This window comes from Loigolactobacillus bifermentans DSM 20003 (assembly GCF_001434575.1).
GTDB lineage: Bacteria > Bacillota > Bacilli > Lactobacillales > Lactobacillaceae > Loigolactobacillus > Loigolactobacillus bifermentans.
In genome coordinates, this window is the sequence record NZ_AZDA01000140.1 from 146,309 (window position 1) to 203,979 (window position 57,671).

A 57,671-nucleotide genomic window follows, 5' to 3' on the forward strand; every position below is an offset into this window, starting at 1 on the left:
GAAATAAGATTTTGCGTTAGCAAAATAGTCCTTAGAGACTTTAGGAGGTAATTTTTTATGATGAAAAAGTTAACACGTTACTTGGGGAGCCTGCTGATCATTACCTTGGCCTTTGTGGGCTTGGCCAAACCAGCCGCAGCAGCGGATACCCACGCTTTTAAAGCACAAAATGGCACCGTCCAAGTGCCCAACCATCCCAAACGCGTGGTGGCTGGCTTGTACTTAGGCCAAGTCATGTCCTTAGGCGTCAACGTGGTGGGATCCACGAAGTTAGAAATGCAAAACCCTTACTTAAGTCAACGCAAAGTGGCTAGCATCAAGGATGTGGGCACGCCGATGAACGCCGAAACGGTGATGAAATTAAAGCCTGATCTGATCATCACCAGCACCGATAGCGACACCAAAAAAATGGAAAAAATCGCCCCAACGGTGGAAATTCCTTATACCAAAACCCAGCAATTATACCCATCATTAAATTACTTTGCCAAATTGTTAAACCGTAAGTCCCAAGCAACAGCTTTTAAAAAGTCCTTCCAAAAGGCCAGCAACAAACAAGCTGCTCGTTTGAAGAAAGCCGGCATTAGCACCAAGAAAACCATTGGGATCTACGAAATGCAAAGTGGCAAATTATACGCTTACGGCACCGGGTTCAGTCGCGGCGGTCAAGCATTAACGGTTGGTTTAAACTTTAGCTTGCCAAAGAGCCTGAAAAAAGTAGATTCTGGCGCGGGCTTTAAAGAGATCTCCGTTGAATCCTTACCAAAATACCAGGCAGATTACATGTTCGTCACCACTTCCAGCAGCAAAGGTCAAAAAGACCCTGATTTAGTGGCCATGAAGAAAAACCCAGTTTGGAAATCATTAAAGGCCGTTAAAGCCAAACACATTATTTCCCTACCTTTCAATAAAATGTACTACTACGATCCACTGGCAACCCGCGGTCAGTTAAAATTGGTCACCGATGCGTTGATCAAGGCGGGCAAATAATTTAAAAAAAGTGTCATCAAGTCTTTACTTGGTGACCTTTTTTTATTATGCTAAGGTATGTAACCGCATACATTGCGATATTTATAAATGAAGGTGGTGAATCGTCTTGCAAATTCAAGTCCTAGAAACCAAAAACACCCAGCTCCTGGCCCGTTTAAATGAACCTTTGCAAACCTTTCGGCACCAAAAACAGCCCGACATTTTTGCCCCTTATAATTACGACCACGTTGAAATGGCCTTTGCCCAGCAACTTGTCACCCTGCCTGGGCTCCATTTTATCGTTAGCGTAACCGACACTGGCAAAGTGACTGGCTATGCCAGTTATCAAATCGATTTTCAAAATCACATTCAGCTACAAGCTGAGATCCACGAGCTGTTTATTCTGCCGCAATTCGAAAAAACCCGTTCCCGGCAAGCACTGCTGAGCTTTATTGAAAAAAGTGCCCGGATCAACGGCGCGCATAAATTGTTGCTTAACTACTGGCAAGGCGAACGTGAACTCCAAGATTTTTGCCAAGTGGTAGGCTTTCAACCTTACCGCGTTCAAATGGAAAAGAAGTTGTCATAAAATGAGTGAGCCATAATGCGTTTAGGTTCCGAGTATTAACGAAAAGCCCCCTGAGACTCTGCTCTTTGAGTCTTAGGGGGCTTTACCGTTAAAGGTCGGAATCTGCATTATGGCACACGTTAGAGGCAAGTTTTGTTCCTTTTTTTAGATGCCATGTTTCTGGCGTGACGGTTTTCGTCCGCCAGAATGGTCATCCTCCGAAATAAAATTTTGCGTTAGCAAAATCTAACGCTAGAGATTTTAGGAGGTAAATCTAAAATCGGCCGGGTGCGGTGCGCAAATCAAAATAAGTAATTTGGGCCCGGCTTTTTGCGTTAAATCGACGTATTGCCTTCATTCAGGTCTACCCGTTGTAAATACGCGGTTTGATTATAAACATCCAAATAAGCTTGGTGCGCCACAAAGCCAATAATCGACGTGGACAAGTTTTTCAGGCCTAATAAGTGCTCATTGCCGACTAACGTTTTAATGCCCAACTGACTAATGCCGCCGTGGGAAAAAACCAGCGCATTGTCGTCTGGCCCTAGCTGTTCGCTGATTTTATAAATGGCTCTGGCAAACCGATGGCGGGCTTGTTCAAAGTCCTCCACGCCTAAGGCCGCTAGTTCAGGATCATTTTCACGCCGGGAGAGTTTTGCGAATAATTGTGGCGAACGGGCCACCAGGTCAGCACGTAACTCCCCTTCCCACAAGCCAAAGCCTAACTCTGCCAAATCAGGCACCGGCTGGATCGGCGCCTGTTGGCCGAGCTGCATTTGCACCACCTGTGCCGTTGCAAACGCGCGGGGAATCGGGCTGCTATACCAAGCGGTAAATGAATACTGCGCTAAATACGCCGCTAGCCGCTGATAGTCCGTAAGGTCCGCTAACAATAACGGGCTATTGCCGTGCGCCCCTTGCAGGCGCTTTTCCAAATTCCACTGGGTTTTACCATGCCGCACAATAAAAATTCGTTTCATGGCTAAACCCGACCGACGGTATCGCCACGCAGCCCGTAACGCAAGGTAGCCAGCGCCGTCACTTCATCCGACGCAATATTGCCTAAATTCACTTGCGGCCCAAATTTTAAGATCAAGGCCACTTGTTGCGCTTTTAACGGCGCTTCAAAAATCAAATGGTCGATGCCATGGGTGGTGATTGCTGCTAATTCATCATCGACGATTTGGCCTTGCGCATCATAAATACCGATATTTTTCCCGGCTTCGCGCGCTTCAATGATCACATAATTTGAGCCGGCTGCTAAATCCGCCGCAATGGTGGTCATCCGCTCCCGGGTAGTCAGTTCATGGTCGAGCTTAGGATTCTTTTTGCCAACTTCAGAGATGACAAAAAAACCAGCATCTCGCGCCTGTGTGATCAACTGTTGCCGCTTTTGATGGTCAATCTGCGTTGAGCCATCGCTAACCTCGATGCCTTTAAAGCCCAACGCATCCGCCTCTGCCAAAAACTCATCATACTGGCCTGTGGCTGCGGCAATTTCCAACAAGGTGCCTCCTGGATACGGCATAATCCCGGCTGCATTGTACTTATGCGTTTTCGCCAAGATCAGCTCCCGATCCATGGTCGCCGTCGTCCCCCACCCAAACTTAGCAAAACTAATATCTTCGCCAGCAGTGGCAATCAAATCATCAACGGCATTTAAGCCTAATCCTTTGTCTAACATCATAGTGCGGCCTAAGGTTGGTTCGGCCGTCATCGGTTTCGTTTTTAAAAATTGAAAAGCTTCCATCTTCGCCTACAGTCCTTTCACTTAACTGATAAATTCAGCATATGAAAGCTGGCTTAACTGGAACTTAAACGGCCGTAATCGTCATCAATTCTTCACTAAAAAACCAAGGTTCCTTCAGAAAATGGCACCTGCCCGTCACAAAAAAGTAGCCGGGCTATCATGACTTAGTTTGATTTGCGCACCGCACCCGGCCAACTTTGAATCCATCTGAAAAAAGGAACAAAGTTGGCCTCTAACGTGCGCCATAATGCAACCTTCGACCTTTAGCCACAAAAATAGGTAGAACTCAAAATTCAGAGTTCTACCTATTTTTTCGCTAATACTCGAAGGCTAAACGCATTATGGCCCACTCAGATTTAGTTGATCTTACGACCTGGATTTAAAATGTTCATTGGGTCTAATAATGATTTGATCTGATGTTGTAATTGATCCACCTCAGGGCCTAATTCTTCAGCGTTCCATTGGTTTTTCAACATCCCAACTGCGTGTTCACCTGAAATCGTGCCGCCAAGTGCCAAGGCCTTGCGGAACATTAATTGTAAAGCTTCGGTGACTTTGGCTGGGACTTCAGTTTCTGCCTTAGGCCAGATAATCGATGGGTGCACGTTACCGTCACCAGCGTGGCCGGCCGTATAGATCTCAAGGTCTAAGTCTTTGGCCAGTTTAGCAATGTAATCCATCATTTCAGCAAGTTTAGATAATGGCACCGCCATATCTTCCATCACGTGGTTGCCATTGGCAAAAACGGCTGGCAACATGTCTTGCCGTAATTTCAAAATGGCAGCTTGTTCCTTTTCATCACTGGTGACTTGGACTTTTAACGCGCCAAATTCTTCTAAGACGCTTTGCGTTTTAGCCAACGCTTCTTGACCACCGGCATCTAACCGCAAGATCAACATGGCGCCACTTTCATCGGCGTAATGGGTGCCTTCGTAACGGTCTAACGCGCCTAAAGTTGGCTTATCCAACGCTTCCAACATGGCTGGGTAAACACCTGAAGCTCGCACTTCGGTGACCGCTTTCGCCAAAGCGGTCATGTTTTCAAAGAAAGCCAACCCCGTAATTGGGGTGCCTAAAGGCAATGGCATCAATTTAACCGTAATTTCCGTTACAATGCCCAAAGTCCCTTCTGCGCCGACAAACAATTGGGTCAAGTTGTAGCCAAAGGCTTGTTTCAACGTGCGATGGCCTAATTCGACTTTGCGCCCATCTGCTAAGATCACGTGTAAGCCTAAAATGTTATCTTTAGTGGCACCATATTTAACGGTGCTCATGCCACCTGCGTTGGTGGAAACATTGCCCCCAACTGCAGCAATGCCTTTTGAACCAGGATCTGGGGCGTAAAACATCCCAATTTTACGTGCGGCATCATCCAAGTCTTTGTTGATCACACCTGGTTGCACCACGGCAACTTGATCGGCACGGCTGACTTCCAAAATTTGATTCATGCGCTTCAAGGATAATAAAATGCCACCTTTAACGGCGTCAGAGCCAGAAACAGTACTAGTAGCAGTGGTTTGTGGGATCACAGGTAAATGGTAATACCGCGCTACTTTCAGCACGCCTTGAATATCCGCTTCATCGCCAACTTCAACGTAGGCCAACAAATCACCATCAGCGCTGCCAACACCGTTAGGCGCATTTTTATGCGCGGCTAAACTCGCTGCATCGGTTTTGATCACTGCATTGGGTGCTGCCGCCTGCAAGTCGTCTAAAATTGTTTTTTGATCATAAGCTGGAAATTTTGCCATTTCAAATCTTCCCTTCTGTTTTAAGTTCACCATTAATATATCACTTACTTTTTGTAAGTGCAAGCTTTTTCTCAACCCAATTCTGATCATGGCGAATTCAGGCCGTCATTTCAAGTAAAACGAATCGCAATCGCTTACATCGCGTTATTTTGTGTCAGGTCCAGACCACTATGGTAAACTGAAGGCAACTATTAATGATGAGGTGATTTTGTTGGCAGAACCTTTCTTTTTACAACCTTATTTTCAAGAAAAAATTTGGGGCGGCAAAAAATTAAAAACTGACTTTGGTTATGATATTCCCAGCGATTTAACGGGCGAATGTTGGGCCATTTCAGCCCATCCCCATGGTCCAAGCACGGTGATCAATGGCCCTTACGCAGGGCTTACACTGGACCAAGTTTGGGCCCAGCATCGGGACGTTTTCGGCAATGCCCAAGGTGCTGTTTTCCCATTACTCACTAAGATTTTAGACGCTGAAGCCGATTTATCCGTTCAAGTCCATCCGGATGATGCTTACGCCGCAGCACACGAACATGAGCTGGGGAAAACAGAATGCTGGTACATTATTTCTGCTGAACCTGGCGCTGAATTGGTTTACGGCCACAAAGCACAAACCCGCGCTGAATTAAAACAATTGATCGAAGCCGGCGACTGGCAAGATCTATTTGAACACGTGCCCGTTAAAGCCGGGGAATTCTACTATGTCCCAAGCGGCACGATCCACGCTTTGGGGAAGGGCATTATGGCCTTAGAAACCCAACAAAGTAGCGACACCACTTATCGGTTATACGACTACGATCGGGTAGACGCTAAATCCGGCCAAAAACGTGAACTCCACTTGCAACAATCCATCGACGTGACCACGGTGCCCTTTAAAATGCCAACCTTAGACATCCAAACTGATGCACAAGCAGGGGCGACGATCACCACTTACATCAAGGCGCCTTACTTTAGCGTTTACCAATGGCGCGTCACCCAGTCATTGACGTTAAACCGCACCACTGCCCCTTATACTTTGGTTTCAGTGTTAGATGGTAATGGCATGATCACGGTGGATGGCACCGATTATCCCATTCAACGCGGTCAGCATTTCTTCCTACCCTTTGACGTAAAATCCTGGACCTTACAAGGCGACTTACAGCTCATCGCTTCGGAACCTGGTCCTAAAGCTTAACAAAAAAACTGCCCATTGCGGCAGTTTTTTAGTGGAAATAATCCCAAGTATTCTTTAATAATAAAATCAATGTCATGCCAATGAAAATCACCCGAATAAACTGCGTGCCCATTTTCAACGTGATCCGTGCCCCTAAAAAGGACCCGATCACACTGGCGACGCCCATCGGTAAGCCAATTAAAAAATGGACGTGTCCTAACACGATAAACAAGATCAGCGACACCACATTGCTGGTTAAGTTCAACAACTTCGCGTTGCCGGCTGCCCCTAAGAAATCAAAGCCTAAACTGAGAAAGGCAAAAATCAGAAAAGACCCCACACCTGGGCCAATAAAGCCATCGTAAAACCCTAACGCACCGATCACCAGCGCAAAACCAACCCAGTGCCAACCCGTTAGCTGTTTAAAAGTGGACTTGGCGCCCCAATTACGATGCCAAATCGTGTACACCAACACCGCCGCCAACAAAATCAACATTAACGGCTTTAACACGTTGGAACTGATCTGCGTCACCGCCCAGGCGCCTAGTAACGCCCCCACCACCGTAAATGGCATTAAGTACCGCAGCAACTTTAAATTGATTTTTCCAGAACGTCGAAAAATCAAAGTGCTGGTGAACGACCCTGCGGCACCAATAATTTTATTGGTCCCCACCGCAGCGGCTGGCGGCAAGCCACTAAACATTAACGCTGGTAGGGAGATCAAACCGCCACCGCCTACCGCCGAATCAATAAACCCCGCTAAAAAACCTAACCCAATCAAAATGACCATCATGGTCGCTGTCACATGCACCTGCGTTCACCCCATTCATTTGTTTTCATTGTAGCGCTTTAACTCAGGCTAGCAAACTGTTTTTTAGCAAACACATTACCTCATCGTTATTGTTTCAATTCGCTTTTGCAATCGTTTTCAGGTATAATAAATTTAAACATTGTTTCACAAAATACTAGTCGAACGGGGTTGATTTAAATGGCAGCAACGCAACGTAAAGTAATTTTGTATTTGATTCAAAGTTTAGATGGGTATACTGCAGACGCAAACGGCGGTATGACCTGGCTCCAACAACTGAATACTTCTCAGGCTGACCAAGCCTATCAAAAGTTTTATCGCACCATCGATACAGTGATCATGGGGCGTAAAACCTATTTAAAAGCCAACAACTTAGCGGGTAGCTATCCTTATCGCGATAAGCAAAACTTCGTCTTCTCCACCACACTACACGATACGGAAGATAACGCTACCGTGGTCGCCGGCAACGTGGTCCAATTTGTTGAACAACTGAAGACCCGACCTGGCAACGACATTTGGTTAGTCGGTGGCGTGGACTTATTTGCAGTGTTACTCCAAGCCCAGCAAATCGATGAATTGATCATCACCATTGCCCCTGTTCTGTTAGGTGAAGGTATCCCATTACTGCACACCCAACTGAAAGATGTGCCGTTAAACCTGACCCACACCGAAAAAATCGGCGAAATGGTCCAACTGACCTATCAAATTGAACATTAATCAAAATGCCGATCACAGCCCTGTGGTCGGCATTTTTTGAAAGGAAGCCCTTAGCATGACTGAAGAAAACGATTGGATCATGCGGCAGATCAACAGCTTTGCCCAAGGCTTAGGTTACCTGCTGGCCCAGCGTAAAGGCGCTGCGCAAACCGAAATTATCTTTCCGGCAAAAGAGGCCCAAAACTTGCCGCATCAAGCTGAATTGCAACAGTTGATCCACCAGCAAGCCTATGGCGCTGCGGCTGCTCGCTTGTTAAAGTTACGCTATGCCATGACGGAGCCAAAATTCATGGCGCTTAGCTTGTGGTTTTACAACACGTTAAATCAGTACAACGATACGCAATTACAAGCCGGCCAGTATTCCAAGCAGGCCATTGTGGCTGGCCTGAAACAGCTCGAACAACTGACTGATTAGGCCACCGCTTTGATGAAATCGACCATCAACCGCAACCCATACACCAAGATCACCACGCCACAAATTCGATTTAACCCCACTAAAAAGCTGGGCTTAAACCGTTCCCGCAGCCAGGTCAGTGTCAACGCGATCCCGAAAAACCATAAAATTGACGCCGTGCACACCCCGATGACGAACCAATCTGCAGCCGCTCCTTGTAGCGATACCCGAAAAGCGCCTAACAACAAGGTCCCATCTAAAATCGCTTGGGGATTTAACCAGGCCACGCTAAAAGCGGTGACAAAAGCCGCCCCATAACGAAAGTCACGACTAGGGGCTAAGGTCGTGTCGGGTTTTTCCCGCAATAAACCGTACCCCATGACTAAAATCACTAGGCTGCCTACCAATAAAATCAGCAATTTTAACCAATGAAAGGTTACCAATAACTGCCCAATCCCAAAAAACGAGGCTAACGCCAACGAAATATCAAAAAAAGTCACAAAGCCGGCCACGATCAGCGCCCGTGGTCGGGTCTGAGCCAATGCGGTTTTGATCATGAATAAATTTTGTAGGCCAATTGGGGCAATATACGCCAAACCAAACCCAATGCCTTGCCAATATGTTGTCATCTCTCACCCATCCAAACTATGTTATGATAGCCTTAGTTTAACTGGTTTTTAGGTTGCTGCAACCAGCCAAATCCAATTGATTAACCCAGCCAAATCTGAAAGAGGTGGCACCATGCAAGTGCAATTCCATTGGCAACGGCAAGACACCGCCCAACCCCTGTACCAGCAATTGATTCAATATTGCCAACAAGAGATCGCCCAAGGCAATTGGTTGGTGGGCCAAACTTTACCGGCCCAACGCGTTTTGGCGAAACAGCTCGGGGTAAATCGCAGCACCATTAGTCTGGTTTACCAACAGTTACAAGCAGCTGGCTTGATCAGCGGCCACCGTGGCGGCGGCACCACGATCATTAGCAATACTTGGTCCTTACTGATGCAACAAAAAAATCTCAATTGGGCCGATTATGTGGCCAGTGGCCCGTTTAATGCCAATTTACCCACCATTCAAACCATTAATCGCACTGAATTTAACACGCCGTTACGCTTAAGCACCGGGGAACTCGCCCCTAGCTTGTTGCCCAAGGCACTGTTTCAAACTGCCTTACAACAAGTCAGCGACCAACTGACCCAACTGAATTACTTACCCCCACAAGGCGACCTGGCCTTGCGCCAACAGCTGGTTACGCAGTTAGAACGCTGGCAAATTCACACCACACCGGCCCAAATTTTGATCACCTCAGGGTCTTTACAGGCCTTACAACTGATCTCCGTGTCCCTGTTAAATCAGCAGGCCACGGTTTACACTGAAAATCCCACCTACTTAAAATCCTTGGAAGTCTTTCAATCGGCAGGCATCCAGCTGGTGGGGCTTCCGCTAACGGGTAGTGGGCTGGCCTACTGGCAACTGCCGGAAACCCCTGCGCAGCAAGTGCTGTACACCATTCCCAGTTTTCACAACCCCACTGGCCAAGTGATGACGCTGGCCCAACGCCAAGCCTTACTCACCTTTGCCCAAAAACGACAACTGCCGATTATTGAAGATACGGCTTATCAAGACTTGTGGTTCACCACCCCACCACCGGCGCCGTTAAAGGCGTTAGACCAAACGGGCGCGGTGATTTACCTGGGCACTTGTTCCAAAAACTTAGCGCCTGGCCTACGTTTAGGCTGGGTCGTGGCGCCAGAACCGATTATTCAGCGCTTAGCCGACGTGAAAATGCAAACCGATTACGGCGCCAGCTCCCTGTCCCAAAGCACCTACGCGGCGATTTTAGCCCAACCGGCTTATCAAACTTACTTAACCGATTTGCGCCAGCAACTGGCCCAGCGCTGCCAGGCAGCTTTAGACGCCGTCACCACCTACCTCACCCCTTACGCCACTTGGCAGGCTCCAACAGGCGGCTTCTACTTATGGGTCAAGTTTGATCCACGTTTAAACTTAACCCGCCTGTTTCAAGCAGCTCAACAACAGGGCATCCTCTTTAATCCCGGCACCGTGTACAGTTTTCGAAAAAGCCAGGCCATTCGTTTTTCATTTGCTTACGCGGAACCTGCTGATTTTCGCCGGGGGATTCAGCTACTGGCCCAATTGATCAAAGCCCAATTTTAAAGAGCAGTTTGCTTTGGTTTTTAATTTAAAAGTGCTAGCATAGAACCACAATGAACATTACGAACGCCTGTTAAGGCCAAAGGAGGCCCACTTTATGTTTGCAGCCAATCAACAACGCTTTGCCACTTACGATGTGATCGCAAAATTACCTGGTGAAATGATCGATGAATTTTGGTTCATTATCGACCAATACTTACAAGGCGTCCTACCTATGGACGATACCCTGACCTTCCGGCTTTCCAGCCAAAAGGGCCATGTCAGCTACGATTACCTTTACAACAAGCAAATGATTGCCCGCTTTGATACCCAGTTTGCGTTCCAAAGCGAGTTTCCTGAATATGTGATGGTTTACGATGACGGTGACAACCAAACGGTGTTATTACCGGATGGCAACAATCAATAATGCTTAAGCAACGCTGATGGCTTTCAGCGTTGCTTTTTTGTAATTTTCACCTGATCACCTCACTTTTTTCACATTTTAATGGCCGTCGCATTCCCTGGCGCAGCGTGCTAAACTAAACGTAATCCCCAACGAAAGAAGTTTTGCACATGTGTACAAGTTTGACTTATCAAACCAGTGATGGCCATTACTGGTTAGCCCGCACCATGGATTTCGCCTTTGAGCTTGGTGGTGAGCCAGTGGTACTGCCACGTCATTACACGTTTCAAAGCGTGACAGGCAGTCAGTTCACCACACGTTACGGGTTTGTAGGCGCCGGCGCTAAATTGCAAGACTATATTTTAGTCGATGGCGTTAATGAAACTGGCCTTAGTGCGGCGGCACTCTATTTCTCTGGCCAAGCCCAGTACACGGATACCCCTGCTGCCGATAAATTGAATCTGGCTTCCTTTGAATTGCTAAATTGGCTGTTAGGGCTGCATCAGAATAACGCGGATGTAGCTGCTGATTTAGATCAAATCAACGTAGTTAACTTTGAATTGCCGCTGCTACATGCCAACGTGCCGCTACATTGGATCATTACCGATCAAGCTGGCCATTGCAACGTTTTAGAAATTCGCGCAGACGGCCTGCATTGGTTAAACGATCCAGTCGGCGTCATGACCAACAGTCCCAACTTTGAATGGCACCAACAAAACCTTGGCAATTACGTGCAACTGCAAAATGGCAGTCAACCTGAGCGCCAATTCCACGATTACACGGCCCAAGAAATTGGCCCTGGTTCCGGCGCCTTGGGCCTACCTGGCGACTATACATCGACTTCCCGCTTTGTCCGCGCCGCCTACACCCGCCAATTTGCCCCACGCATGTCTGATCAAGCAGCCATTAACACCGTTAATCACTTGTTAGAGCCGTTCGACATTGCCAAAAACCTGAAATTACAAACCAATGGCAATTCCGACTACACCCAGTACCGCGGCTACATGCAACTAAGCCAACCCACTTACTATTTCCAGCCTTACGAAAACAGTACGCTAAGTGCAGTTCAATTAACCGAGGCCCTGCTCACCAAAGATACGGCGACGGTTTTGCCGGTGCCACGACAACAAGACGTCCATCAGCTAAACTAAAAAATCGGCTACTCGAAAAATGAGTAGCCGATTTTTTAGTTCACGCGATCATAGGCAATTTCGTCAGCCGTTCCAATGCGTTGCAACATTTTCTCATCTGGTCCAGACTGCGCCACTGCCTGCATGGTTGCTAATTCTAACGCTGTAAACCAAGTTTCATCAACTGCCTGTGTTGCTTGATAGCCAGTTGCCGTTTCGGCAAGTACACCTGAATTCACCAAAGCGCCATACACTAATTGGCGCTTGATCGGCTCGACTTTGGTTGCTGGTTTGCAGTACACCATCCCACTAATACCGACTGTCTGTTGTCCGAAAAAAGTAAAGTCAGCCGTGGCTAATAAATCATTTAATTGCCGCGCATCACAATGAGGTCCTTGTTGTAAAAAGAAACTCACAAATTGACCAAATTTTTTCAGATCAAAGACTTGATACCCTGCAACAATCGTCTGATTTGTGGCTTGAAAACTTTCAGTGATCCCCGTTTCAATCAAGACTTGCGCCGCCACAGGTGCCTGCTGTGCCAACAGTGCCGTTTGACCGCGTTGACTGATCTTTTCACGATTCACAGTGAATAGAAATTGGACATGTTGCTGATCTTGTTCCAAGGCCAGTAACGCACTATTATGAGCATGGGAAGGCAACGTGCCGGTTTCATAAGTCGCAATCGTCGTTGGGCTCCAGCCTAACAAAGCCGCAAAATCACGCTGACTTAACCCTAAGTTTTGGCGTAATGTTTTGATACGTTGCACTGAAATAATTTGATTTTTGCACCGATAAATTGTAAATGCTTGTTGAATAGCCTGCTCATCCAACACTTCATCAAATACTTGGTGGCCCGTCTTCAAATCAAAACGTGCTGGTACACACGCTTCAATCGTTTGACCGTGTAAGTGATACGTTTCAGTCACCATTCTAACTTCAGTTACCATTTCATTGTCCTCTTTATCCATCAATCGTCTCATGAAATGAAAGCACCTTAGCGTGGCCTGCAACCAATTTGACCTTAATGTACAAATAGCTTGGTGTAAGGCCGTATTTGCGAAACTTCCAAACGTATTCCCCAGGACGATTGCGATCTCGCTCAGGTCCTGCCACATAATCTGCCGGCGTTAACTGCAAAAGTACAATCCGAATCGCTGCTGGCGTCATGCCCGTCACACTGGCATAGCTGGCCCGACGTTGCACAATTTCCCAATCCTGATGCGAAATAGCCCGTTTAAAATCCAGTAAAAAGCGTTGTATCGTAGCCTGACTTGCGTACATAAAAGCGCCTTTAAATCATATTTCAAGCATAGTATTGCTACAAATTTGTAGCAACTTATTAATCCTTGATACTTTAATTTACGCAATTCAACCGTTATTATTTTAAGACATCAAAAAAAGCGCACGACTTGCCTTTTCAGGTAAATCGCACGCTAGTATTAAGCTTTACTTTTCATCAAACAAACTATCTGGAATAAATAAATCCCCTAAAGTCGCAGCCATCACCGCTTTAATCGAGTGTAACCGGTTTTCAGCTTCTTCAAAAACCACTGAATGTGGGCCGTTAAACACGTCGTCCGTGACTTCCAAAGCGTCCATGTGGAATTGTTCGCCTAATTGCTTGCCAACAGTGGTTTTGTGATCGTGGAAGGCAGGCAAACAATGCAACACAATGGTATCATCTTTGCCGGTGGCGTCTAACAAGGCTTGGTTGATTTGATAAGGTTTCAAAGCGTTGATCCGTTCTGCTGGATCCACGTCTTCCCCCATGGAGATCCAAACGTCCGTATACAAGGCGTCTGAACCGGCAGCTGCTTCCTGTGGGTCAGCGGTTAACAAAACGTCACTGCCATGTTTGGCGGCTTCGGCTTTGGCCAAGTCCACAATGTCTTGGGCTGGCCACAAGCTTTCAGGCGCCCCAATATGAATATTGACCCCTAATTTAGCCGCTGTGACCAACAACGAATTGCCCATGTTGTTCCGACCGTCGCCTAAGTAAGTTAAGGTCAAGACTTTCAAATGGCCAAAATGTTCTTTTAACGTCATAAAGTCGGCAATCATTTGCGTTGGGTGCCATTGGTCGGTTAAGCCGTTCCAAACGGGAACCCCACTATCTGCGGCTAAGGTTTCAACAGTTTCCTGCGCAAAGCCTCGGAATTCAATGCCGTCAAACATACTGCCTAAGACTTTGGCGGTGTCGCTGGTGGATTCTTTTTTACCAAACTGAATGTCATTTTTGCCTAAAAATTCAGGATGGGCCCCTAAGTCAACGCTGGCCACGGTAAAGGCTGAGCGCGTCCGAGTTGAATTTTTTTCAAACAATAAGGCAATGTTTTTACCTTGTAAGTATTTGTGCGGAATGTTTTTCTTTTTCATATCCTTTAAATGCAAGGCAAAGTCGATGAAATAGTTGAGTTCGGCCGTGGTAAAGTCGATTTCTTTTAAGAATGATGTATTTTGAAAATGATTAGTCATATTATGCTGTTACCCCTTTCACGGATTGAAGCGCACGTTTGATCAGTGCCAGCCCACCTAATAATTCGGCTTGCGGCATCACTAATGGTGGCAATAACCGAATGGTATTATGCTTAGCGGTTAAGGTCAACAGGCCGGCGCGTTGTAATTGGATCACAATGTCGTTGGCCACGGCGTCATCCTTTAACCGAATGCCGATCATCAAGCCCATACCGGTGACACGGGTGACCACTGGTAATGTGGCAATTTCATTTTGCAACACTTGCCACATGGCAGCGGCTTTGGTTTGAACTTCTGCCAAAAAGGTAGGTGTCAGCTGTTCCAACACCCCAGTAGCGGCCGCCATAGCTAATTTATTCCCACCAAATGTGGTGCCATGGCTACCAGGTCCAAAAGCAGGTGCCAACGCCTGTTTACCCAGCATTGCGCCGCAAGGGATCCCATTGCCTAACGCTTTGGCCACGGTAATGATGTCGGGGTCTAAGTCGTAATATTCATAAGCGAACTTCTTCCCGGTTCGGCCGATCCCTGTTTGGATCTCATCAATGATCAATAACACCTGGTTGGCTTTACAAGCTGTTTCAACTTGCTTTAACCACTGGGCCTTGGCCGGATTAACGCCGCCTTCCCCTTGGATGACTTCTAAAATCACGGCTGCTAAGTCGGGTGTGATCTGATCAATGGCCGCTGGTTCATTGTAATCCGCAAACTTAATCCCTGGTACCAGGGGGCTATAACCCGCTTGAACACTGGGATTGCCGGTCATGGACATGGCGCCATAAGAGCGGCCGTGGAAACTGTCGTTAAAGGACAAAATCGTGGTTTTGCCGGTGGCTTTCCGTGCTAGTTTCAAAGCTGCTTCATTGGCTTCAGTCCCAGAATTACAGAAAAAGGCCAGCATCCCTTCTGGACACAATAAGGTGGCCACTTCTTCTTGTAACTGACTTTCGTACAAGTTGGTGGTATGCCAAACTTGAGCCGCTTGTGCGGTTAATTTATCCTGAATCACTTGATTGCTGTAACCAAAACTGCAAACACCGATCCCACTGGTAAAATCCAAATACGTCTTCCCTGAATCATCCGTCAAGTGCCAATCATGGCCTGAGACTAAATCAAAAGGATACCGTTGATAAGTTTCAAATACATGTTCCATAAAACTAACCTTCTTTACTTTCCATAATTGGTGACTCGTGTAATAACGTCCCAGGCCGGGCAATATTGTCCGTGATCCACACTTTATCCACCCCTTGGTTCAGTGCTTCAAACGCCGCCTTAATTTTTGGCTGCATGCCTGATTTAATAATATTTTTAACAAATAATTCATGGGCATGGGCTTCATCCAGTTGTGGCACTACTTTACCAGCGGCCAGCACACCAGGCACATCCGTCAGCAAGACTAAGGTGGACGCGGTTAACTGCGCGGCAATCGTTGCCGCCGCCACATCCGCGTTGACGTTTAACCATTCACCATCCGCCGTTTCGGCCAACGGCGCTAACACCCCGATTTGATCAGCCAACAACTCATTTAACCGATCTTGGTTAATGTGTTGCACTTGGCCTACTTCACCATAAACGGTTTCGTCTAAATAGTCGCCTGTTAACAAATCATTGTCGCTGGTATTCAACCCAATCACAGGTAAGCCGTGGTGCGCCAACGCTTGGCAAATATTCGGCTGCACGACGCCCAGTAACACGGCCTTGGTCACCGCCAACGTTTGCTCATCCGTGACACGAATGCCATCTTTTTTCTCAACGGAGAGGCCTAGGGCGCTGCTCCATTCAGAAATTTGCGGACCGCCACCATGGACGATCAGAATCTGCTTACCAGCTTCGCGCCACTTTTTCAGTTGTTGATAAAAGCTGACCGGCAATTGATCACTTGCATGGCCGCCAATCTTGATGACAATCGTCTCTTTCATAAATCATTTACCTCATTTCAAAACTTAATTCCGATAACTAGCATTAATTTGGACATACTTATAAGTCAGGTCACAGCCCCAGGCTTGGCCAGTGGCGGCCCCGCTATTTAAATCAACGTCCAACACGATTTTTTCAGCTTGCATGGCTTTTTTCATCTCAGCTTCATCAAACGCCGCACTGCGACTGTTTTCAACCAAGGCCAAGCCATTTAACCAAACGAACACATGGTGAATGTCCACTTGCGCATCCGTTTGACCAATGGCACTCATCACCCGGCCCCAGTTGGCGTCTTCGCCGAAAATGGCAGCCTTTAATAAGTTCGAGCCGACGATGGTTTTGGCCACCTTTTGCCCATCAGCGCCGTTAGCGGCCCCTTTCACATTGGCCTCCACTAACTTCGTGGCGCCTTCGCCGTCAGCGGCGATGGCTTGGGCCAAAAAGGCTAATACTTGATGTAAGGCGGTGGCAAACGTGCTGTAATCCGCTTGGTCAGGGGTCAGTTCAGGATTCTTTGCTAACCCGTTAGCCATGACCACCACCATGTCATTGGTGGAGGTATCACCATCGACGGTGATCTGGTTAAAGGTGCTATCCACTTCTGCACTGAGTAAGGCTTGTAATTGCGTGCCAGCAATGTTGGCATCACTGGTAACAAAGCCTAACATGGTGGCCATTTTCGGATGGATCATCCCAGAGCCTTTACAAAAACCACTAATGGTGACGGTTTGACCACCAACTTCGCAGGTCACGGTAATCGTCTTAGGATGTAAGTCCGTGGTTAAAATCGCTTCGGTAACGGCGGTATTTTGCGTCAGTTCCATTTGGGCAATGCCGGCTTTCACAATGTCCATGGGCAAGTTCGCCCCAATTAACCCTGTGGAGGCAACCCCCACTAATTCAGGCGCAATGCCCAACTTTTCAGCGGCTAACGCTTGCATGGTGGCGGCATCTTTTTCGCCCTGTTCACCAGTACATGAATTGGCGTTGGCGCTGTTCATCACCATGGCTTGTAATTCATGCTTCACGTTAATAGTCTTTTTGGTCAAAGCCGTTGGCGCCGCTTGAAATTGGTTGGTGGTGTAACAACCAGCTGCTTGTGCAGGTACTTGAGAGTACAACCACCCCATGTCCTTGCGTTCTTTGCGTAACCCAGCGTGAACGCCGTCTGAAGCGAACCCTTGCGGCCATTTGAATTCTGTTAATGTTGTGATGGTTTTTTCTGTCATAAGATAACTCCCTTTCCCGTGTAACGGTTTAAGGCATGATCACGTGGGTTGGCAAACCTGCCGCCGCGTCTAGCCCAAACATTTGATTTAAGTTTTGAATGGCTTGGCCCCCTGCCCCTTTGATCAGGTTATCGATGACGCTGACCACGGTGACATTGTGGGTGACGGGGTTGTATTGCAACCCCAGGTCACAGAAATTGGTGCCTTGCACTTGTTTTAACATTGGTAACGTTGCGCCAAATCGGACGAAGTCGGCGTGTTGATAAGTGGTTTCAAACGCAGCGACTAACTGCTCGGCTGTGGTGCCAGGTTTGACCTTGGCATAAATCGTACTCATAATGCCGCGGGTCACTGGGATCAACGTGGTGGTAAACTCAATGGCCGGAATTTCTGGATTCCAAGCTTGTAATTGTTGCATGATTTCTGGAATGTGTTGGTGCTGATCCACTTTATACAATTGTAGGTTTTCGTTGGTTTGGCTGAAATGCGTTGACGTAGCCAACTTTTTACCTGCGCCAGATGTGCCTGACTTGGCATCGACCACAATTGAATCCGGTTGGATCAAATCGTTTTGTGCCAGTGGCGCTAAACCTAACAATGTGGCGGTGGCGTAACAACCTGGATTAGCCACATATTTGGCGCTCCCAACTTGCCCAAATTCGGCTAAGCCATAGTAAGCTGCGTCTAAAGCCGCTTGTGGTGCGGCTGGCTTGTGGTACCACTTTTCATAAGTCGCCGGTTGCTTTAAGCGGTAATCCCCAGACAAGTCGATCACTGGAAAGCCGGCGGCAATAAAGGGTGCGGCCACTTGTGAGGTGACCCCAGCCGAGGTGGCGAAAAACACCACATCGTTGGCGGCCATGATGGTTGCCACATCATAAGGATGAATCATGGCAGTGGCGCTAATGCCAAACATGGGTACGGCTTCACTTAAAGGTTGATCTGTTGTTTGACTGTGTCCATAAAGGTTAATTTCCGTAACGGCTGGGTGTTGTTGGAGCAATTGGTATAACACCATGCCGCCATAACCGGTGACCCCGACTAAGGCTGTTTTCATTTCTCATCATCTCTCTAATAATCAATATTCATTTCTCATGAATTTTTAGTCGATTTATCATTTGCAAATAGCTTACGGCAGATGACACGAAAATGCAAGGTTTTTTTATTTTTATGCAAAAATAACTGGATAATTCCAAAAATATGCACTATTTAGCAGTTAATATGCTAAAATAATCATTTTTCAGTTGACCTTTGCTCAAAAATGCGGTTTACTAGTAACAATCAAACTGAATATTTGCGAAAGGATATGAATTCAATGCAAAAATACCTTACCTTAGCAGATGGCACGACGTTCACCGGCGTCGCTTTTGGTGCCACCCATGCATTAGCCGCTGGCGAAGTTGTTTTCAACACCGGCATGACCGGCTATCAAGAAGCCATTACGGATCCTTCCTATACAAACCAATTATTAACGTTTACTTATCCTTTAATTGGAACTTATGGCATTAACTTACATCAAAATCAGGCGCCAAAAGCCAGTTGCCAAGCGGTGATCATTCGCCACTTAGACGCTGAGATCACCCACCATGATTATCAGCAATCCTTAAATGACTTTTTAGCCGCCGAACAAATTCCTGGCATTAGCGGCATTGACACCCGGGCTCTCACCAAGCACATTCGGGTCAATGGCACGATGCAGGCTATTTTAAGCAATGAACCCGTTGCGGCCACAGACTTTGCTTCCTTATATAAAGTTTTGGCCAAGCAACTGGATAAACAACCTTGCCTGGAACAAGAAAGCTTCCATCCCTTACATGCCGACTACCACGTTGTCTTGTTAGACTTCGGGATCAAACATGCGATCATTCAACAACTACTCAAACAAAACTGTTCAGTGACCGTTTTGCCTTACCAAACGGATTTTGAAACGATTGCCGCCTTAAATCCTGACGGCATCTTCGTTTCCAACGGCCCCGATGACCCGACGGCTTATCCAAACAGCCTGCCGCTGTTACAACAATTAGAGCACCATTATCCGGTTGCTGGTATTTGTTTAGGCCATCAACTATTAGCGCTGGCGAATGGTGCCAAAACTTACGCCTTACCATTTGGGCACCGCGGGCAAAATCATCCGGTTAAATTATTGGCTTCCGGTCATACGATCATGACCAGCCAAAACCACGGTTACGCCGTTGACGCTGCTTCGGTAGCGCAAACTGACCTGAAGATCACCGCCGTTGAAGGCAACGACAATACCGTCGAAGGCTTGGCGCACAAAGCCTTACCAGTGATCAGCGTTCAATACCATCCCGAAGCCAATCCTGGTCCGTTAGACGGCCAAATTTTCTTCCAAGAATTCAAACAATTGATGGCAAAAGAGGTGCTCCAACATGCCTAAAGATCTGAACATTCATAAAATTGCCGTAATCGGTTCTGGCCCCATCGTCATTGGCCAAGCCGCTGAATTTGACTACGCTGGCAGCCAAGCCTGCCTCAGCCTGCGTGAAGAAGGTTATGAAGTGGTCTTGATCAACTCCAACCCAGCGACGATCATGACCGACGATGAAATTGCGGATGAAGTTTACTTAGATCCAATTAGCTTGGATTCTGTAAGTGCCATTTTGGCCAAAGAACGGCCGGATGCTTTGTTGCCCACTTTAGGCGGCCAAACTGGCCTGAACATGGCGGTTGAACTAAACGACGCCGGCGTGTTAGCTAAATACAACATTAAATTGTTAGGCACGAGCCTAGAAACCATTAACCAAGCCGAAGATCGAGAATCCTTTAAAGAGTTGATGCAACAGTTACATCAACCGATTCCCGCCAGTCTTACAGTGCACACATTAGCCGACGCGGTACAATTTGCCGATGAAGTCGGCTACCCTGTGATCGTACGGCCAGCTTACACCCTAGGCGGCACTGGCGGCGGGATTGCCAACGACCACGACAGTTTGGTGACCATTGGCAAACGGGGTTTGGCCTTGTCGCCAGCCACCGAATGTTTGATTGAAAAAAGCATTGCCGGCTACAAAGAAATCGAATACGAAGTCATGCGGGATCAAAACGGGGATAAAATCAGCGTTTGTAACATGGAAAACTTTGACCCAGTGGGCATTCATACCGGTGATTCGATTGTCGTCGCCCCTTCGCAAACCTTAACGGACACGGAATATCAACGCCTGCGGCATGCCGCTTTGGAAATCGTCGAAGCCTTGGACATCAAAGGCGGCTGTAACGTCCAATTAGCCCAAGATCCCGATAGTGACCAATACTACGTGATCGAAGTCAACCCCCGGGTCAGCCGCTCGTCAGCCTTAGCCTCTAAGGCCACTGGCTATCCAATTGCTAAAATTGCCGCTAAAATTGCCGTGGGATTGAATTTAAGTGAGATCCAAAATCCCGTGACGAAAACCACCTATGCAGCATTTGAACCCGCTTTGGATTACGTGGTGGCCAAGATTCCCCGTTTGCCGTTTGATAAATTCACCAGTGCCCAACGCCAATTAGGCACCCAAATGAAGGCCACCGGGGAAGTCATGGGGATCGGCTTAACGCTGGAAGAAGCCTTACTGAAGGCAGTTGCGTCATTGGAAGTTAGCAGCACCTTACAAGCCCAACTGGTGCCGGCAAAAGCCTATACTGACGCTGAACTGGCGGCTCAATTGCAACACCCGACTGACCAGCGGCTCTTTGAATTATTTGCAGCTTTAAAACGCGGTTGGTCGCTAGATAAAATTGCGGATTTAACGCAAATCAACTTGTACTTCTTGCACAAATTGAACAATATTTGGCAGCTGTTTGTGAAGCTAGGTCAAACCACATTAACCGCTGAATTATTAGCCACTGCCAAGCAAAATGGCTTTAGCGACGACATGATCGCAGCGGCCACTGACAAAACGGCCACTGACATTCAAGCCTTACGTCATACCCAAGCCTTACACCCGATTTATAAAATGGTTGATACTTGTGCCGGTGAATTTGCCAGTGAAACGCCTTATTTTTACAGCAGTTATTTCTTAGGTGAAAATGAAAGCCAGCCTTTAACCAACAGTATTGTGGTGATTGGTTCGGGTCCCATTCGGATCGGACAAGGAGTTGAATTTGATTACACCACCGTTCACTGTGTGCAAGCGATTCAGCAAGCCGGCTACAAAGCAATCATTATCAATAACAACCCTGAAACCGTGTCCACTGATTTCTCGATTTCAGACAAGTTATACTTTGAACCGTTAACCATTGAAAGTGTCATGAACATTATTGAACTGGAACAGCCCTTAGGCGTCATCGTGCAATTTGGGGGGCAAACCTCTATTAACCTGACCAGCGCCTTAGCAGCCCAAGGCGTGAAAATCCTTGGCACCTCCTTGCACGGCATCAATCAAACGGAGGATCGCCACGAATTTGAGGCCCTGTTACAGGCCCAACACATTCGCCAAGCACCTGGCGCCACGGCGATGAATTTAGCTGAAGCCAAGGCCATTGCCCCACAAGTTGGGTATCCCGTGATGGTGCGGCCAAGTTATGTGCTTGGGGGCCGGGCCATGGCCGAAGTGCACAATGAAGCCGAATTGGAAACTTACGTGGCCAAAGCCATGGCGGCAGCCCCTAATCAACCGATTTTAATCGACCACTATGTCACCGGACGTGAATGTGAAGTGGATATTCTCAGTGACGGCAAGGAAATCTTCATTCCTGGGATCATGGAACATTTAGAAGGCGCAGGCATTCATTCAGGGGACTCCATTGCCATTTACCCGCCCCAACATTTAACCGCTGCTGAAAAAACGGCGATCATTGCCATTGCCACTAAAATCGGCAAACAAGTTCACTGTGTGGGGATGATGAACATTCAATTTATTTGTGCTGATGCCGTTTATGTCATCGATGTGAACCCTCGGGCTAGCCGAACCGTACCATTTATGAGCAAAGTCACCGGCCACCACTTGGCAAAATTAGCCACCCGGTTGATTTTAGGTGAATCGTTAGCCGAAGTGGGCTTACACCCTGGCTGCGACCCCGAGCCTGAAACCGTTGCGGTGAAGGCCCCGGTTTTCTCCTTTATGAAGTTACCTGGGATGGCCACGGCCTTATCGCCTGAAATGAAATCCACTGGTGAAACCATTGGCCGCGGCGCCGATTTCCCAACGGCTTTAAAGGCCGCCTTAGTGGACAGCTATCATTTTCCAGCCGCCACACCTGGAAAAATAGCCTTGTTGGATCCAACTGCCGCAACAGACACTGATTTGAACCAAGCCTTGACCCAAGGGGGTTACCAGCCCGTAACCATCACCCAGGCTGACCAATTGGCCGACTATACCAGCGACCAGGTGGCCTTGGTGATCAACGGCGCGCAAGAACAAGACACAGCTGAACCATTGAATTACTTTGCGTTAAGCCAAAATGTGCCTTTCTTCAGTGCCACTGCCACCATCAAAGGTATTTTAGCCGCTTTAAATCATTAGCATGACAAAAAAGCCGTCCAAGCGGGCGGCTTTTTCATGCAAAAGACTATCTTTCAATTTAAAAATCCGTATAATAAACATTAATTTATTTTCAAAAAGGTGGCGTTGTCGTTGAAAACCAATTCCGAATTAAAAGCACTGTATCAAAATTGCCGGTTAGGCCTGGAAATTGAAGAACATCGGGTCACCGCAACAGGCCATTTAAGCCAAACCCCTTACCCAGGTCACTTCGGGAGTCGACAAAGCCACCCTTATTTTCAATCCGACTTTGGTGAATCACAAAGCGAACTGGTCACCGGTGTGTTTACATCGACCCAGGCGCTGATGCAACAATTAACCGCGTTACAAACCATTTGGCGCCAAGCGTTGCCTGCTGGCGAGCAGATCTGGCCTTTTTCCATGCCGCCAAATCTAACCGAAAATGAACAACACCATATTCGTGAGCATTTTGGCCGCCCGGCTTACCAGGCTTATCGGGACTATTTAAAAACCCACTATGCACTAAGCCAATCTTTGACCACCGGGGTCCATGTGAATTTCAGCTTACCCGCAACTTTAGACTTACCAGTTGCGGCACACAATGCGCTGTACTTTAAAATCGCCCAGTCTTTTGTCAGTTACCGCTGGCTACTGACTTATCTGTTTGGCGCCAGTCCAAACGCGGCACCATCGCATTTAAGCGCCCTTTCAAGCGCGCTTAAAGCGCCGGTTCGTAGCATTCGCAATAGTCAATTTGGCTTTACCAACGCTGTCACTGAAACCATTCCTTATACCAGTTTAGCCGCACACGTTCAAGCACTGGATCATGCGGTGACCCAAGGTGACTTGTACTCACCGCATGAATTTTACGGGCCCGTTCGGCTTAAAGGTCCCGCAGCCATTTCGGATTTGCTGACGCAACCCATCGACCATTTAGAATGTCGGGTATTGGATCTGGATCCATTTAGCGCCAACGGTATCGACCAAACCACGGTTGAATTTTTGCGCCTGCTTTTGGTATTTGGCTCACAACAGCCTGCCAAAACAGCTGCCGAATTAGCGCAAATGCAGCAATGGAACCGCGACGTTGCTTTAGAACACCCGTTAAGCAGCAGTCAGTTCGCGGCGCCAGCCGAACAGGTCTTAGCTCAGCTGGCAACCTTTGCCCAACAAATCGACGCCCCAGCAGCCGCCCAAGCCGTGGCAAACATGCAGCAACGCGCGCGGCACCCAGCCTTGACGCCTAGTGCCCGGATCATCACCACGGCTGCAAACTGGCAAGCACTTGGTTGCCAGCTTGGACAACAGCACCAACACACCGCATTACAGCAAACTTGGCTTGAGGTTTGGCAAGCACAACAAATCCCACCAGCGGTACAACAATTACTGGCACTGGCCTACCGCCGCGGCATCACCGTAGTAGCGTGGCAAGCGACAACTGGCACGCTAACCTTAGCGTATCAAGGCCAACAAGCCCACTTTAGCGCCACAACACAAGGCTTATATCCCCTGACTTCGGTGCAAGGGGATCAGCCTGAACTGGAACAACAGTTACAGGCCGCTTTTCAGACCCTCCCACCGTTAGATTGTACGACAAATCCAGCAGCGGACTAAAAAAGAAAGCTTTGACAGCAAAATTGTCAAAGCTTTCTTTTTTATAGCATGATCTGCCAACTTAGCATGCCACCTCAAATAAACCGCACTAACGCAGCAATTTTAACTAATTACTACCGTTGTCAGAGATTTTTTGCTCATTATTGCCAAGGGTCACGATCTGGACATGGCCATTCTTCTGTTGCAGTTGTGCCTTGGTGTAGCGGAAGGTTTGAATTCGCGTTGCTTTACCGTTGGTGTACGTGGTCGTATAAGTTACGTCAAAACTAACGGTGGCTTGAGTCGCAGACGTTGCGGCCACTTGGTTTGTTTTCACCTTAAAGGCCGTATGATCAATATTGGCAATATCCATGTGGGTTTGACCAATAAACTTCTGGAATTTACTGTACCATTCAGCATTTTTACCTTGGGTAAAGTAAGCTGCCAGTTGATTATTGTATTGTGCATAGTGCGTATTTGCGCTATACGTTGCCTTACTCATCAACTGGTAAAAACCGTCCAACGTTTTTTGTGCCGTGGCTTGGGTCAAAAATTGATCAAAGTTCAGCGTCACATTTTGTTGGGTTTGGCCTTTAGTCAAAGCCACTGTTTTCGTTTTATAAGGCTTGCCTTGCAAGGTTTGCCGTAGCTGAACCTGCATTTTACCCTGCCAAGTTAAATCTTTTAAAGCCAATTGACTGTTTTTCAAAGTACCCCGCTGTTCACCATTAATGTAAACAGTGGCGTCAGCAACGTTACTTTGTAGCGTGACGGACAGCGGCTTCAACGTTAAATCGATCGTTTGAGCCGCCGGCATTAAAAAAGTCGTTGTTGCCTGATGCGTTAACTTTTTGCCGTTACTGGTGCCTGTCACTTTTAAATTATATTTACCCGGCATAAATGGCCCAATTTTCTGTTCTTGGGTCACCTTTTTAGCCGTCACATTTTGATCATCTAAGAAAATCGACGGTTTCGGAATATCTGTTTTGATGGTCCGATAGATCGGTGTGATCTCCAACTGATAATTGCTAAACAGCCAATTATGCCCTGTTTTTACAAAAGAAAGGGTCCCATCACTGGTTTTTCGCTTGGTTTTCAACTGTTTCTTGGCCTGTTTTAAATAGTCCGGATTCGCCTTGATATAGCGAATAAACGGGCGACTGTTACCAGGATTAAAAGCTAAGTCCGAGCTGGTACTCTTAATGGCTGCACTAACCTGACTCGGTTTTTCGGTCGCAACTTGGTCAAAGGCACGATTAAGCTGGGCAGCACGGCTATAATGTACCTTACCGAAGAAAAAAGCTAAAGCAACAACGACAACAAGTACCCCAACGGTCACCCAAGCAACCCATTTTTTGGATTGTGGTTGATCGGCGTGTTGCCGCCGGTGGTGTTCGTCTTCCGTTTTATCTTTCTTTTCAAAATAACGTTCTGCTTTTGAAGTCGGCTCTGGTTCAGCCTCATCTGTTGCAGCAGGTGTTGGCTCCGCCACTGTCGCCACTTTGTCCAAGGCCACCTTTTCATCAGCCTCCGCTTCGGCGGAAGTCGGTGCTTCTGAAGTGGCTTCGGTTGCCGTTGAATCTGCAGCAACACTGGATTCAGCGCTAGCGCTTGAAACCGCCTGAGCGACTGCCGATGATGTTGCAACCGACGTTGCCTCAGCAGAAACCGGTGTGTCAGCAACCGCTGATGACGTTGTTGGGTCGGAAGCAGGGGCTTCTGAAGCAGCCACCTCGCTAGTTGTTTCCTGTTGACGGTCTGATTCGGCCCGGACTTGATCGACAAGATCTGAAATATCCTTGGTTTTGTCTAATGCGTGGGCCACCCGCCGGCTTTCCAATGCTGCTTCTGAATCAGCGTTGGCTTTCGGTTCAACGTGTGGTTCTTCGTTGGCAATTTTGGCGCTGGCAGCGCGTAATTTTGCAAAAATCGCCTCTGGATTTTCATCTGCTGAGATCCCGGTTAACAGGTTCATGGCATCCGAATTAATCGCCACTTGTGACGGTGCAGCAGATGATTGTGCGGCCGCTTCGGACTTCGCCGGCGTTTTAGCTTGCGATTGTGCCGAACTGGCCGGTGCTTTAGACACAGGCTCAGCAGCACTGCTTGGCGCTGTTGCAGTGCTTGAAACAGGACGATTTGAAGTTGCTGATGATGCGGGCTGGCTTGGCGCCGCTTGACTGCTGACTGGTGCAGTTGCGCTTGGAATCGTAATTTTATGTTCACGATAGGCAACTAAATCAAAGCCACAGTTCAAGCATTCCTGATCATTAGAAGCAATGGGTGCCCCACAATTTGGGCAGAAAAATTCCCCGGCTCCTAAATCGCCAAGATCAGTCGCAGGTAAATGGGTTTTAAGTTTTAATTGTGATAATCGGTCCATGACGTGCGACTCCTCTCAAAGTCTCTTGAGCACTTATTTTACTGGTAAAAGTCCCCTAAGAGATAGCATAGCATTATTTGCCGTCAGCTTCAATTTTCTCCTGCCCGGCGGTGGTTAATTCAGTTAATTTTGTTTCAATGGCAGCTGTTATTTTTTGAACCGCCGCATCATAGTCTTCTAAAAAGGCCGTAACGCTGACTTGACGATCAATGCGCATCCCTGACGCATTTAAATTTTCAGCCGTGGTGATCAAGTAAAGGTTGACTGCCCTTTGCGTATCTGCTTCGGTTAGCAGTGCGATTTTCTTGCTAAGTTCAAATGGTAAATTGATCACCCCTGCTTGCAATTCAATCGTCGCCGGCACCTCAAATGGCAATTCCAAGCGCAACTGACTGATCTTATTTGCCGTCAGGTCCTGCTTTAAAGCCGCAAAGCCAGCCGCTAACTGTGGCGCAAGCGGCTGCTTTAATTGCGCAGCGCTTAACGTCACGGTATGCGTCAAATAGGTGGCGTCAGTAAGGGTATTTAAAAATTCAGTGGTATTCATTTCCATGGTCAATTCAACCTCTAATTTTTAGAATTTAACGGGTAACACGCAGTTAGCGTGAAATAATTGCTTTCATTATAACTTAGGATTGCCAACCACCGCAAACCTACTTTCTATTTTTTTTGTTTATAACTAGGCAGTTGCAACGTTTCGGGGTATGATGAAAGAGGTATCTTGTCCGGTGTGAGTTCAGCTGAACCTAAAAATCGGATCTTATTTATGGAGGTTAACCTTGGTTTTTAAAAAATTTCAAAATATTAATGAAATCAAACGCCTGATCAATCGGCAAAACAGCATTCAAAAGCGTGCTGTGAGCTTATTGCAAAAAGGCGAGCTTAACAAAAATGATTTAATGGCAACTCTTAATAAAAATATTGGTCAACGACGGCGACTTTCTCAAGAAACCATCAATGTGATGGTGGATATTTTCAAAAATGAAAAAATTACGTCGATTCCCACCAACAGTTTTTTTCTCTTTGCACGTACAACCGTTAATCCTCACGATGGCACACCGTCTGAGCTGTTGTTACAGCTTAATAAACAAGATACCTACATTATCACCTTAGCTGCCGGTGAAACGGCTGAGAAGCTCTTTAGCAGCCCACGACGCGCTTGGTTATTTGATCTCACCGATCAGCATATCACGTTGCATTTGCCAGAACAGGTAGCGACACATGGTTTGCACATTTTATTACCGGAAACAACTGACAAACCTGCAGCCAAGCAAGCGGCACCGGCTAAAAAAGCCGCGACGCAAGCACCAAAATCGGCTGCAAAGGCCACTGCTAAGTCGGCGCAAGCGCCACAAAAAACGGCCGCACAACCTAAGCCAGCACAAAAGACCGCTGCAAAATCGGCAACCGCCAAGGCAACGCCAAAAGTGGCTGCTCAGTCAGCCACGACTAAGCCTACCAAAAAGGCCACGCCGACGACCCCTAAGCAGCGCGCACATTCGACCGCGCAGGCGCCTAAAAGCAGTGCAGCAGCACAACACGCACCTCGTGTTCCGCAAAAGCCAGCGCCTAAAGTCGCACAACCAACAAAGGTGGCGACAAGTGTTGCCGCTGTCACACCGGCTACGTCTAAGGCAGCTGTGGCAACCGTGACGAAGGCGCACAAAGTGCCGGCACAAACTGCCACTGAGCCTCTTCCTGGTCCACAGGCACCTGAAGTGCTGATCAAGCGCTTGCTGGAAGCAGGTGAGGCTTACCGCGTTGTTGGCCTTGACTATGGCAAGATCAATATGATTTCCGCCACAGATGGCACTGAAAAGTTACTCCAGATTCCTGGTTCTGTCATTTCAAACCACATTTTGGAATATCAACACGCCATTCGTCAGCTGACACGCGGGACCATCGACTTAGATGCTGATGTAGAACTGGCCCGGTTGACTTACATGCTGAAGCGTTACGTTTTAAAGTCTTGCCGTAAAATTGTAAGCCGGCTGGCTGAATTTTATGGTGATAATGTGATCTATGTAACCGAAATGCATCCTAGTTTGAACTTAGATCAGCCCCAAACGATTATTCTCAGCCCAGATTACTTCTATAAAGCATTATTTACCGTGCTTTTTGAAATGATCGGGTCGAATGCGGCAATTATCCAGGTACCGAACAATGAAACCTCGATTATTTGCCCTTGGTGTGGTTTTACCAATGCCGATAATCGTCAAAAAGAAGTTCATCAATTTAAATGTTTGAACTGTGGGCACACGATCAATGACGATCACGTTGCGGCGATCAACATTCGCCAACGTGGCTTACGTCAAATTTCAGAAATTACCAAGCATTTAGCGGTTACCGTTCCAACACCAGCTGAATCCCATCCCGATGATTAAAAAAAACAGGTTACGACAAAATTGTCGTAACCTGTTTTTTTAAGACTGTTGAAATCTATTTTTTCTTTTGGCCATGCTGCTTTTGATAATCAACGGTTAATCGTGAAAACCGTTGTTGCAGTTCACGGTACTGCTTACTATCTTGTGCCGATCGCACCATATTTGAAAAATCATGGGTTTTCAGATCAGCATGCTTTAAGACCTTCTCATGACGCCTTAGATGAAAGCCTAGCATCATTGCTCACCCCCGCTAACGAAACCGTGAACATTTGTTATAATGCACTTAATTATAGGAGTATCAGCAAGGATAATCAAGATACGCTTCCATCACGTTTCACAAAGGCGGCTAGGCGTTCGGCATGACAAGCGCCGCAATGATGTAAAGCACCACTAATGGGAAGAAGAACAAGGTTGCCCCTGCATAGAGCACCCGTGCTAACGTATGGTCAATTCCTAAATAATCTGCGAAACCGCCCACAACCCCTGATAAAACGCGATCTGTTGATTTTGTTAAATGCTTCATTTTATTTCCCCCTTGTCTGTTACAAGTCGACCTGTTTTTTGAATAACTTCAGTATACCGGTTCTGGCCAACATTGCCTTGCGGCGGGAGCCGGATTCGATACCGGTCTCAAGACTGATTTTACGATAAACTTCATTTCAGCTAAGAATCATTTCAAGAATTTGCTTTTCAGCAGCTGTTTTCAAAAAAATTGTAAATTTGAATTGTCGAATAAAACGAAAAATGGTAAATTGAAATTGAGGTCTGCTTTACCTCAACTTCTAAGATCAAAAAACGTCGTCTGATCAGGCGGCGTTTTTTGGTTGTTGTTTTTCCAAATACCCTGCCGCATGCCGCAAGAATAACGGTGCTAAAACGGTGGTCAACACAATGGCAATAATCGTGGCCGCATAATAGTCCGGATGTAACAATTTGGCATCAAACCCAATTTGGGCAATGATCAACGCCATTTCACCACGAGAGATCATCCCCGCCCCGATCATATAATCACTGGCGAAACCAAAGCCAGCCCAATGGGCCCCTAAACCACCACCGACTAACTTGGTTAAAATCGCCACAAGGGTCAGCACGATCGTAAACCACCACACTTGACTAAAGCCCGTAAATGTCATTTTCAAGCCAATACTCACAAAGAAAATCGGAATAAAGCAGGCGTAGCCTAAAGGTTCAATGTCACGATCAACCTCTTTTTTCGCATTGGTTTGCCCCACTGCAATCCCTGCGAAAAAGGCGCCAATCACAGCCGACAAGCCGCATAGATCTGCTAAATAGGCCATTCCTAAACACAAGATAAACGCCATGATCGTGGTACTGCCCAGTAACTGCTGCGCCAGTCGCATTAAATAAGGTGTTAGCCACTTCACAACAAAATAAACGCCGATGAAATAGCCCAGTTGCAGGACCAAACCGCCTAACGGATGACTTGACGCCGGTTCTGCCCCAGTGTAACTCACCAGGAAACTGAGGATCAACACACTTAAAATATCATCTACCACCGCAGCCGCTAAAATCGTCGTGCCTTCTTTGCCATTTAATTGCTGCATTTCCCGTAAAACTTCCACTGAGATCGACACCGAAGTGGCGGTAAATAAAACCCCCATAAACAGTGCGTGCGGCCATGTGAAGCCAAAATAATGGACTGTCACTGGCACCAGCGCCAATGGCAAGATCACGCCCACGGTGGCCACCCACAACCCTGGTTTAAAGTAACGCTTCAGCAAACCGAGGTCGCTTTCCAAACCGGCCATAAACATTAAAATAATCACACCGATCTCAGACAACTGATTTAAAAAATGCGTGGGTTGGATCCAATTTAACAGCGCTGGTCCGAGTAATACCCCCACTAACAACTGCCCAATCACACTAGGCAATCCCATTCGTTGGCTAAAATGGCCTGCCAACAAAGTTGCCCCTAAAATCAAACACAAAGTTCCTAAAAACGCCAAATCAAATCATCCTTTCAATTTAAACAAAAAAAGACAGCACGCTTCAAGACTCGCGCTCACCCTAACGCGAAAATCTTGAAGACTGCTGTCCCAACCGGTGGTACGTTATTAAATTTTAAGCGTATGTTTTACAACTGAACCCACTGCAATACACACGATCCCAGCCCCTAGCACGATCAGACTCGGCGTTAAAAAGCTGTCCACAATCGCCGTGACGATCTGCTCAGCCGGTGCCTGAAACGATTTAGCCGCTAAGGTGACCATCCCGATCACCCCACTGAGCTTAATGCCCAATTGTGCCAGTAATAATAAACCGCCGCTCCAAAAACCGGCCCAGCCTAAATGCCATAGTATCACACCTAGCCGGCGATCAACCACTAATAAGATCAGTAGAAAAACGATCACGATCACAATGCTAGCGCTAAAGGCGCGTTCCACCAATTGTCGATAAGTTTGCAATTGCGTTTCGCCTTTGGTTACCGCTGGAATTTGTAACAGGTCCTGATACTGACTGGTAAGCTGACTGACAATGGTATTCACAACTGTTTCGGTACCGACCAAGCCTGGCAAGCTTTGATTAATGGCTGTGGCCAACTGTTTTTGCACCTGCGCCATAATATGGGTGGTGCTCACAGGATCCGTTTGATCGGCATAAACATTTTGAATGGTTTGCGTTAAATCTTGGGTCACGGCTTTACGGGTAATCAAATGATTCACCGCACTGCTTGGAATGTGGTATTTTGCTGCAACCGTAACGGCTTCTTGATTCGCCCGTTTGGTCATCACCTGGGCCGCACTGGTGTCACCAATGGCCTGCGCCATGTAATCTGCTCGAAAGGCCGTTTGACGTAAAACACCACTGGCGACCAATACAAACAGCGCACACGTTAAAATAAACGCCACGAGCGTTCCTAGCGGTGACTGCCGCAGTGGTGCTTGCGGATCACGGCTCAGGTGACGCTTCGGTTGTCGATGGGCTGCTGCACGCATGTTAAGTCTTTCCCTTCTTTTCAATGCCTGGCACCTCAATTCTTTTTGCAACGTTTGCTCGGAAGATGAGTGCCTCAAAAGACCGAATTTTCTTTATTTTACCACAGGTCCTTGCAAACGACTATTCAGGACCTATGATTTAGCCTATACTGGAATCAAATTCACAGAAAGTAGGCCTTCACATGACACTGAAAACCTTGTTTTTTGACCTTGATGGCACTATTACCGATTCACAAGCTGGGATCATCAATTCCATTCGCTACTCCGAACAAAAATTGCAATTGCCCGCCCATTCAGCTGAACAATTGCAATTATTCATTGGCCCACCTTTATTGGAATCCTACGAAAAATTCTTTGGTTTAACACCGGACCAAGCGCAAACGGCCTTATTGGCTTACCGCGAATATTACGCCCAACAAGGAATTTTTGAAAATCGCGTTTACGCTCAAATCCCAGAAACACTGGCCAAATTGAAAGCAGCAGGCCTGCAGATCATGTTAGTTACGTCAAAACCAGAAAATTACGCCGAACAAATCATTACGCACTTTGAGCTCGCTCCTTATTTTGATCATGTTTACGGCGCTAGTTTTGACGAAAAACGAGCTGCTAAAACCGAGATCATTGCCTATGCCATGGCCAGTGAACAGCTCACCACCCCAAACACCATTGCCATGGTCGGCGATCGCGAAAATGACATTAATGGGGCCCACGATCATCAACTGCATAGCATTGCCGTTCGTTACGGCTTTGGCAGTGATGCCGAATTACAAGCCGCTCGGCCTAGCATTACCATTGACCACCCTGCTGATTTACTACAAGCCGTCGCCCACTTTGCTTAACCATTTGCCCGTTAGGTTTTATAATAAGGGGGAGCCACCAGAAGGGAGTTTTTGCGATGAATATCAAACTAGAACGGATCTATACCAAACCAGTCGATCACGATGGTTATCGGGTTTTAACCGATCGGCTATGGCCCCGCGGGATTTCTAAGGTCAACGCAGCCTTAGACGACTGGGCCAAAGAAATAGCACCTTCAACGGAATTACGGCAGTGGTTTCAGCACGAGCCGGCTAAGTTTCCAGAATTTAAACAGCGCTATTTAGCCGAGTTAGCGGCCAACCCCGCCGCACCTGAGTTTGTCACGCAAATCAAACGCCAAGGTGCCACGCAACCCATTATTTTACTGTATGGGGCCAAAGACACCGTGCACAACCAAGCCCGGGTTTTAGCGGAATGGCTACCGAAACAGCTTTAACGTCGGAACCGTTGTAAGGGCAAACTGATCAGTGGTCCCACAATACCGGCTAAAATAGCTTCAGGAATCCCATTGGTTGCCACCACCACTAACAGCACCTTCATCAAGCCACTAATGTTGGTCTGATAAGCAGCCGCCACTTGTGGTGTGCGGTAAAACAGGTAGATCAACCCTAACACTAACAGAGTATTGGTCAAGGCCCCAACCAAACTGGCGATCAACATACTCACCGGTTTAGGCAAGCGGCCGGTTCGCAACCAGTTAAAAATCAAGCCTGCAAACAGCCCAATTAAAGCACGGGGTAAAATGGAGATCACAGGGTTGGTAAAGACTAGTGGGGCTAAGGGACTGGTCGGGGCAACAAACGCCCGCACAAACGTGATCAGCCCCCATACTGTGCCGACAATAGTGCCATCTCGTGGTCCCAGCACCAACGCCGCAACGATCACTGTAACATGAATCGTGGTCAAGTCTAATGGCCCAACCGGAATATAGCCAAATAGTGGCACAAAGTTTTGAATGATAATAATGGCACAAAATAACGCTAAAATGCTGATCCGATACGCCGAACTATTTTTTGTCATATTTTAACACCGTCCTTTAGTCTTAACTTACTGGTTGCATTATACCAAAATCGCTTTCAACTGAAAAATATTCTTATAGAATGTAGGTGAGCCCATGACACAAGTTTTATTGCTACAAACCTTGAAATCAGCGCAATTAGCCCAGTTAAAATCACAATTTCCCCAAGTAACATTTTTAACCGAGACACCTGTCAAGACAGAATTAAAAAACATTAATGTTTTATTTGGCTACCGCAAAACCGTCCTGGATCAGATTTTAGCGCAGTCCAATCACTTGCAATGGATCCAGTCCATTTCAGCAGGCGTTGACTATTTCCCACTGGCATCCTTAAAGCAGCAACATATTTTGTTAAGCAATACCAGCGGCATCCACGCCCAACCGATTGCAGAATGGGTTATTGGTATCCTGTTGAGCTACTACCGCGGGATTTTAAACGCACAAGTCCGGCAGGCCCAACAGGATTGGCAACGCCGCCCAGATGAATTGGCTGAACTTGGTAACCGCCACTTATTGATTTTTGGAACCGGCCAAATTGGGCAGCGGATCGCCACCTTAGCGCACGCATTTGGAACCACCGTAACCGGCATTAACCACACCGGTCACGCAGCACCTGGCTTTGACCAAACGGTGGCCATGACCAATTACGCCGCCGCATTGGCACAAGCAGATGTGATCGTTAATGCATTACCGTTGACTACAGCCACCACCAATTACTTCAACCAGACCTTCTTCCAGCAACTGACCACGCAGCCAGTATTTATCAACATCGGCCGTGGTCCCAGCGTGAATGAACCTGACTTACAAATTGCACTTGACCAAGGTCAACTGCAATTTGCAGCACTGGATGTCCAACAAACCGAACCACTACCTGCCACAAGTCCTTTGTGGCACCAAGCGCATCTGTTGCTCTCGCCACATGTTTCAGGCATTGTGGAACACTTTAAAGACGCAGTTTACCCTATTTTGAGCAATAACTTGACCCAATTTTTAAAAGATGGCACGTTGGCCGAACGCCAAGTGGATCTTGACAAGGGCTACTAAAAAAGCTTCATTCTCACTTTTGACACTGAGAATGAAGCTTTTTTTACGACTTCTTTTTACGATACCGATTGCGGAAAACATCCCACATGCTCGGCGCCCGTAGCACATGCTCGGCGCCAATGTGTTCGCGAAAGATGCGCAACACCTCATGGGGTTGTTTCGACGAAAAAACATAGGTCACACCGCGCTTGGTTTGGACATTGTATCGGGGGATCTTTTTGCCACCAGACTCAATTTTGGCACTAATAAAGTCAATCTCAGACCAAGGCAATTGCACACATTGATCGGGATAGTGATCGCGCTGAAATTCAAACCCTTGGTCGCCTAGGGCAATTGTTCCGCCCTGCATCACGCCAAGGTAGGCCGTTGCAGAGACGGTTAAATCAACGGTTGTATTAATTGATTGAAACATCTTGCACCTGCTTTCCTAGCCTTTTTTCTTGGTACCAAATAGCCGCCGTTTGAGAATTTTGAAAAAACCGATGGCCCGCACCATATGATTTGGATCAACGTGCTCACGAATACCACGTAAGGTTTTCTTAGGCGTTTTCGAAGCAAACGTGTAATTCCCATTTTTCTTGGTTTGCACGGTAAACCGGGGAATCCAGCGGCCACCAAACATCACAGAGGCCACCACATAATCGACTTCTTCCCAAGGAATTTGAATAAAGTCCTGAACGTGCTTATCGTTAAAAAATTCAAAACCGCGGTCACCTAACATGATTTTGCCATACTTCGGCAAGCCTAGATAAGAGGTCGCATCGACCACCAAATTAACCTTCGTATTAATTGATTCAACCATTCTCAACGCCCTCATTTCGTTTAAACTTATTACCGCCATTATACCCGTTTTAACGACGACTATAAAAAAAAGAGCCGTGAACAATGTCACGACTCTTAAAAATTGCTACATAATCCCAATCACGTGGAAGACAACCCCGACAACGAACAAGCCAAGGATGACGATGATTGGAGAAACTTTCTTCTTCAATAACCACATGCAAAGTAAGGTTAAGAGCAAGGCAGCCAAACCAGGAATCAAACTGTCTAAGTTATCTTGTAAGGTTGTGACTTTGTACTTATCCAGTGACAAGCCAGCAGCTTGTTGGGTCAAGGCTTCCTTGATCCCAGCAGCGCCGTGTGGCAATTTGTCCCAGTCGATGTAAGCACCAGCAGATTGCTTAACTTTAGAAACGGTTGGGGTAAACTTGATCGATACCCAACGGTTTACCAACGATCCTAAGATGAACATCCCTAAAATAGAGGCACCTTTGGTAACGTCTTGTAATAAACCACCAGACATATCTTCAGTGATCTTAGAACCGGCACGGTAGCCAAATTCTTGTGTGTACCACATGAAAGCGATCCGGATAATGTTCCAAGCAATAAAGAAGATGATTGGGCCAAGAATGTTACCACTCATTGCCAAAGATGCGGCTAAGGCACCTAAGATCGGCCGAACGGTGAACCAGAATACGGGATCGCCGATACCAGCCAAAGGACCCATCATACCAACCTTAACACCTTGGATGGTAACGTCGTCAACAGGAGCACCATTGGCACGTTCTTCTTCAAGGGCAAGCGTAACACCAATAACAGGTGATGCTAAATAAGGATGGGTGTTAAAGAATTCCAAATGACGCTTTAAGGCAGCGACACGGTCTTCTTTTGTCGTGTAAAGTTTTTTCAAAGCTGGAATTAAAGAATAAGCCCAGCCACCATTTTGCATACGTTCGTAGTTCCATGAACCTTGAATGAAGGTTGAACGCCAGCAAACGGACATCCGATCTTTTTTAGATAATTTAATTTGATCTGCCATTTTCTATTCCCCCTTCACTTTAATAATCGTCTATAATATCGCCCAGTGGGTCGCCCGCTGATGAGCCACCGTTGTTACCTGAGCCGCCAGTCTTAGACAATGCTAAGTAGATCAAGGCCATTGAAATACCGATCGTCCCTAAACCAATCAAGGTTAAGTCTTGGATCGTTGCTAAAACGAAACCAATGGCGAAGAATGGCCAAACTTCTTTGGTCGCCATCATGTTGATAACCATGGCATAACCTACGGCAACGACCATACCACCACCGACAGACAAGCCATCAGTTAACCAAGCAGGCATTGCGTTTAACAAGCTCTTAACAGGGCCAGCACCGATTGCTAAGATCAATGCAGCAGGGATTGCAATACGAACCCCTTGCAAGCAGATCGCAACGATGTGCCAAAAATCAACTTTTGCAAAGCTACCTTCATTGGCAGCAGCATCCATAAAGTGAACAATAGCGGTTGCTAACGTACGAACAATGATGGTCAATAATAAGCCGGCAACGGCTAAAGGTACGGCAATGGCGATGGCTGATGATACGCCGGCCTTGCCTTGGCCACCTAATACTAAAATAATTGCAGATGCAACTGATGCTAATGCAGCATCGGGTGCGACAGCGGCGCCAATGTTGGCCCAACCTAAGGCGATCATTTGTAATGTACCACCTAAAATCAAGCAAGGCATTAAGTTCCCTGTCACTAAGCCAATTAACGTGCAGGCAATAACTGGTTGATGGAATTCGAATTCATCCAAAATCCCTTCCATACCAGCTAAAAATGCGACGATAACGACTAATATCACTTGAATAATATTCAAATCCATGAGATTAATCCTCCGTTTCCTTCTGGTAATTGTTGGTGCTGATTATTTGTTAAGTTCGTCTTGAGCTTTCTTCAAGATGTTATCCATGTTATCTTGAGAATCCCCAGGCACTTTCCGAACATCAAACTTGATGCCCTTTGCCTTTAATTTGGCAAAGGTGTCAATATCATTTTGATCGAAAGCCAATACCTTGTTCGGTTGGACTTTCCCAGTTGAATGGGCCATTGAACCAACGTTAACCGTTGTTAATGGTACCCCACCATCAACGGCACGTAGCACATCTTGTGGCTTTTCGAAAAGTAACAAAGCACGTTGGCCTCCAAAATGCTTGTCATCTTTGGCTAATTTGATCATTTGATCAACAGGTACCACGTGGGCTTTAACACCAACTGGGGCAGCTTGTTGAATCAAATTCTTCCGTAATTCATCACGGGCAACGTCGTCAGAAACAACGATGATCCGTGTTGGGCTAACAGATTTTGACCAAGCCGTGGCAACTTGACCGTGTAATAAACGAGAGTCGATCCGTGCTAACACGTATTCGAACTTACCAGGTTTACCCTGAGCGGCACCGGTTGCTTTCGGCGCTTTAGGAGCTTCGGCTGGTTGTAATTCTTCTGGCCGAACCTTAACCCCTTCTTTTGCCGTTTCAATGATGTGCGCAGCGATATCCCGAGCTTTTTCCATTGTCATGCGGGAAGCGTATGCTTCGATCAGCATTGGCAAGTTCAAGCCAGTAACTACTGCCCACTTGTCCTTGTGTTCTTCAAACAAGGTGTTGGCTTGATTGAATGGTGTACCGCCCCAAAGGTCGATCAAGAACAAGACTTCATCTTGGTTATCGAAAGAAGCAACGGCTGCTTTCAATTTTGCCTTAAGGTCATCTGGGCCTTCGCTTGGAAGTAACGTAACAGCTTGTACGTTTTCTTGTTCTCCAAAGATCATTGATCCGGATTGCAAGATTCCTTCGGCGAATTTACCATGACTCGCAATGATAATTCCTACCATCTTTCTACCTCCTACTTAATGAATAATATTAATAAATGCATTGTAACCATGTTACAGGACAGCCGAAACTGTCTATTTTTAAAATGAGCTTGTAAATGCTGTTTTTACAACCCCAACTAAAAACCACTTTTAGCAAGCAGGTCCATCATGTTTTGACGCCGATCTGCCGGCACCTTCTGCGCGTAGATTTTAAGCCCAGCTTGGTCATGTAAATAATGCAGCGCGTCAGCCTGTTTTTGACCAACCGCAATTGAATCCGCCACCATTTTCATGCCATCTTTAAACACGAGACTGCCAATATCAATGCCCACATGCGCCAGCTGAATGCCACCTTTGACTAACCGTACCATGTCTTCGACCGATTCAGTTAGTAATAACAACTTCAAATCATCAAATAATGGATCTTGATAGATTTGGATCATTCTGGCAATGGTGATCACATTGGCGCGCACCCCGAAAGGCGCCGCCTGCGTAATCAACATTTTACGTAACGCATCATGGGCAACATCATCTGAAACAACCAAGATCCGGTTGGGCTTCACACTTTTGGTCCATGCGGTTGCCACCTGACCGTGAAGCAAACGACTGTCTACACGGGCCAGGCAAATTTTCATGGTCACTGTTCATCGTCTCCTTCACTTATTAAATTAATTTTAAATTATGTTGCCCACACTCATTCTATATAGCAAATACCGTGCCAACTTTTGTGTATCAGCTTTAAAAGCCGATTTCATCACTCATTCTTAAGGATAAAAAAAAGGCACACCGCCTTTTAGACTTGTGTGTCTTTTTGTGTATCACTTTTTGAAGTGTATTGTGCCAGTTGTGTATCAAACAGTTGCTCTAAATAATACACTTCATGATCATTAAGCGTTAATTGGAGCTTTGACTTCAGATAATCGTTGCCCTGTTGCACCGCAACATAGTACGGCGACTGTTGAATACTGGCTAAATCTTCAGGGGCAACACTAATGGTTTCCTGCAACAATGTTCGTTCAACCGCACCTGCTAAATGCAAGATCAGGCCAATACGAAAGGTATTGGTAAATGGCTGACTGAGTGTGTCACTTAATTGATCGGTGTAGGTCCAAAAAACATCGATCAACTTATGCGGGTTAATATACATGAAATAATCCTTCATATATTCTTCGCATAATTCTTTTGTGAGACTAGGATTGGAACCTTGCAATTTCACCTGTTCCACATGGTCCAAGACTTGTTCAAAGAAGGCACCGCCATCCCCTTGCAAAATTTGTTCCAGCGGTGCAAACGGTACATTGAGCTTTGGCTTGGTAATCCCCGTTGTGGCAATGATCTGATATTGCTGGCTGAGCTCAGTTAACGTTTGTGACATGTTTACCACTGAGATCGGCACCACCGTCACATCATCAATCAAACGCTCTGCTAATTGCTGATCCAGCAACTGCTTGATTTTCACAGCGGTGCCTTGCCCCGTTGAACAAATCGCCACGATTGCCCGCGGCAACATACTGGCTTGAACCGCTTCTTTAGCAGTTGGCCCTTCTACCACCATTGGCGTGGGCTTATTACCTTTGGAATAACCCCGAAATGCTTTGAGTTCGTTGTAAATTGCTGTGAGATCATTGTCCAATAACTCGGTTTTCCGCACCGCTTCAAGCACCAGCGCGGTGGTCACCATGTCCACCGTTTTAACCGCGATGCCAGTCGCTTCCGTTAATTTTTCGGAAAAAGTTGACAATGAACCCATATCCACCAGTAACAAAACCCCGTTCCCTTGGTCCACCTGTTCAACTTTTTTCACGATCCCTTGGTAAGCCGTTTTAGGACTCATATCAACGGGCATGTCATAGGCCACAATATTATCTGGCGACAGTAATTTTGTCACCACCTGAACCATTGACGTCGCTGTGCTACTACCGTGGGCCGCCACCACTAGGCCCACTTTCCCCGTGACAGGATCCGATTTTAAAGAAGCCAACAAAATCGTTAAGTAATACACTTCTGATAATGGAATTGGGACTTGATAATGGCTTTCTAGCTCTTGCTTAATGGCATGCGCCGCAGCCAATTCTTTGGGATAATCCCCCACCATTTCCTTCAAATCCTCGTTGATATTCCGAATCACATCACCAGACTGGATCCGTTTGACAAAAGAGGAGATGTGCAAACTCACAGCATAAATAAAATTGCGTTTAAAGGAATAACCTAGCATTTTTTCAATCTTCTTTTGCAACGCTTTGGTTAACGCAATAATATCGTCATCCACAATTTCAGCCAGTTTATCTTCTTCAGGCGCACCTAACTCGGTTTGCCGATAAAACGACTTTAAATGAATATTAATATCCGTGGTAATGAAATTATTAATGTGCTCTTGATCCAGCCCTTCGGAGCGCAAAATAGCTGCTTTACTGCCAATGATCTCATACAAATTATAAGGCAATTCATAGGCGTCCTCTTTCACCATGGCCCGCGTCTCATCTGGCACAATGGTCATGTAAGGCTCTAACAACTTGGTCAATTCGCCTAACGCATCCCGATCGGCTGCCAGCGTCGCGATACCAGCCTGCAAATTAGTGGGCAAATCGGCCGAGGTGATCTCAATTTCCTTTTCAGACTGGATGTTTTGAAGGAAGCCTTTGGCACAAACTAACTGAATATTGGATTTTAACTGACCCACGTTCCCGTAGGTCACGCTCCCGATCAAGGCCTTGACCACATCTTCAGAGATTCGAATTTGTTTGTGGATTCGGTTGGCCTCGAGTGAAAATAAAGCCCGCAACAACGCCAGTTTTTCATCCGCTGGTCGTTCATTAAACGGTGGCAACTGGATCAAAATTGGGATCCGGCGAATAAAGGTTGCCAGCAAACTACTTTCTGGATTTTCAGTGGTGGCACAAACCAAACGCACCTTGGCATGGTGGGTTTTAGCCGTTTCACCTAACCGACTATAAGTGCCGTGATCCATAAAATAGAAAATCATTTCTTGGCCTTCAGGTGGCAAACGGTGCACTTCATCGAGGAATAACATGCCGCCATCCGCTTCTTGGATCAGGCCATCTTTGTCTTCATTAGCGCCTGTAAAAGATCCCTTAGTATAGCCAAATAAATGGGACATCAATAATTCTGGATTATGTGCATAATCGGCACAGTTAAACGTGATCAACGGTTGCGCTGCTGCAATGATCTGGTGCCGCGTGGAAAATTGATACATCCCGTTAGCAAAGAAAGTTTTCCCAGAACCTGTGGGCCCGACGATCAAAGTATTGAGCCCTTTTGGCGGATACAGCATGGCGGCCTTCGCCTGTTCCACCTGATTTTTTAAGCTGCCATGTGCCCCGATCATTTGATCAAAAAAGTCGGTTTCACTTTCATTAAAGGTTTCTGCTACTTGTTGTGTCACCGTTTTTTGCTGTAACGGCGGCATGGCTGTGACAACATCAGCCGTCACACCATTTTGCGGTTGTTGCGGTCGATCGAGTTCTTCAGGTAATTTCGGCGTCACATAACGTACCGGACGCCCAGTCATTTTGCGGAGCTTGCCGTCACGCACCAAGTTGTTCAGTGCTTTTGACACATTGGAACGGACAAGCCCTAACGCATCGGCAACTGCCTTGGTGGTTGGGCCTTGGCCTTGATCAATGGCAGTCACCGTTAATTGGGCACACTGCTTCACAATATACTGATAAATTCGTTCTTCACGCGTCAAACACAATACACCCTTCCTAAACAAGCAGTCATAAAATCAAAAAAATTACTTTGTTAGCGCCATTATAGGCTGTTTCAAGCTAGTGTGTCAACGAAGTGTATCGGCCATACACAAATTAAACACTGTCAACTTTTGCGTAATGATTATGAAAGCCTGTCCCCACTGTTGTTCAACCAATCAGGCGCTAAAGCGGCCACCTCCTAAATACACTAATGTTTATTTTTATTTCATAAAAATCTTATTTCCGGAGGATGTCCAGTCCTGTGGCGTTAACCCACACCGCAGGACGCATGGCACCTCTAAATACACTAATGTTTATTTTTATTTCATAAAAATCTTATTTCCGGAGGATGTCCATTTCCTCGGACGAAACCTGCCACGATGGCAACATGTCTAACAAGACTATCGTAAACTTACGCATCGACTTTTATCACGACAAAAAAAACAGCCATCTTCCGATGACTGTTTAAAAGAGTGCGGCTGACTGGACTTGAACCAGCACGGGAAAAATATCCCACCAGATCCTTAATCTGACGCGTCTGCCATTCCGCCACAACCGCATATTCAGTTTTAATCTGTGCCCCTAAAGTAGTGCACTAAAATAGTATACGGTAAATCAATTCAGAACGCAATACCATTTCTTGAAGATTAAAACTTTTTAATGCGGCGGTTTAAAGCGTTATCCCGCTTAGTTTGTGACGATCATGCCTTGCCGGGCAACGCCTAAATTCAACCACTTCCCTGGCAAGTCTAGGCCGATCAACTGTTGGAACGCCGTGGTTGCTTTAGCTTCAGATACCAAGGTGACCACCGTTGGACCAGCCCCACTTAAATAAGTCCCGTAAACATCACATTCATGGGCTGCTGCGCGAATCTTAGCCAAATGTGGCACGAGATCGCGGCGATACGTTTCATGGAAATGATCGCGTTCCATCATGCGAAAGGCCACATCCAGTTGACCGCGTAGCACTGCTGCAACCAACACATTACTGGCAGAACTGGTTTTAACTGCTTCAGCCAGCGGAATTTGCTTGGGTAAAACAGCCCGACTGGCGGAGGTTAACAATTCTTCATTGTGAATATAAGTCAGTGCGTGCACATGTTCCACAGGGGCACTAATGGCATCGGCGGCCACATCATCATACGTTGCCACCACAAAGCCACCATAAATCGCTGGCGCTACATTATCGGGATGGCCTTCTAGCCGCACGGCAATTTGCAGTTTATCGTAGTCCGTTAACCCGAGATTGCCTAACTGGTTGGCTAATTCGATCCCAGCAATAATGGCAGATGAACTGCTGCCTAACCCTCGGGCCAATGGAATATCACTGGTCATTTTAATGCGTTGGGGGGTCAGATCTGGAATCAAGGCTAAGGCCGTTTTCAAAATCAAATTATGCTCATCCGCGGGTACATCTGCTCCCAGCGTATGCTCAATTTGCCAATGATCCTGTGGGCCTTCAACTTTCAACGTTAAATATAGTTCTAAGGCAAGGCCAATGGAATCAAAACCAGGGCCAAGATTTGCGCTGGTCGCTGGTACTTTAATGGTTAACATTTAACCCATCCCTTTCTATTCAAGCACCCGGAAACTAGCCAACAATTCAGCATGTGGCAAGTCAGCCACTTGTGCCGTGATCGTCTTCAATTGGGCCAATGAGATCTTATGCGTAATCATCACAACGTGGGCATAATCGCCATCGCTGGAAGTTTGCATCAGTTGCTTAAAGCTCGCTTCGGTTTCAGTCATGATCTTGGTCAAGGTTAACAATTGCCCGGGAATATCCCGTAGCTTTAGGGCAAAGTAATAGGCTGACTTCGAATCTTCATCTTGTGCTAAAGCTGCTTCATGGGCGTAATTGTTAAAGGCATTTCCTGTAAAGCCAGTCACGATATTTTGCGTCACCGACACAATATCACTGACCACCGAATTAGCGGTTGGCAATTGTCCTGCCCCAGGTCCGTAGAACATGGTGTTACCGGCTGCGGCCCCGACCACTAACACGGCGTTATTTTCATTTTGAACGCCAGCTAACGGATGGTCGTTGGCCACTAAGGTTGGGCCGACTTCAACACTGACTTTACCGTCAATTTCTTTTGACGTTCCGATCAGCTTTACTGTATAACCTAAACTTTGCGCCTGCTTAATATCTTCTAACCGAACTGAATCAATGCCTTCGACCCGCAAATCGTCTAAGGATAACGTCATCCCAAACGCAAAGCGCGTTAAAATGATCATCTTATAAGCGGCATCGATCCCTTTGACATCGTTCGTCGGATCACTTTCCGCAAAGCCTAATTCCTGCGCCTGTTTAAGGGCAGCCGCATAAGTCATATTCTTTTGATTCATCTGGGTCAAAATAAAGTTGGTCGTCCCGTTAACGATCCCACTGACTTCTAAAATTTGATCGGCTGGAAAGCTATTGGCAATCGTCCGTAAAATTGGGATCCCACCAGCCACACTGGCTTCATACATCAGGTCACGTTGCTTATCCACGGCTAACTCGATCAATTCATCCCCACGCTGGGCAATCAAATCTTTATTAGCGGTGACCACATGCTTACCGGCCATTAACAATTGTTTAATATAAGTTGCGGCGGGTTCGATGGTCCCCATGACCTCCACCACAATTTGAACCGTTGGATCATGGATCAAATCTGCCACATCTGTGGTTACTGGAATATCGCCGAGATCCACACTTCTTGGCTTATCGGGATTATGAACCACCACCCGCCGAATCACGAGGCGCCGCCCTGTAATGGATGAGATCTTATCCTGATGATCCTGTAACATACGAACAACGCCGCTTCCGACGGTACCAAGGCCTAGTAAGCCTACGCCAATTTCACGCATAAAATAACCTTCTTTCCAAATTTTAGGCAACGGCCACTAATTTCCCGTGGCAGCGACCGCACCGATACTTTTTTAAATTCACTCGCCGACGCCGCTGATAAAGCTGACCACAGCGTTGACACCGGTACTGATAAAATGTGACTTGATCTGGTAAAGCTGGTGCAAAACGTAACCCGCCTACTTGTTTCAATAATTGTTTAAAGGCCCGGTCACGATGTTGATAGCCTGCCCCTGCCAAATGCAGGTGGTAGTGACATAGCTCATGCTTAATAATACCAATTAATACGCTTTGATTAAAGGCCTCTGTGAAACGTGGGTTAATTTCGATCACATGACTTTTCAATAAATACCGGCCACCTGTGGTGCGCAAACGCCGATTAAACCGTACCGAATGCCGAAACGGACGCTGAAAATCATTTTGTGAGATCCGTTGCACCAGCGCCGTTAATTCCTGATCAGTCATGCGGTGGAATCATGGTCAATTGAACCCGCTCGCGTTGCAGATCAACACTTAAAACCCACACGTGAACAATATCGCCTACTGACACCACAGCTTGTGGTCGTTTCACAAAATGATCCGCTAACTGCGAAATGTGGACTAACCCATCATGCTTCACGCCAATATCCACAAAAGCCCCGAAATCAATCACATTACGCACGGTTCCTTCCAATGCCTGCCCAGGTTTTAAGTCCTCAATGGTCAAAACGTCGGTGCGCAATAATGGCTGTGGCGCATCATCCCGTAAGTCACGCCCTGGCTTCATTAAGCTGGTCAACAGGTCTTGCACAGTCCCAACACTCACGTCAAACTGCTGTGCAAGTTTCGTCTGGGCCACTTGTGCCAACATTTGGTTCGTGGCAGCTGATCCTAATGTTTGCGGGTCAATGGACAGGGTCGCTAAAATCGCCTTTGCCAACGCATAGCTTTCAGGATGGATCTCCGTTTGATCTAACGGTTGTTTGCCATTTAAGATCCGTAAAAAACCAACGGCTTGTTCATAAGCTTTCGGACCTAAACGCGGTACTTTCTTTAAAGCGGCACGACTTTGGAAATGACCATTTTCATCCCGATACGTCACAATATTTTGCGCAGTGGTTTTCGTGAGTCCGGAAATATAAGTCAATAACTGCGGACTCGCTGTATTCACATTGACCCCCACTTGGTTAACGGTATCCCCAACCACCGCTGCCAACTGCGTATTCAACGCCTTTTGCGCCACATCGTGCTGATACTGACCGACACCTACTGCTTGTGGGTCGATTTTGATCAATTCAGCCAACGGGTCTTGTAACCGCCGAGCAATGCTAATGGCGCTACGTTCCTCAACGTGTAAGTCAGGAAATTCCAACCGAGCCGTATCACTTGCCGAATAAACACTGGCCCCGGCTTCATTAATGATCACGTAATAGATTTTACGTTTGATCGTCTTTAACACTTCTGCCACAAATTGTTCTGATTCGCGGCTGGCCGTGCCATTGCCAATGGCGATCATTTCAACTTGATACTGCTCAAGAAACGCCTTAAACTCACTGGCAGCCGCTTGACGTTTATTGGCCGGTGCTGGCTTATGGGGATAGATCACCTTTTTAGCCAAAAACTTGCCCGTTGGATCAACGATTGCTAATTTGCAACCGGTGCGATAAGCCGGATCAAACCCTAACACCACTTTGCCTTTTAACGGCGCCTGAAGCAGCAAATGACGTAAGTTTTCACCAAATACATCGATTGCCTGGCTTTCAGCCGCTGCCGTAAGCTGATTGCGTAATTCACGTTCAATTGCTGGCGCAAGTGTGTGCTGATAAGCAGTGGTCAAGGCCTGCTGCAGTTGTTCTGCTGCTAGGCCCTGACGACCATGTAAAACAACTTGTTCCAAATGCCATTCGATTGGCCGTGGTGTGATCGTCAACTTAACTTTTAAAATGCCCGCCTTTTCACCACGATTAATGGCCAAGGTCTGGTAACCGGCAATTTGTTTCAATGCCCCAGTAAAATCGTAATACGCTGCATAAACCTGCTTGTCATCTTCCACTTTTGGCTTAACCGTAACGTGTAATTGGCCTTGGTTCCAAGTGTACTGCCGGATCCACTGCCGAAAATCACTGCGATCACTGTATTGCTCAGCTAAAATGGCCTGCGTACCCGCTAAAACAGCGTCATGATCGGGTAATTCAGCGTTTTGAAACTGGGTCAACTTCGCCTCGAATTGTGCCTGCGTCAACGGCGGACATTTTTCCAACCATTGTGCGAACGGTGCCAAGCCTTGTTCCTTGGCAATAGTGGCCTTGGTACGGCGCTTGGGCTTATACGGCCGATAAAGATCTTCAACGGTTTGTAACTTCGTCGCCGCTGCGATCTGTTGTTTTAATTGAGGGGTTAACTTGTTTTGTGCCGCGATTTGGTCGCAAACCTCGGCCTGGCGCTGTGACAATTTCAACTGATAGTCATAAGTCGCTTCAATTTGCCGCAACTGCACTTCATCTAAGTTACCCGTTGCCTCTTTCCGATACCGCGCCACAAATGGTACGGTATTGCCAGAAGTTAATAGTTTCAAAGCGGCTTCAATCTGATGCCCCTTAAATTCCGATAATAATGTTTGGGTCTTTTTTAAATTTACTGCATCCATGCCAGGGTTCCCTTCTCAAACTAAATTACATCCATTATAGCAAAAAAGAAGCCGTAAATTGTAACGACTTCTTATTGCAACAATTGATGAACCCGCTGCTGTAGCACCGGTAAGACTTGTGCTTCAAACCAAGGGTTTTTCTTTAACCACCCGTAATTTAAAGGCGACGGATGCACCAACGGGAAATAAGTTGGCAAATAAGCCTGATAAGCTTGGACCGTCGCCGTTAGCGTTTTTTGGCGCCGCTTTTGCAAGTAATATTTTTGCGCATATTGTCCAATTAAAAGTGTCAGCTCAACTTCCGGCATTAAACTTAACACCGGTTGATGCCACTTTTCAGCAAAACCTTTGCGTGGGGGTAAATCCCCACTTTTCCCTTTACCCGGATAATAGAAATCCAGTGGCACCACGCCTAATTTGCCGGAATGATAAAACGTATCCCGACTAACGCCTAGCCAATCGCGTAACCGATCACCACTAGGATCATCCCAAAATGTCATGGACGCTTGGGCCTTACGACTAGGGGCCTGACTAATAATTAAAATTTTCGCCTGCGGTTCAACGTGGTACAACGGTTGAATCCCTTGTTGGGTGAATTCCTGATTTTGGGGATCCGCTTCAATCGCCTTAAAAATATCATCTGCTTGGGACATTGATAAACCTTCTAACTGCTCTAATGTATCTTTGCTTCGCAAAGGTCCGATTTCCGAAGGATGACCATTCTGGCGGACAAAAACCGTCACGCCAGAAACATGGCCCTTCTAACTGCTCTAATGTATCTTTGCTTCGCAAAGGTCCGATTTCCGAAGGATGACCATTCCTACGGGCGCAACCACCCTCGTAGGAAACATGGCACCAGCTAAAGGCTCTATTGTATCTTTGCTTCGCAAAGGATCGCGTGTGTTACTTACTGTAAAAATAGCCTAAATCACTGGCAACGCTGGGATAAATTGGCATCCAGTCGCGTAGGGTCTCCGGTTTTTCGTGCTTACTGATCAAGGCTGCGAAATGATTGATCAATTCTTCTGCGTTAATGGCCAGCACAACAGCACCAACCAGCTGGCCGGTGGTCCGATCTTGGATCGTGGTCACTTCAGCGGTTTGATCTTGAATCCGATGATACGTATACCAGTTGCCCACCACTTGTTCTTGGATCATATACTGTTCTGGCGCTTGTTTGGCAGCGTCTAACGTTACCCCGACTTGGGCCAATTCAGGGCCAGCAAACACTGTATGTGGAATCGCTGGATAGGTAATCGCCGCCTGGGTTTGGCCTAAAATCACTTGGGCCACATAGCGGCCTTCTAAGCTTGCCACTGGCGTTAATTTCGGAACCTGTTTTGCCACGGCATCCCCAATGGCATAAATCGTTGGCACGTTGGTTTGCAACCGCTCATTGACCACGATGCCTTGGGGTTTTGTAGCAATGCCCAAGTCTGACAGATTCAGGTCATCTAACTGCGGGCGCCGACCAGCCGCCGCAAAAATCGCATCTAACGTTAGGGCTGGCAGCGTATCGGTTGTGACAATCACTTGTTGGCCAGCTTCCTTTAGTGCCGTTAAGTTGGTGTTCATGTGAAAATGAATTCCTTTTGCCTGCAAAATTTGGCGTAACTTTTCGGTATAACTGGCAGGGAAGCCGCGTAATAAGCGCTCATTATGCTGAAAAATATGCACTTCTGCACCAGCTTCCACCGCAATATTAGCCAGTTCAATGGCCACATAACCGGCGCCAACAAACCCAATTTTTGCAGGTAATTGGGCTAAGTTGAGAAAGTCTGTGCTCGTTTGAAAAGCCGTTTGCCCGGGAATATCTGGCAAGGTTGGCGTTGCACCAGTGGCAATAATAATCTGCTGGGCCGTATAATTGGTGCCATCCACCTGGATCATATCGGTTCCCACAAAATGCGCCTGACCATGAATATGGTCGATGCCTGCCTGAGTCAGCCCGGCCACTGTCCCGGTTGGCACACGATCCGTATAACTGTGTTTAAACGTCATTAACGCTGGCCAATCGACTTGTGCCGTGCCAACTAAGCCACTTTTGGCATAACGTTGGCCTTGGCGCTTCGCTTCCACCACACCATACAACATTTTCTTAGGATCACAGCCTGCATTGGGGCAAGTACCGCCCCATAAATTGGCCTCAACCACCAGTACCTGTTGGGTTGCATTTAGCGCATAAGCAGCGGCTAACCCACCTGGTCCAGCGCCAATAACGATTGTATCGTAATGTTTTGTCATATTGCCCCACCTTTCACATTGACCTGTTTTAAGCCTACCGGTTGCCACAGCATTTGTCACCTGATCAGCTTTGCCGTTGTGCAACGCGTCGTTGCACTAATTTTACCACTTCAACGATCACAATAATGGATCCCGCACCTGCCAACACGGTCCCCCACTGGCTTAAGGATAATGGTGTGACGTGAAACAACTGATTGAAGCCCGGTAGTAAAATTGTCGCCGCCATTAGCAGTGCTGAGACTAGAATGGCCCAATTAAAGGTGTGATTTTTAAAACGTTCCTTACGGAATAAGGTGCCGTGTAAGGACTTCACATTAAACGCATGGAATAATTGAATCAAGCCTAAAGTTGCAAAGGCCATGGTCAATGCATCCGCATGTGCTAGTTGCGCGTTGGCATGCACCGGATAAGTAATGCCCAGCCAATACACCAGTAAGGTCAAGCCACCTTCTAACAACCCTTGGTACAAAATAGCAGGGGTGACCCCACCCGATAAAAAGTTGGCCTGTCGTCCCCGTGGCTTGTGTTTCATAATATCCTGTTCCATCGGCTCAATGCCCAGCGCAATGGCCGGAAAAGTATCGGTTACCAAGTTGATCCACAAAATCTGTACCGGTGCCAAGATCTGCCAGCCTAAAATCGTCATCATGAACAAGGTTAACACTTCACCTAAATTCGCTGACAACAGGTACTGGATCGCCTTTTGAATGTTGGCAAACACTTTTCGACCTTCTTCAACGGCGACCACGATCGTGGCAAAATTATCATCCGCTAATACCATATCAGCCGCATTTTTAGAGACTTCTGTCCCAGTGATTCCCATGCCAATGCCAATATCTGCTGTTTTTAGCGCCGGTGCGTCATTCACACCATCCCCTGTCATGGCAACGACCTTACCCTTTTGTTGCCACGCTTTGACGATTCGAACTTTATGTTCAGGCGCTACCCGGGCATAAACTGAATACTGACCGACTTTTTGAGCAAAAGTCGCATCATCTAACTGATCCAACTCAGCACCGGTGATCACGGCGTCCATTTGGCCCGGTTTTAAAATGCCTAACCGTTGGGCAATTGCCGTGGCCGTATCCCGATGATCCCCGGTGATCATTAATGGGCGAATGCCTGCTTCACGGGCTGTCGCGACCGCCGCAGCCACTTCTGGCCGTTCTGGATCGATCATGCCGACTAAACCAGCAAAAATTAAATCTTGTTCCACGGTTTCCGTGGTGATCGTGGCAGGTAACTCAGCCACCACGCGATACGCCATCCCTAACACGCGTAATGCCTGCCGCGCCAGTTGCTGATTTGTGCTTAAAATCAGATTGCGTTGTTCGTCCGTCATCGGTTGTACGTGGTCCTTTAACTGATACTGCATTGTGCGCGGTAACAATTGATCTGGAGCACCTTTGGTCGCAATCAAATACTGGCCATTGGCAAGCTGATGAATAGTGGTCATTAGCTTGCGTTCCGAATCAAACGGCACTTCCGCCACCCGTGGTAACTGACCTAAATAAGTTTGAACGGCTAAATTTTGGTTTAAACCGTATTGAATCAAGGCGGTTTCCGTTGGATCACCAAGTAACGCCCCGGTAGGATCAATTTTGGTATCATTGGCCAAGGTCATGACTTGCATAATAGGTTGCTCAAAACTCGCTGGAAAATCCAAGGCATTTTGCAGCTGATTATTGGCAAAAATCCGTTCCACTGTCATCTTATTTTGCGTTAAGGTCCCCGTTTTATCTGCCGCAATAATATCCGTACTGCCTAACGTTTCCACTGCTGGCAATTTACGCACAATGGCTTGCCGTTTGGCCATGCGTTTCGTTCCTAAGGCCAACGTCACAGTCACGATCGCTGGTAAGCCTTCTGGAATCGCCGCAACCGCCAACGAAATTGCAATCAATAACATGTTCAAAATGCTGGCTTGATGGTTCATTAACCCTAAGCCAAAAATCACCACGGCCAAGATCAAAATCAGCCACGTTAACGTTTTACCTAAATGATTTAAGTTTTCTTGTAAAGGTGTTTTGGTTTCATCAGCCTGGTTCAACATGCCAGCGATCCGACCAACTTCCGTCTGCATGCCGGTAGCCACGACCACACCTAACCCACGGCCATTGGTCACATTACTGTTCATAAAGGCCAAATTTGTTTGGTCCCCTAAACTGATTTTATCGGTGGTGGTTAAAGGTGCTGTTTGCTTGGTCACAGGAACAGACTCCCCAGTCAAAGCCGCCTCTTCCACCTTTAAATTTTGTGCTTCCACCAAGCGCAGATCGGCTGGAATCACCGCACCGGCTTCCAACAGTACCAAATCGCCGACCACTAAATCTGTACTGGGAACAGTCACCACTTGGCTATTGCGCAGGACTTGGGCTTGAGGCGCCGACATTTCTTTTAAGGCATCGATGGCCGCTTCTGCTTGAACTTCTTGGAAAACACCAAAAGCCGCATTTAGCAAAACCACCAGTAAAATGATCACGGCATCTGGGACTTCCCCTGAAAAAGCTGCCACCAGGGCTGCCACCAGTAACACAATGATCATAAAATCTTTAAATTGATCGATAAACCGCTGGACAAGCGTTTTTTTAGACTTGGCGACTAATTGATTGGCGCCATTTTGTGTCAGCCGTGCTTGGGCCTCATGCGGACTGAGGCCTGCTTCCAAGTCGGTTTGAAATTGTTGGACAACCGCTTCAGTTGTCATTCGATAATAAGTTGGGCGTTCGGTTGGATTTTTCATACCCATTCCTCCAGTTCAAAATTTTTACCGCATGATGATACAAAAAATGAGACCTATGCATGCGCGACAAAAAGGCCACACTCATAAGTCTCACTTTTTCAGACAACACCGGAACCGGAAATCAATTCTTGTTGACGGTGCTGCCCCAGTTGTCCACGCAACTGCTGGTTACTCCCCTATGCTTGAGCTTCAGTATACCGGATGCTAACGGATTGACGCAAGTGATATGTTTAACAGAATTTCAGCATCAAAAGGATTGCTGGGCCTGTTCAGTCGCGGCAATCCCTGCTTTATTTTGCTTACTTCCAAAAATCATCAAAAACGGTAATTGGCAAATGGCGTTTGTGCCCAGTTTTCAAATACCACGCCTCAATTTTTTCGGCCACGGCTGTGTCAACTGTTTTTCCTTCCAAATAATCGTCAATATCATCATAACGGACCCCTAACGCCACCTCGTCTGGCAGTGCCGGGCGGTCTTCTTCAAGGTCAGCAGTTGGCGTTTTCTCATATAACGCTTTTGGTGCGTTTAAGGCCGCCAACATCGCTTTCCCTTGACGTTTGTCTAAGCGATAAAGTGGCACTAAGTCGGCGCCACCATCCCCAAACTTGGTGTAAAAACCAGTGATTGATTCTGCCGCATGATCTGTGCCGATCACCACGCCTTGGTTGGCACCCGCAATACCATACTGCGCGATCATTCGTGCCCGGGCTTTGATATTGCCTTTGTTAAAGTCACTAATGGTTAAATCGTTAGCCGTTAACGCCGCTACCATCGCATCGACACTTGGCTTAATATTGACCCGGCAGGTTTGGTCCGCCTGCATAAAATCAATGGCAGCCATGGCGTCTGATTCATCAGCTTGCTCGCCGTAAGGCAAACGCACCGCAATAAACCGGTAACTGTCATCGCCAGTTTCAGCCCGCATTTCATCAATGGCCAACTGGCTTAAACGGCCTGCTAAAGTTGAATCTTGACCGCCTGAAATCCCCAGCACCAAACTTTTGGCAAAGGTATATTTTTTCAAATATGCTTTCAGAAACGTCACACTACGGCGAATCTCAGCTTGAGGATCAATTTCAGGTTGTGTTTTCAGCGCTGCAATAATTTCTTTTTGTAAAGGTCGCACAATAAAGACCTACTTTCTATTAGGTTTATGCCGATTATAGCACATCAAAAAAGCAGCGCCACGCGCTGCTTCACATGAACTTGTAAGCTTAGTCAGGGTGCTTAGCGACCTTTTGGTGAACGGACTTCACCAATTTCATCTTATGATCGTAAAGCTTTTGTGACAGATCTACTGGGTAATTTTGTGGGTTCAAATCACGCCGATATTCGTCCCATAAGGAGTCTAAGTTAGCGGCTGCATAACGCCGAATCGCACTTAATGGCGGCAATGAATACACCAACCGACCTTTATCAAAAATCGTTTGCAACAATGGCCGAGCATTAAAGTTGGTAATGGTTTTATTGATGTAAGTATAGTTTGGATGGAACATGTACAAACTAGATTGTTTCAACGGTTCTTCATCCCAGAAGGTCACATAATCCCCTTCTGATTTGCCGTCAGCTTGGCGTGTGATCCGCCACACCTGCTTGCGACCTGGTGTGGACACTTTCACCGCGTTACTGGACAATTTAATGGTATCTTGCATCTTGCCATTTTCATCTTCAATCGAGACCAACTTATAGACGCCACCTAAGGCAGGCTGGCCGTATGCGGTGATCAGTTTCGTCCCAATTCCCCAAACATCAATTTTGGCATGTTGCATTTTCAAGTTTTGAATGGTCTTTTCATCCAAATCGTTGGATGCATAGATTTTCGCTTCAGGATAACCCGCTTCATCTAATTGTTGCCGGACTCGTTTGGAAATATAGGCCATATCCCCTGAGTCAATACGTACTCCTAAGAAGTTGATCTTATCGCCCATTTCATTGGCCACCCGAATGGCATTGGGTACACCACTGCGTAAGGTATCGTAAGTATCGACTAAGAAAACGCAATCCTTATGGGTTTCAGCGTACGCTTTAAACCCTTCGTAATCGTTACGGTAAACTTGCACCAAAGAATGCGCGTGGGTGCCACTAATGGGAATGCCAAAAATTTTGCCAGCTCGCACATTACTGGTGGCGTCAAAACCACCAATGTAAGCTGCCCGTGTGCCCCAGATTGCCGCATCCATTTCCTGAGCCCGCCGTGTGCCAAATTCCATCACGCCGTCAGTCCCGACAATCGACTTAATCCGTGCTGCTTTGGTAGCAATCAAGGTTTGGTAGTTCACGATATTTAAAATCGCTGTTTCGACCAGCTGGCAGTCTAAGATCGTGCCTTCTACTTGCAAAATGGGTTCTTCGTTAAAGACTAAATCCCCTTCAATAGCAGAGCGAATCGTGCCCGTAAATTTAAAGTTTTCCAAATAGGTTAGAAAAGCTTCAGGATAGTCCTGTGATTCGCGTAAATAAGCAATGTCCGTGTCGCTAAAAGTGAGTTGCTGAATGTACTGCACCACATGCTCGAGCCCTGCAAAAATCGCATAGCCGTTGCCAAATGGCATTTTGCGGAAGAACACTTCAAAAACAGCCTTCCGATTGTGAATATTGTGTTGCCAGTACGTTAACATCATATTGATCTGATATAAATCAGTGTGTAGCGTTAAGCTATCATCCGGATACAAGTTTGTCATGATCAGTCTCCATTAGTTTTTATGAGGTATCGTGTCACAATTTTCTGAGAAAGTTCTTCATTCAATCTTAGCTTTGCTAAACAGCATCCCCTAATGTTCAAGTACCTGACGCACTCGATTGTTATTAACCATTATAATATAGTTCTGTCCTGACACCACAAAAAAAGTGAAGTTTTTAACAAGAAAGCGCTATAAGTCCTGGTACGTTAGGAATAACAGTTAAAAAAAATCGACGTAATCCTAACAGGATCGCGCCGATTTTTAAAGTTGCTGCTTATTTAGCAGCTAATTTTTCGTTGTATTTTGCAACAATTTCGTTGATCAAGTCGTCGTCTTTCAAGCCAGTGACTTCACGAACAACGGCGTCAGCTGATTTTTCTTTTAACAAACCTTGTAACTTAACAGATTCATCGTCTGCGGGTTCGTCATAAGTTAAGATCATGCCAACTGTATCTAACAAGACGCTGTAGTCCAAGCCTTTTTCTTTCAAAGAACGAATTGGGCGGATGAAGCGTTCGTCATAGCCTAATTTCCGAATTGGTGTCCGCGCAACACGTGAAATATCATCTGAGATGTACGTGTTTTGGAAACGGCTAGCCACTTTATCTTGGTAAGCCTTTAATTCGTCAACGGTAAAGTCAAATTCATGGCTTAATAAGTCACGGGTTTCGCTTAAAGCACCTTCTAATTGTTTGAAGATCTCAGGATCAGCAATGGCTTCACCAATTGTGGTGTAACCTTTGTACTTACCAGTGTAAGCAACTGTGGCATGGCCTGTGTTAACAGAGAACAGCTTACGTTCGATGTAAGGTTCCAGATCAGGCACGTATTCAACGCTAGTCAACTTCAAGTCAGGACGTTCCATTTGTGATTCGTCAACAACCCATTCCTTGAAAGGTTCCACTGAAACAGCTAAAGGATCTTCATGGTGTTGAATTGGCACAATGCGGTCAACGGCAGCGTTAGGGAAGCCGATGTATTCGTCAGCATAAGCTTGTTCAGCGTCATTTAAATGTTTATAAACTTCTTGCTTCAAGAATTGGCTGCCACCAATCATGTTTTCGCAAGCAATCACATCTAATTTTGCCTTGTCACCAGTTGTTTGACGGCCTTTAATGCCATCTGCGATCAATGGGGCAATGAAAGGTAAAATCTTAGGCCCAATGGCAGTTGTGACCAAGTCTGTTTCTTCGATTGCAGCAACGACTAATTCAGGATGGTCTTTGTTGTTTAAGCCTTTCACGTTTGAGACGTGAATTTTTTCTTGGCCTTCAGCGGCAAGTTCAATGTCATATTCACCGCGTGCGTTTAACGCATCGATGATGGTTGCATTGACGTCCACAAAATCAATGCTAAACCCATTTGCGGCAAGTGTTTCGCCGATAAAACCACGTCCGATATTTCCTGCACCAAAATGTACTGCTTTCATCATTATTCAACTTCCTTTAGTAGATTAATAATTTCATCGGCTGATTGTGCATCAGCTAATTTTTCAACATTGTTGATATCGCTGCAGAACAGCGCAATTTGTGATAACAGTTGTAAATGTTCGCCATTTAAGCCGGCAATTCCGAAGACCACGGTCACCAACTTTTCATCCGCTGGATCGTCGGAAAAATCAACGCCCCATGGCACTTGGATAATGGAGATCCCAGTTTTTTTAATGTACTGTTTCCCATCATCCGTCCCATGCGGAATGGCAATGAAGTTCCCCATATAAACGGAAACGTCCTTATTCCGTGCGATCATTGAGTCGATGTAAGGTGCTTCCACATAACCGTGATCAACTAATAATTGACCTGCGGCCTTAATGGCGTCCTCTTTAGTTTTAATCTCTTGATTGACTAAAATCAAGTCTTTATCTAGTGCATCCATGCCGATACAGCCTCCTCTATTTTTCGCGAGGATGGCAGTTTGACTGCACCCTCAACTATTGACTGGCTACTTCATTTCGATTTAACATATGCAATTCATCTAAAAACAGGCTGCTGATCAACTGGTAAACAATTGCTTGCGTGCCTGTTTTATAAATTTCAAGATTCAGATCATTTTCAATGATTGATCCGCTAATTTTGCCCATTAAACTATTTTCGACGATGCTCATTTTCGCCGGTCCCACCATCAGC

Annotated in this window: 53 protein-coding genes and 1 tRNA gene (1 of these 54 cut by a window edge); 15 read left to right on the forward strand and 39 right to left on the reverse strand. The window is 46.6% G+C overall.

Annotated features, from left to right (window positions below):
- The first annotated feature begins 57 nt into the window (after positions 1 to 57).
- Positions 58 to 987 carry an ABC transporter substrate-binding protein gene (locus FC07_RS14910; protein ID WP_057905870.1) on the forward strand — a complete coding sequence of 310 codons (930 nt, stop codon included), beginning with the start codon at positions 58 to 60 and terminating at the stop codon, positions 985 to 987.
- A 106-nt stretch (positions 988 to 1,093) separates the two neighbouring features.
- Positions 1,094 to 1,555, forward strand: coding sequence for an N-acetyltransferase (locus FC07_RS14915; protein ID WP_057905871.1), 462 nt, complete (start codon positions 1,094 to 1,096; stop codon positions 1,553 to 1,555).
- A 314-nt stretch (positions 1,556 to 1,869) separates the two neighbouring features.
- Here FC07_RS14915 and FC07_RS14920 read toward each other — a convergent pair whose 3' ends face one another.
- The 3 genes from FC07_RS14920 to FC07_RS14930 form a co-directional block, all read right to left on the reverse strand.
- Positions 1,870 to 2,514, reverse strand: coding sequence for a histidine phosphatase family protein (locus FC07_RS14920; RefSeq protein WP_057905872.1), 645 nt, complete (start codon positions 2,512 to 2,514; stop codon positions 1,870 to 1,872).
- A gap of 2 nt (positions 2,515 to 2,516) precedes the next feature.
- Positions 2,517 to 3,284: a phosphosulfolactate synthase gene (comA, locus tag FC07_RS14925; RefSeq protein ID WP_057905873.1), complete on the reverse strand. Its 768-nt coding sequence runs from the start codon at positions 3,282 to 3,284 to the stop codon at positions 2,517 to 2,519.
- A 356-nt stretch (positions 3,285 to 3,640) separates the two neighbouring features.
- Positions 3,641 to 5,035: an FAD-binding oxidoreductase gene (locus tag FC07_RS14930; RefSeq protein ID WP_057905874.1), complete on the reverse strand. Its 1,395-nt coding sequence runs from the start codon at positions 5,033 to 5,035 to the stop codon at positions 3,641 to 3,643.
- A gap of 211 nt (positions 5,036 to 5,246) precedes the next feature.
- On the opposite strand from FC07_RS14930, the gene manA reads away from it, so the two are divergent.
- On the forward strand, positions 5,247 to 6,209 hold the full coding sequence (manA, locus tag FC07_RS14935) for a mannose-6-phosphate isomerase, class I (RefSeq protein ID WP_057905875.1): 963 nt from the start codon (positions 5,247 to 5,249) through the stop codon (positions 6,207 to 6,209).
- 28 nt (positions 6,210 to 6,237) lie between these two features.
- On the opposite strand, the gene FC07_RS14940 is transcribed toward manA, so the two are convergent.
- Positions 6,238 to 6,999, reverse strand: a complete 762-nt coding sequence (locus FC07_RS14940) for a TSUP family transporter (protein ID WP_202813456.1) — start codon at positions 6,997 to 6,999, stop codon at positions 6,238 to 6,240.
- Positions 7,000 to 7,176: 177 nt separating this feature from the next.
- Here FC07_RS14940 and FC07_RS14945 point away from each other — a divergent pair, with 177 nt between their 5' ends.
- Together FC07_RS14945 and FC07_RS14950 are read left to right on the forward strand one after the other, a co-directional pair.
- Positions 7,177 to 7,713, forward strand: a complete 537-nt coding sequence (locus FC07_RS14945) for a dihydrofolate reductase family protein (RefSeq protein ID WP_057905876.1) — start codon at positions 7,177 to 7,179, stop codon at positions 7,711 to 7,713.
- Positions 7,714 to 7,768: 55 nt separating this feature from the next.
- Positions 7,769 to 8,128: a DUF6483 family protein gene (locus tag FC07_RS14950; protein WP_057905877.1), complete on the forward strand. Its 360-nt coding sequence runs from the start codon at positions 7,769 to 7,771 to the stop codon at positions 8,126 to 8,128.
- On the opposite strand, the gene FC07_RS14955 is transcribed toward FC07_RS14950, so the two are convergent.
- Entirely contained in the window at positions 8,125 to 8,736 is a 612-nt protein-coding gene (locus FC07_RS14955; RefSeq protein WP_057905878.1) for a LysE/ArgO family amino acid transporter, read from the reverse strand. The two genes, FC07_RS14950 and FC07_RS14955, sit on opposite strands and share 4 nt — an antisense overlap.
- Positions 8,737 to 8,848: 112 nt before the next feature.
- Between FC07_RS14955 and FC07_RS14960 the strand changes: the two genes are divergently transcribed.
- The 3 genes from FC07_RS14960 to FC07_RS14970 all read left to right on the forward strand — a co-directional run bounded on the left by FC07_RS14960 (position 8,849) and on the right by FC07_RS14970 (position 11,815).
- Entirely contained in the window at positions 8,849 to 10,285 is a 1,437-nt protein-coding gene (locus FC07_RS14960; RefSeq protein WP_057905879.1) for an aminotransferase-like domain-containing protein, read from the forward strand.
- Between the two features lie 94 nt (positions 10,286 to 10,379).
- A complete protein-coding gene (locus FC07_RS14965; protein WP_057905880.1) occupies positions 10,380 to 10,688 on the forward strand; it encodes a DUF960 family protein in 309 nt (102 codons plus the stop codon).
- Positions 10,689 to 10,834: 146 nt separating this feature from the next.
- Positions 10,835 to 11,815 (forward strand): choloylglycine hydrolase family protein, encoded by a 981-nt coding sequence (locus tag FC07_RS14970; protein WP_057905881.1) that lies wholly within the window; start codon positions 10,835 to 10,837, stop codon positions 11,813 to 11,815.
- 35 nt (positions 11,816 to 11,850) lie between these two features.
- Here FC07_RS14970 and FC07_RS15720 read toward each other — a convergent pair whose 3' ends face one another.
- The 7 genes from FC07_RS15720 to argC all read right to left on the reverse strand — a co-directional run bounded on the left by FC07_RS15720 (position 11,851) and on the right by argC (position 18,475).
- Positions 11,851 to 12,744 (reverse strand): helix-turn-helix domain-containing protein, encoded by an 894-nt coding sequence (locus tag FC07_RS15720; RefSeq protein ID WP_083483356.1) that lies wholly within the window; start codon positions 12,742 to 12,744, stop codon positions 11,851 to 11,853.
- A 13-nt stretch (positions 12,745 to 12,757) separates the two neighbouring features.
- Positions 12,758 to 13,078 carry a type II toxin-antitoxin system MqsR family toxin gene (locus FC07_RS14980; RefSeq protein WP_057905882.1) on the reverse strand — a complete coding sequence of 107 codons (321 nt, stop codon included), beginning with the start codon at positions 13,076 to 13,078 and terminating at the stop codon, positions 12,758 to 12,760.
- Positions 13,079 to 13,243: 165 nt separating this feature from the next.
- A complete protein-coding gene (gene argF, locus FC07_RS14985) occupies positions 13,244 to 14,272 on the reverse strand; it encodes an ornithine carbamoyltransferase (RefSeq protein ID WP_057905883.1) in 1,029 nt (342 codons plus the stop codon).
- 1 nt (position 14,273) lies between these two features.
- Positions 14,274 to 15,425 (reverse strand): acetylornithine transaminase, encoded by a 1,152-nt coding sequence (locus FC07_RS14990; protein ID WP_057905884.1) that lies wholly within the window; start codon positions 15,423 to 15,425, stop codon positions 14,274 to 14,276.
- A 4-nt stretch (positions 15,426 to 15,429) separates the two neighbouring features.
- Positions 15,430 to 16,191 carry an acetylglutamate kinase gene (gene argB / locus FC07_RS14995; RefSeq protein WP_057905885.1) on the reverse strand — a complete coding sequence of 254 codons (762 nt, stop codon included), beginning with the start codon at positions 16,189 to 16,191 and terminating at the stop codon, positions 15,430 to 15,432.
- A gap of 24 nt (positions 16,192 to 16,215) precedes the next feature.
- Positions 16,216 to 17,418, reverse strand: a complete 1,203-nt coding sequence (gene argJ / locus FC07_RS15000) for a bifunctional glutamate N-acetyltransferase/amino-acid acetyltransferase ArgJ (protein WP_057905886.1) — start codon at positions 17,416 to 17,418, stop codon at positions 16,216 to 16,218.
- 28 nt (positions 17,419 to 17,446) lie between these two features.
- Positions 17,447 to 18,475, reverse strand: coding sequence for an N-acetyl-gamma-glutamyl-phosphate reductase (gene argC, locus FC07_RS15005; protein ID WP_057905887.1), 1,029 nt, complete (start codon positions 18,473 to 18,475; stop codon positions 17,447 to 17,449).
- A gap of 258 nt (positions 18,476 to 18,733) precedes the next feature.
- On the opposite strand from argC, the gene FC07_RS15010 reads away from it, so the two are divergent.
- The 3 genes from FC07_RS15010 to FC07_RS15020 all read left to right on the forward strand — a co-directional run bounded on the left by FC07_RS15010 (position 18,734) and on the right by FC07_RS15020 (position 24,473).
- Entirely contained in the window at positions 18,734 to 19,816 is a 1,083-nt protein-coding gene (locus FC07_RS15010; protein WP_057905888.1) for a carbamoyl phosphate synthase small subunit, read from the forward strand.
- On the forward strand, positions 19,809 to 22,880 hold the full coding sequence (carB, locus tag FC07_RS15015; RefSeq protein WP_057905889.1) for a carbamoyl-phosphate synthase large subunit: 3,072 nt from the start codon (positions 19,809 to 19,811) through the stop codon (positions 22,878 to 22,880). Before FC07_RS15010 ends, carB begins: the two co-directional genes overlap by 8 nt.
- A 111-nt stretch (positions 22,881 to 22,991) precedes the next feature.
- Positions 22,992 to 24,473, forward strand: coding sequence for a glutamate-cysteine ligase family protein (locus FC07_RS15020; RefSeq protein WP_057905890.1), 1,482 nt, complete (start codon positions 22,992 to 22,994; stop codon positions 24,471 to 24,473).
- A 106-nt stretch (positions 24,474 to 24,579) separates the two neighbouring features.
- On the opposite strand, the gene FC07_RS15025 is transcribed toward FC07_RS15020, so the two are convergent.
- Positions 24,580 to 26,835: a TcaA 3rd/4th domain-containing protein gene (locus FC07_RS15025; RefSeq protein ID WP_057905891.1), complete on the reverse strand. Its 2,256-nt coding sequence runs from the start codon at positions 26,833 to 26,835 to the stop codon at positions 24,580 to 24,582.
- A gap of 73 nt (positions 26,836 to 26,908) precedes the next feature.
- The gene (locus tag FC07_RS15030; RefSeq protein WP_057905892.1) at positions 26,909 to 27,388 is read right to left on the reverse strand and encodes a hypothetical protein; all 480 of its coding nucleotides are present in this window, start codon (positions 27,386 to 27,388) and stop codon (positions 26,909 to 26,911) included.
- A gap of 226 nt (positions 27,389 to 27,614) precedes the next feature.
- Here FC07_RS15030 and FC07_RS15035 point away from each other — a divergent pair, with 226 nt between their 5' ends.
- Positions 27,615 to 29,219: a zinc ribbon domain-containing protein gene (locus tag FC07_RS15035; protein WP_057905893.1), complete on the forward strand. Its 1,605-nt coding sequence runs from the start codon at positions 27,615 to 27,617 to the stop codon at positions 29,217 to 29,219.
- 55 nt (positions 29,220 to 29,274) lie between these two features.
- On the opposite strand, the gene FC07_RS15040 is transcribed toward FC07_RS15035, so the two are convergent.
- The 4 genes from FC07_RS15040 to FC07_RS15055 form a co-directional block, all read right to left on the reverse strand.
- Positions 29,275 to 29,457 carry a hypothetical protein gene (locus FC07_RS15040; protein ID WP_155797787.1) on the reverse strand — a complete coding sequence of 61 codons (183 nt, stop codon included), beginning with the start codon at positions 29,455 to 29,457 and terminating at the stop codon, positions 29,275 to 29,277.
- A 108-nt stretch (positions 29,458 to 29,565) separates the two neighbouring features.
- On the reverse strand, positions 29,566 to 29,742 hold the full coding sequence (locus FC07_RS15045; protein WP_057905895.1) for a PspC domain-containing protein: 177 nt from the start codon (positions 29,740 to 29,742) through the stop codon (positions 29,566 to 29,568).
- Positions 29,743 to 30,025: 283 nt separating this feature from the next.
- On the reverse strand, positions 30,026 to 31,186 hold the full coding sequence (locus FC07_RS15050; protein ID WP_057905896.1) for a cation:proton antiporter: 1,161 nt from the start codon (positions 31,184 to 31,186) through the stop codon (positions 30,026 to 30,028).
- A 108-nt stretch (positions 31,187 to 31,294) separates the two neighbouring features.
- On the reverse strand, positions 31,295 to 32,176 hold the full coding sequence (locus tag FC07_RS15055) for a hypothetical protein (protein ID WP_057905897.1): 882 nt from the start codon (positions 32,174 to 32,176) through the stop codon (positions 31,295 to 31,297).
- Positions 32,177 to 32,358: 182 nt separating this feature from the next.
- On the opposite strand from FC07_RS15055, the gene FC07_RS15060 reads away from it, so the two are divergent.
- Together FC07_RS15060 and FC07_RS15065 are read left to right on the forward strand one after the other, a co-directional pair.
- Complete coding sequence (locus FC07_RS15060) at positions 32,359 to 33,015, forward strand: HAD-IA family hydrolase (protein ID WP_057905898.1); 657 nt, start codon at positions 32,359 to 32,361, stop codon at positions 33,013 to 33,015.
- 56 nt (positions 33,016 to 33,071) lie between these two features.
- Positions 33,072 to 33,431: a DUF488 domain-containing protein gene (locus tag FC07_RS15065; RefSeq protein WP_057905899.1), complete on the forward strand. Its 360-nt coding sequence runs from the start codon at positions 33,072 to 33,074 to the stop codon at positions 33,429 to 33,431.
- Here FC07_RS15065 and FC07_RS15070 read toward each other — a convergent pair.
- Entirely contained in the window at positions 33,428 to 34,015 is a 588-nt protein-coding gene (locus FC07_RS15070; protein WP_057905900.1) for an ECF transporter S component, read from the reverse strand. The two genes, FC07_RS15065 and FC07_RS15070, sit on opposite strands and share 4 nt — an antisense overlap.
- A gap of 94 nt (positions 34,016 to 34,109) precedes the next feature.
- On the opposite strand from FC07_RS15070, the gene FC07_RS15075 reads away from it, so the two are divergent.
- A complete protein-coding gene (locus FC07_RS15075) occupies positions 34,110 to 35,057 on the forward strand; it encodes an NAD(P)-dependent oxidoreductase (RefSeq protein ID WP_083483358.1) in 948 nt (315 codons plus the stop codon).
- A gap of 43 nt (positions 35,058 to 35,100) precedes the next feature.
- Here FC07_RS15075 and FC07_RS15080 read toward each other — a convergent pair whose 3' ends face one another.
- The 20 genes from FC07_RS15080 to FC07_RS15175 form a co-directional block, all read right to left on the reverse strand.
- On the reverse strand, positions 35,101 to 35,469 hold the full coding sequence (locus tag FC07_RS15080; RefSeq protein WP_057905901.1) for a DUF956 family protein: 369 nt from the start codon (positions 35,467 to 35,469) through the stop codon (positions 35,101 to 35,103).
- Positions 35,470 to 35,484: 15 nt separating this feature from the next.
- Entirely contained in the window at positions 35,485 to 35,859 is a 375-nt protein-coding gene (locus FC07_RS15085) for a DUF956 family protein (protein WP_057905902.1), read from the reverse strand.
- A 105-nt stretch (positions 35,860 to 35,964) separates the two neighbouring features.
- On the reverse strand, positions 35,965 to 36,876 hold the full coding sequence (locus FC07_RS15090; protein ID WP_057905903.1) for a PTS system mannose/fructose/sorbose family transporter subunit IID: 912 nt from the start codon (positions 36,874 to 36,876) through the stop codon (positions 35,965 to 35,967).
- A 19-nt stretch (positions 36,877 to 36,895) separates the two neighbouring features.
- Entirely contained in the window at positions 36,896 to 37,702 is an 807-nt protein-coding gene (locus tag FC07_RS15095; RefSeq protein ID WP_057905904.1) for a PTS mannose/fructose/sorbose transporter subunit IIC, read from the reverse strand.
- Positions 37,703 to 37,744: 42 nt separating this feature from the next.
- Positions 37,745 to 38,710 carry a mannose/fructose/sorbose PTS transporter subunit IIA gene (locus tag FC07_RS15100; protein ID WP_057905905.1) on the reverse strand — a complete coding sequence of 322 codons (966 nt, stop codon included), beginning with the start codon at positions 38,708 to 38,710 and terminating at the stop codon, positions 37,745 to 37,747.
- Between the two features lie 116 nt (positions 38,711 to 38,826).
- Entirely contained in the window at positions 38,827 to 39,330 is a 504-nt protein-coding gene (locus FC07_RS15105) for a PTS sugar transporter subunit IIB (protein WP_057905906.1), read from the reverse strand.
- Between the two features lie 152 nt (positions 39,331 to 39,482).
- Entirely contained in the window at positions 39,483 to 42,398 is a 2,916-nt protein-coding gene (locus tag FC07_RS15110) for a sigma-54-dependent transcriptional regulator (protein WP_057905907.1), read from the reverse strand.
- A 475-nt stretch (positions 42,399 to 42,873) separates the two neighbouring features.
- Positions 42,874 to 42,958 (reverse strand) — tRNA-Leu (locus FC07_RS15115).
- 128 nt (positions 42,959 to 43,086) lie between these two features.
- The gene (thrB, locus tag FC07_RS15120; protein ID WP_057905908.1) at positions 43,087 to 43,956 is read right to left on the reverse strand and encodes a homoserine kinase; all 870 of its coding nucleotides are present in this window, start codon (positions 43,954 to 43,956) and stop codon (positions 43,087 to 43,089) included.
- Positions 43,957 to 43,971: 15 nt separating this feature from the next.
- Positions 43,972 to 45,252, reverse strand: a complete 1,281-nt coding sequence (locus tag FC07_RS15125; protein ID WP_057905909.1) for a homoserine dehydrogenase — start codon at positions 45,250 to 45,252, stop codon at positions 43,972 to 43,974.
- A 22-nt stretch (positions 45,253 to 45,274) separates the two neighbouring features.
- Positions 45,275 to 45,715: a SprT family protein gene (locus tag FC07_RS15130; protein WP_057905910.1), complete on the reverse strand. Its 441-nt coding sequence runs from the start codon at positions 45,713 to 45,715 to the stop codon at positions 45,275 to 45,277.
- Positions 45,708 to 47,876, reverse strand: coding sequence for a Tex family protein (locus FC07_RS15135; RefSeq protein WP_057905911.1), 2,169 nt, complete (start codon positions 47,874 to 47,876; stop codon positions 45,708 to 45,710). The genes FC07_RS15130 and FC07_RS15135 overlap by 8 nt, the downstream gene beginning before the upstream one ends.
- A gap of 71 nt (positions 47,877 to 47,947) precedes the next feature.
- Positions 47,948 to 48,529 (reverse strand): uracil-DNA glycosylase family protein, encoded by a 582-nt coding sequence (locus FC07_RS15140; RefSeq protein ID WP_057905912.1) that lies wholly within the window; start codon positions 48,527 to 48,529, stop codon positions 47,948 to 47,950.
- 250 nt (positions 48,530 to 48,779) lie between these two features.
- On the reverse strand, positions 48,780 to 50,120 hold the full coding sequence (locus FC07_RS15145; protein WP_057905913.1) for a dihydrolipoyl dehydrogenase family protein: 1,341 nt from the start codon (positions 50,118 to 50,120) through the stop codon (positions 48,780 to 48,782).
- A gap of 64 nt (positions 50,121 to 50,184) precedes the next feature.
- Positions 50,185 to 52,863, reverse strand: a complete 2,679-nt coding sequence (locus FC07_RS15150) for a cation-translocating P-type ATPase (protein WP_083483359.1) — start codon at positions 52,861 to 52,863, stop codon at positions 50,185 to 50,187.
- A gap of 299 nt (positions 52,864 to 53,162) precedes the next feature.
- On the reverse strand, positions 53,163 to 53,990 hold the full coding sequence (gene nadE / locus FC07_RS15155; protein WP_057905914.1) for an ammonia-dependent NAD(+) synthetase: 828 nt from the start codon (positions 53,988 to 53,990) through the stop codon (positions 53,163 to 53,165).
- An 88-nt stretch (positions 53,991 to 54,078) separates the two neighbouring features.
- Complete coding sequence (locus FC07_RS15160; RefSeq protein ID WP_057905915.1) at positions 54,079 to 55,545, reverse strand: nicotinate phosphoribosyltransferase; 1,467 nt, start codon at positions 55,543 to 55,545, stop codon at positions 54,079 to 54,081.
- 274 nt (positions 55,546 to 55,819) lie between these two features.
- Positions 55,820 to 56,977, reverse strand: a complete 1,158-nt coding sequence (locus FC07_RS15165) for a mannitol-1-phosphate 5-dehydrogenase (RefSeq protein WP_191981105.1) — start codon at positions 56,975 to 56,977, stop codon at positions 55,820 to 55,822.
- Entirely contained in the window at positions 56,977 to 57,420 is a 444-nt protein-coding gene (locus tag FC07_RS15170) for a PTS mannitol transporter subunit IIA (RefSeq protein ID WP_057905916.1), read from the reverse strand. The genes FC07_RS15165 and FC07_RS15170 overlap by 1 nt, the downstream gene beginning before the upstream one ends.
- Positions 57,421 to 57,475: 55 nt before the next feature.
- Positions 57,476 to 57,671, reverse strand: partial view of a BglG family transcription antiterminator gene (locus FC07_RS15175; RefSeq protein WP_057905917.1) — the 3' portion only. The gene runs 1,904 nt beyond the window's last position; 196 of the gene's 2,100 nt are visible here — the last part of the coding sequence; its start codon lies off the right edge, out of view — the gene reads right to left on this strand; the stop codon is at positions 57,476 to 57,478.

Coding starts and splice junctions, on each gene's coding strand:
- FC07_RS14910 (WP_057905870.1), top strand. CDS start 58: ATGATGAAAAAGTTAACACGTTACTTGGGGAGCCTGCTGATCATTACC.
- FC07_RS14920 (WP_057905872.1), bottom strand. CDS start 2,514: ATGAAACGAATTTTTATTGTGCGGCATGGTAAAACCCAGTGGAATTTG.
- comA (WP_057905873.1), bottom strand. CDS start 3,284: ATGGAAGCTTTTCAATTTTTAAAAACGAAACCGATGACGGCCGAACCA.
- FC07_RS14930 (WP_057905874.1), bottom strand. CDS start 5,035: ATGGCAAAATTTCCAGCTTATGATCAAAAAACAATTTTAGACGACTTG.
- FC07_RS14945 (WP_057905876.1), top strand. CDS start 7,177: ATGGCAGCAACGCAACGTAAAGTAATTTTGTATTTGATTCAAAGTTTA.
- FC07_RS14950 (WP_057905877.1), top strand. CDS start 7,769: ATGACTGAAGAAAACGATTGGATCATGCGGCAGATCAACAGCTTTGCC.
- FC07_RS14955 (WP_057905878.1), bottom strand. CDS start 8,736: ATGACAACATATTGGCAAGGCATTGGGTTTGGTTTGGCGTATATTGCC.
- FC07_RS14960 (WP_057905879.1), top strand. CDS start 8,849: ATGCAAGTGCAATTCCATTGGCAACGGCAAGACACCGCCCAACCCCTG.
- FC07_RS14965 (WP_057905880.1), top strand. CDS start 10,380: ATGTTTGCAGCCAATCAACAACGCTTTGCCACTTACGATGTGATCGCA.
- FC07_RS14970 (WP_057905881.1), top strand. CDS start 10,835: ATGTGTACAAGTTTGACTTATCAAACCAGTGATGGCCATTACTGGTTA.
- FC07_RS15720 (WP_083483356.1), bottom strand. CDS start 12,744: ATGGTAACTGAAGTTAGAATGGTGACTGAAACGTATCACTTACACGGT.
- FC07_RS14980 (WP_057905882.1), bottom strand. CDS start 13,078: ATGTACGCAAGTCAGGCTACGATACAACGCTTTTTACTGGATTTTAAA.
- argF (WP_057905883.1), bottom strand. CDS start 14,272: ATGACTAATCATTTTCAAAATACATCATTCTTAAAAGAAATCGACTTT.
- FC07_RS14990 (WP_057905884.1), bottom strand. CDS start 15,425: ATGGAACATGTATTTGAAACTTATCAACGGTATCCTTTTGATTTAGTC.
- argB (WP_057905885.1), bottom strand. CDS start 16,191: ATGAAAGAGACGATTGTCATCAAGATTGGCGGCCATGCAAGTGATCAA.
- argJ (WP_057905886.1), bottom strand. CDS start 17,418: ATGACAGAAAAAACCATCACAACATTAACAGAATTCAAATGGCCGCAA.
- argC (WP_057905887.1), bottom strand. CDS start 18,475: ATGAAAACAGCCTTAGTCGGGGTCACCGGTTATGGCGGCATGGTGTTA.
- FC07_RS15010 (WP_057905888.1), top strand. CDS start 18,734: ATGCAAAAATACCTTACCTTAGCAGATGGCACGACGTTCACCGGCGTC.
- carB (WP_057905889.1), top strand. CDS start 19,809: ATGCCTAAAGATCTGAACATTCATAAAATTGCCGTAATCGGTTCTGGC.
- FC07_RS15025 (WP_057905891.1), bottom strand. CDS start 26,835: ATGGACCGATTATCACAATTAAAACTTAAAACCCATTTACCTGCGACT.
- FC07_RS15030 (WP_057905892.1), bottom strand. CDS start 27,388: ATGGAAATGAATACCACTGAATTTTTAAATACCCTTACTGACGCCACC.
- FC07_RS15040 (WP_155797787.1), bottom strand. CDS start 29,457: ATGATGCTAGGCTTTCATCTAAGGCGTCATGAGAAGGTCTTAAAGCAT.
- FC07_RS15045 (WP_057905895.1), bottom strand. CDS start 29,742: ATGAAGCATTTAACAAAATCAACAGATCGCGTTTTATCAGGGGTTGTG.
- FC07_RS15055 (WP_057905897.1), bottom strand. CDS start 32,176: ATGCGTGCAGCAGCCCATCGACAACCGAAGCGTCACCTGAGCCGTGAT.
- FC07_RS15060 (WP_057905898.1), top strand. CDS start 32,359: ATGACACTGAAAACCTTGTTTTTTGACCTTGATGGCACTATTACCGAT.
- FC07_RS15065 (WP_057905899.1), top strand. CDS start 33,072: ATGAATATCAAACTAGAACGGATCTATACCAAACCAGTCGATCACGAT.
- FC07_RS15070 (WP_057905900.1), bottom strand. CDS start 34,015: ATGACAAAAAATAGTTCGGCGTATCGGATCAGCATTTTAGCGTTATTT.
- FC07_RS15075 (WP_083483358.1), top strand. CDS start 34,110: ATGACACAAGTTTTATTGCTACAAACCTTGAAATCAGCGCAATTAGCC.
- FC07_RS15080 (WP_057905901.1), bottom strand. CDS start 35,469: ATGTTTCAATCAATTAATACAACCGTTGATTTAACCGTCTCTGCAACG.
- FC07_RS15085 (WP_057905902.1), bottom strand. CDS start 35,859: ATGGTTGAATCAATTAATACGAAGGTTAATTTGGTGGTCGATGCGACC.
- FC07_RS15090 (WP_057905903.1), bottom strand. CDS start 36,876: ATGGCAGATCAAATTAAATTATCTAAAAAAGATCGGATGTCCGTTTGC.
- FC07_RS15095 (WP_057905904.1), bottom strand. CDS start 37,702: ATGGATTTGAATATTATTCAAGTGATATTAGTCGTTATCGTCGCATTT.
- FC07_RS15100 (WP_057905905.1), bottom strand. CDS start 38,710: ATGGTAGGAATTATCATTGCGAGTCATGGTAAATTCGCCGAAGGAATC.
- thrB (WP_057905908.1), bottom strand. CDS start 43,956: ATGTTAACCATTAAAGTACCAGCGACCAGCGCAAATCTTGGCCCTGGT.
- FC07_RS15125 (WP_057905909.1), bottom strand. CDS start 45,252: ATGCGTGAAATTGGCGTAGGCTTACTAGGCCTTGGTACCGTCGGAAGC.
- FC07_RS15130 (WP_057905910.1), bottom strand. CDS start 45,715: ATGACTGATCAGGAATTAACGGCGCTGGTGCAACGGATCTCACAAAAT.
- FC07_RS15135 (WP_057905911.1), bottom strand. CDS start 47,876: ATGGATGCAGTAAATTTAAAAAAGACCCAAACATTATTATCGGAATTT.
- FC07_RS15140 (WP_057905912.1), bottom strand. CDS start 48,529: ATGTCCCAAGCAGATGATATTTTTAAGGCGATTGAAGCGGATCCCCAA.
- FC07_RS15145 (WP_057905913.1), bottom strand. CDS start 50,120: ATGACAAAACATTACGATACAATCGTTATTGGCGCTGGACCAGGTGGG.
- FC07_RS15150 (WP_083483359.1), bottom strand. CDS start 52,863: ATGAAAAATCCAACCGAACGCCCAACTTATTATCGAATGACAACTGAA.
- FC07_RS15160 (WP_057905915.1), bottom strand. CDS start 55,545: ATGACAAACTTGTATCCGGATGATAGCTTAACGCTACACACTGATTTA.
- FC07_RS15165 (WP_191981105.1), bottom strand. CDS start 56,977: ATGATGAAAGCAGTACATTTTGGTGCAGGAAATATCGGACGTGGTTTT.
- FC07_RS15170 (WP_057905916.1), bottom strand. CDS start 57,420: ATGGATGCACTAGATAAAGACTTGATTTTAGTCAATCAAGAGATTAAA.